This is a genomic window from Proteiniborus sp. (genome assembly GCF_040308045.1).
GTDB lineage: Bacteria > Bacillota > Clostridia > Tissierellales > Proteiniboraceae > Proteiniborus.
This window is the reverse complement of the sequence record NZ_JAWRHZ010000040.1, coordinates 1-52,831: the sequence shown is the minus strand read 5'-3', so window position 1 is coordinate 52,831 and position 52,831 is coordinate 1. Positions and strand designations below refer to the sequence as shown.

The window sequence follows — 52,831 nt, the reverse complement described above, 5'->3', positions numbered from 1 at the left end:
AAAGTCTTGTGCATAGGAAAACACTAATCTGCCATTTACTGTACCATAACCTGATACTACTCCTTCTCCTGGTGACTTTGTTTTTTCCATGCCGAAGTTTGTACATCTGTGCTCTACAAATGTATCAACTTCTACAAAGCTTCCTTCATCGAATAATAGATTTAGTCTTTCTCTTGCTGTCAATTTACCTTTTTTATGCTGTTTTTCAATTTTGTCTTTGCCGCCACCTTCAGCTATTTTTTCTTTAGCTAAACGTAGCTGATTAAGCTTGTTCTTTGCCATAAAAAATCCTCCTTCTAAATCAAATAATCAGTTAAGCTTATTAAAATAACAACCCTACTATTTTTTAATCGTCAACAAATGGTAGCATACTGTTGTAGAAATAATGTCGGTGATTTTAAGACAAAAATAAGGAGTTTACTACAACAAAATAGTGGTTAAGAAACCATAGATAAGCAAGCTCATAACTCAAACTATATTGCTGTATAAACTCCTCAATAGCTTTAGATGTCTAGACTTAAAATGCAAAATTAATCATATTTATTACACCACCGATGACTAAGACTTTTTAGAAACTACATAATTATATTAGTTTAACTAAAAATGCATTATTCCTAGCCCAATGGTCTTATGATTCGTTAGCATATGTATTGCCATGTCTCCAAAAATAGCTACAGCAATCCAATCGTCTTTTTTGACTATTGCTATTTTTAGTTGGAAACTCTGGCATAAAGATACATCTATTTTAATGCTATAACAGGCCTCTACAGTAGCATGAACTAAAGCATGTGCCTGTTTTGAGTCTTTTTCAATTAGTTTTGAATTTAAGCATGCCCCAACAGTAGAGTTAACTATTTTCTTTCTTAAGTCATAGTCCATTCCAGATGCTCCTGTTACCACACAGGTATAACCTTGTTCAGTAAACATATTTCTGTAATACTCTTCTTCCTCTCTACTGCCTGTTAACGCAAGTGTAACTGCTACTTTCTCTATACAATCATTTTCAGTGACTGAATAAGGAAATTGTTTATCATTTTTCATATACTACTCACTCTCCACTATAATAATTATTTCCTTCTGTATTTACTCCTATTATATATCTTGCTATAAAATCGTCAATTAATTTCACTAACTACTTATATTTATAGTTATTAAATGAATTTTATTTCTTTCTTACCATTCTGTTTAACTATGTTCTCTAATATTGTAAGTGAGCCTAAAGCATCATTAATATTTACCAACTCAACTGGAGAATGTGAATATCTTCTAGGAACAACTAGCATAGCACATGGTATTCCTTTTCCTGCAAAAGATAAACGTGCTGCATCTGTTGCATATCCTTCTCCTACTAATGTTGTATATTGAACATTTACACCTGCCACTTTTGCCTGCTCTTCTATAATCTCAATCACACCTGGATGAGAATAAGTAAATAATAATCCAAATAATACTCCATCGGCTATAACACATGCAGGTCCCTTACCTAAGTATATAGGTAAATCTCTTTCAGCATTAACATCTGGTGTATCTCCTGATGGTATAGTATCTATCACTATAGCATAATCAGGCTCTATCCTATTCCCAACCATGAAGGCTCCCTTCATTCCAGTTTCTTCTTGAACTGTAGCAACACCATAAACAGTTCCTTCAAATTCCACATCTTTGATTTGTCTAAATAATTCAATTAATATTGCGCAATTCATTCTGTTGTCAATAGATTTTGTACAGATATAATCCTTATTAGCCATTTCCATAAAATCACTTCTGTATCCAATTGGATCACCTACACGAATCCCTAAATTTTCTACTTCTTCTTTTGATGAAGCCCCTACATCAATATAACATTCTTTACTGGAGTTCACTTTTTTTGCTTCTTCAGGTGTTTGTAAATGTCCTGGTTTAATTCCAATAATTCCAGGTATACTCCCTTTTATTAAAACCTTTCTTCCCTCTAATACTTTATCTGATGCTGTTCCAATTTTGTTAAACAGAATAAATCCATTAGGTAATATATTTTTAACACTAAATCCTATTTCATCAGAGTGAGCAGCTATCATTAGCTTAGGGCCAGGTTTATTACCATGCTTCACTGCTATAACATTGCCGTTAGGATCTACTATTACTTCATCAGCATATATTTCTAATTTTTCTTTCATATATTTAACTACTTCTTGTTCACTTCCTGACACTCCAACTAAGCTAGTCAATTCTTTTAAACTTTCTTTTAGACTTTCTTTCATTGATATCATCCTCCGTTTATGAATTTCTAAATTCTATTATTTTAAAATACCTTTTTTATAAAGCAACCTAGATATAAGTATGTTTCCGAAAATTGCAATAATAATTGCTAACCATGTAGGTGCAGAAGTAAATTTAATGACAATAATGGATAGAGGTAAAGCAATTACTGCTATTTTAGGTTGTTGAACAGCAAATTGACCATATAAAGCACCAAAGATTGCTGGTAAAGTATAAAACTCAAATGCCACTTTTACTGAACCTGGCAATACATTTAATATTGATGATCCAGCTAGTACTGCAATAGTTAAGAAAAATAGATTAGTAATAACTGATCCTGCAATACCTAAGGTGGAGATAATTTCACCCTGCTTGCTTCCAGTTTTAACACCTACTGCTGCTTGAGCAGTTGCAGATGCAGGTAATCTCACATTAGATATATTGCCTGATAGAATTCCTATATATGATCCTGTCATTCCAAGGATTGGGTAATATGAAAATGGTTCTACAAAATAAAATGCTCCAAATATAGTTGCTACACTTAACCAAGATCTTAATGCTACAGACAAAGGTGGAAAAACTCCATATTTAATATATAAATATATATTAGGTAAAAAAGAAAAAACCATTGCTAGGCTTACTGTAGCTATTCCAATTTTTATCGATGGCTTTACCCATGTTTGATTAAAATCTGAATTGTTTGAAATGCTATTAGCATTTGTATTTTCGCTCATATTTTTTCCTCCTATCCAATTATAGTTCCAGCTACCATGCCAATTATCAATGCAAAACCTAAAGCATATTCTTTAAGCCAATTTATATTTTTTGATAACTTACTTAAAAAAGCCATGGATAATGCTCCTCCTAATACGGCTGCGAGTTTTCCTCCGCCCACTAGTATATTCGGAGCAGATAAGTATCCAAACAGCCCTAATGTTGCGGCTGCAGCTAATATTGAAACCCACTTAGAATCTCCCCCACCAATTTTCTGCCTTAACTTCTCCATTCTATGAGTAAATAAGACTACCACTAGTAACCACCCTAAGCCATTGACTGACATAGTCCACCAGGAAGTAGCTAATGCAGTTAAATCATAGTCTGGAGACCCAAGTTCTACGCCAAGAGTTTGGGCCCCAACTTGAGCAGCACTAAGCTCAGTAGGAGAGCTACCAATCATTGATAATCTCATCCAAGTCAAAGGACCTCCTATTACTGCTGCCATGCCAAACACTACTACAAATACAGATATTGATGGTCCAATAGAACTGATTATTCCACTTCTTAGTCCTTTTACGCATTGCTGTTTTGATAAGCCAACCTTCTCGGCATTTTTAAAAGCTAATCTCACATAAAGAATTGATTGAACTAGAACTACAGATACAGCTATTAAAGCACATATCCAAACACCTAAACTGTTTGATACAGTTGAAACACTTACATTACTTGTCATTTGAAAACTCCTTTCATATAGTATTTAATGGATAAAATTTTAATCTATATGAACTAAAAGTTTATATGCTGCTTTTAATAAACTTCTAGTTTTTTAATGTATAATGTCTGATAAGCAAACGTTTTTCTGTAGTATGTTGTTTCTTGACCTCTTGGATTTTAGTCTTGTCCTATTTTGACATAATAAGTAAATTGTTTTTGAAAATAAAAAAAGAGTGAACAAATCACATTGACAGCACTGCTATCAACGTTTTTATCACTCTTCACTCTTCACTCAAATTATTATTAAATTGTTATAAAACTCTGTTGATTGATTTACTTACAATTAAATGTTATCACTTTAAAGTTTCTTTTGCAATATATTTTTTAAAAATTTATTAACAAAGATAAAAAAAGTGGAAACTTTATTGTATTATATCTTTGAGACAAATTCCTTTCCATACTCTCTAGCTCTTACTATTGCATCTTCATTAGGATTCCATAACTCTCTTATACCATCATTTACCACATCAAATCCAGCTCTCTTAAGCTCTTCAGTAATTAGCTTCACTGATTCTCCACCCCAACCATAGCAGCCAAAAGCAGCAGCTTTTTTGTTTTTAAATGAAAGCCCTTTTATCATTTCTAGTATTGCAGCAGCTCCATGTAGTAAGCCTTTATTAACAGTAGGGCTACCTACTAGAATAGCTTTTGACTTAAACACTTCAGTTAATATATCGTTCTTATCTGATCTTGAAATATTATATAGCTTTACTGTAATCCTATCATCTACTGACTTAATGCCTTCTGCAATGGCCTCAGCAAGTCTTCTAGTTCCTTCCCACATAGTATCATAAAGAAGAGTTATTTGGTTTTCTTGATAAGCATTAGCCCATTCCATGTACTTTTCAATAATCTGTGTAGGATTATCTCTCCAGATTACACCATGGCTAGTACATATCATATTGACTGGTAGATTAAAACTAAGTACTTCTTCTATTTTTTTCTTAACTAAAGGACTAAATGGAGTTAATATGTTTCCGTAGTATTTTATTGCCTCTTCATATATCTCATTTTGATCTGCTAAATCATTAAATAGATGTTCTGTTGCATAATGCTGTCCAAAAGCATCATTACTAAATAATATATTTTCTCCTGTCATATAAGTAAACATGCTATCTGGCCAATGGAGCATTCTTGCCTCAACAAATATTAACTTACTGTTACCTATATCTAGTTCATCACCTGTTTTTACCTCAACAAAATTCCAATCCTGATGATAATGTCCTTTAAGGGACTTTACTCCATTAGAAGTACAGTAAATAGGTGTATCTGGTATTTCCTTCATAAGCTCAACAAGTGCACCACTATGGTCTATTTCTCCATGGTTCATAACTATGTAATCAATTTCATTTAAATTAATTTCTTTTTTCAAATTTTCTACAAATTCTTTTGCATAGGGAAGCCAAACCGTGTCAATAAGAACAGTTTTTTCATCACGAATTAAATAAGAATTATAAGAAGAGCCCTTATGAGTAGACAATTCCTCTCCATGAAAAGACCTAAGCTCCCAGTCAATTTTCCCTACCCAAGTAACTTTGTCAGTAATTTTACGCCCCATCGTCATACCTCCTAAAATATTTTATATTATTAAATTCTGATCTATACATAACTAAGATAACAAGTTTTAATATTGCTATTTAAACATTCCTTTTTTATTGTTTCTATATTTTACTTGTTTTATTAGTTATGTTTAGCTAGTTCGTTTAAAGCAACTAATTATATATGTACATATATTTACACTTTGTTAATTTATATACCCATAAACCTATTATTAATCTCAAACTTTTAATTTTACAGTACAAGTAATCCGAAAAATATTAGACTCTCTATAGTAATTTCAAGCTTTATATTGAATTATACTCTAATAGTGCATTAATATCTAGACATAGTTTAATTGTTAAAATTAATAAAATAATATTACATATAAGTAAATTTTCCTTTATAATAGATACAATAGTACTAAGTCAAAATTGAAAAACATAATAAACGAAAAAGGAGAATAAAGAAATAATATGGAGAGTAAAAAATACTTTTTCCGTTTAGTAAATATTTGTTTAGTTCTACTGATTATATTATTATTTACTAAATTAAGTGATTTGTTTTTTCGATTAGCAGACGTCTTGAGAATATTTATAACCCCTATAATAATTTCTGTATTTTTGTATTATGTCTTAAGACCTGTAGTTAGAAAGTTGGAAAACAAAAAAATCAATAAAGGTCTTTTAGTTTTAATCGTTATTCTGATTTTCATCTTATTATTATCTGTTTTATTTATTTATGGAGGAGCTGTTCTAAAAGACTTATTTGGGAGTTCTTTTTTTACAAATATAGATAAAAATATTGATTTCAAAGGTCTCTTAGATAATACAATAAATTTTCTTCCTGAAGATTTTGATATAACAGACAAGATAATAAGTGGACTTAAAGAAATATTAGTAGGAGTAAGTTCCAATATAGCAGGAGTTTTTTCTCAAATAGGTGACATAGGAACTCAAATCGTTTTAGTGCCATTTATATTGTTTTACTTGCTAAAGGATGATAAAAAATTTGCAAAAAAATTCATATCAATCATGCCAAAAGCATACAAAAACCACATAATAAATACTTTGTCAAGTTTAGATGATATTCTGTCTATTTATATATCTGGTCAAATTATAGTTACTTTTATTATTGGTTCTTTAATGTTTATTGGATATTTAATAATAGGATTGCCTAATGCTTTGCTAATGGGACTTTTCGCCATGGTAACCTCTGTGATTCCTTTTTTAGGTCCTTTTTTAGGCATATTACCAGCCTTATTAATTGGGTTAACTATCAGTTGGACTATGATATTTAAAATAGTTGTTATTGCAGTAATAGTTCAGCAGGTTGAGGGAAATCTCATTACTCCTAATATTATGAAGAGTAAGCTCAACATCCATCCTTTATTAGTAATCGTAATAATTATTGCAAGTGTCAACGTTTTTGGCATATTAGGTGCTTTTATTGGAGTTCCATTATATTTAATAGTGAATGTTATAGTTAAAACAATCTATAATATATATAAAGAAAGAAAAATGGCTAATGAATAAAATAACGCCAATTCTTAAGACTATTTAAATAGGCAGGTATTCAGCTAAATACCTGCCCCAATTTTAAAAATCAAGACAACCGATTATTTCCTAATATCAGCTATTATAAACAATCTTTCCCCCTAAAATAGTCATATCTACCTCTATATCTTTTATAGTATCTAGCTCTACTTCAAATATATCCTGAGACAACACAACCATATCTGCCAGCTTTCCTTCTGTTATAGAGCCTTTAATATTGTCTTCAAAAGAAGCATAGGCGCTCCCCATTGTGTAATTATAAATAGCTTCCTCTACTGTAAGCTTTTCTTCTGGTAACCAACCCTTCTCTGGATATCCTTTTAAATCCTTTCTAGTAACTGCACAGTATATAGATGGCATTACATCTAAAGGTTCTACAGGGCAATCAGTTCCAAGTGCAATATTAATATTTTTGTCAAGCATACTTTTAAAAGCGTAGGTTTCTTTTGCTTTTTCTTTCCCGAGCCTTTCCTCTACTATATGGATATCATAATGTAGAAAAATAGGTTGTATATAAGCAATCACGTTCAATTCGCTATATTTATTGAGTAATGCCTCATCAGTTATTTGGCAATGTACAATTCCATGTCTATGATTTAATCTAGGGCTTTCCATTAAAGCCTTCTCTATAGATTCCAAGGCCATATACATAATCTTGTCTCCTATAGCATGTATTGCAACCTGCATTTTATTATTATGTGCTGTTTTTACTAATTCATCTAATTCTTCTTGGGTAAATACAAGTATTCCTTTAGTAGAAGGTTCATCTGCATATGGCTGACATAATGCAGCAGTTCTAGCTCCTAAGGATCCATCACCTAAAAGCTTTAATGGACCTATTTTAAACATTTCATCTCCATGACCTGTTCCGTATCCTGCTTCTATAAATTCATTAAGAAGTCTTATCTCTGGTAGTAAACATTGCTCATAAACCCTAAGAGTTAGCTCTCCGCTTTCTTTTAATTCATTGTAAACTTTTATGACTTCTTTAAAGTCATAGCCTGGTATATTACCAAAATCATCAGTTTGAACTGATGTTAGTCCTTTACTGTTTGCATAAACCATTGCATCCTTTATGGCTTTCTTTATCTCATCATGTTTAGGGCTTGGTATTATACTGTATATCAAATCTAGTGCGTTTTCTCTAAATATTCCTAAAAGTTCACCCGATTCATCTACATCAAAATGTCCACCTTCTACTTGCTGTGTCTCCCTATTCAGTCCTGCCATTTCAATAGCTTTACTATTTGCAACACATATATGCCCGCAAGCCCTAGTCAATACTATTGGGTGTTCTGTAGATATTTTGTCTAGGTCATATCTAGATGGAAATCTTTTTTCAGCTTCAAAATAGTCATGATTCCATCCTCTTCCACGTACCCATTTACCTTCTTTAATATTTTTTTCTTTTATATACTCTTTAGTTTTTTCTATTATTTCATCTATTGACCTGCAGTTACTTAAATCAACCATATTTAAAAAATATCCAAAGCCTAGTAAATGCATATGGCTATCATTAAAGCCTGGCACCACTACTTTTCCCTTTAGGTCCACTACTATAGTGTTTTCATCTTTAGTAAATAGTATTTCGTCATTATGCCCTACTTTAAATATTTTGTCTTCCTTAATAGCTACGGCCTCTGCTATCGGATTAGATAAATCCATTGTATGAATCCTGCCATTGATTAATATTAAATCCACATTTTCACCCCCGTATTTCTACTTTAATTATATATTCCCACAAATCATATTTACTGGCAACCTTATTTTCCTAATCAAAATTCTATTCTACCTTTTTCCAATGCAACCTTAAGTGAGGGCTAGTTAATCAAATCATAAAAAGCATGGTTTTTTGTAAAATCCATGCTTTTAATATATTTGAATAAAAATTTTAAAATTCATCCAGTATTTCTTTAATTATATTATTTATTTCTTCTACATCAATTGTATCTTTTGTCTGGTCAAGGATATTATATTTCTGCTTTAGCTTCAATACTCTATATACACTCTCATCCAGCCTTTCCCCAGGTATTACTCCATTCTCTACTGCTGCTTTTATAGAGTCTATTACAGTTATGCTATTTTCAAAGCCATGGGCTACTAATACAATATCGCTTCCTGCATTTATTGCCTTAATGGCTGCATTTCCTATTTCGTAGTTTTCAGATATAGCCCCCATTGTCATATCGTCTGTAATAACTACTCCATCGAATCCTAAATCCTCTCTTAAAATATTAGTAATAACAGTTTTTGATAGAGAAGAAGGATAGTCAGAATCTATTTTACTTAGTAAAATATGAGCTACCATAACTGCATCTGCTTCATTGTCTATTGCTTCTTTAAATGGCACAAGTTCAAAGCTCTTAAGTCGTTCTAAATCATGGTCAATTGTAGGTAGTCCTACGTGAGAATCAACTGAGGTATCTCCATGTCCTGGGAAATGCTTTATGACTGAAATAACCCTACCTGACTGTATGCCTTTCATTGTCTGAATTCCTAAATTACTTACTATATCTGGCTCAGCTCCAAAGGCTCTATCTCCTATTACTGGATTTTTAGGGTTGCTGTTTATATCTAAAACAGGTGCAAAATCCATATTAAAGCCGAACATATTTAGTTCCTCTGCTAATATGGTTCCTATTTTATAAGAAAGCTCTTTATTATTCATCTGTCCTATTTTTCTGTTTGCTGGAAGCTTTTTGATTTCCTTTGGTATTCTGCTAACTCTTCCGCCTTCTTCATCTATAGAAATAAATAACGGTATTCTATTTTTAAAATTTGTTTCTTTAAGTGAATTAATCAAACTTAAAAGCTGAGCAGAATCTTCAACATTCTTGCTAAATATGATAAAGCCACCAACATAATAGTTTTCAATCATTTTTCTCGAATTATCATCTAGTGTATAGTCCTCCAGCCCTACCATAACTATTTGACCTATTTTTTCTTCTAATGACATTTCTTTGATTTGCTCCTTTATTGGATCTATTTCCTCTATTGGAGTCTGAATATTACCTTGATTTTCTTCTGTGCTGGGTATATTATTTTCTACTAAATCTTTACTCTTATCTATAGTTGAACATCCTATTAATAGAAATAAAGATATCAAACAAGCTATATAACTGCAGGCTTTTCTCTTATTCATCTTTTTTCATCCTTCATAAAATTTACATATATTATAGTTCTATCTACATACTTTGTTTTTTCCGCTACTTTTAGCTTCGTATAGCTTTTTATCTGCAATTCTTATCATTTCTTCGGCAGTAATCTTTTCTCTATCTACAGTACATATTCCAAAAGAGCCAGTAATCTTAATATCATTATCTCCTATTGATGAAATATTATTTTCAATGTCTTTTCTTATTCTTTCAGCGATTTGATAGGCAGTATCATTATCTGTATTATTCAGGCATATTAAAAATTCATCTCCACCATATCTTGCAACCCAATCGTTGTCTCCTCTAACAGAGTTAGATAATATGCTTCCATATTCTTTTACCTTTAAATCCCCCTCTATATGTCCATAGATATCATTTATCATTTTAAGTTGATCAATATCTGTCATTATAATAGATATTGGCTTTTCACTGATAGTACTTTTGATAATATCTACTGGTAGTCTTTCGGCTATAAATCTTCTATTGTAAAGATTAGTTAAGTCATCTTTTACTACCTTGTCATTCATATTACATATATAGTTTTTAATGTCGTGTATATTATTATAGTCTCCAGTATCTATCAACATAGTATTAGTAACATCTTTTAGAAGCTCCAAAACAACTATACAGTCTGCTGTCTCTATAGGCATTGCTGTAACCATGAAAAGCTTATCTGCTACATATTCTAGCTTATATACTGTATCTTTATTTAAATAGGCCCTCATAGAAATACAATTTTCACAAATAACATTATTATTCCAATATGAATAACAAGTAGCTTCCGTTCCCTTCATACAATTATCGTGATAATCCATTACCTTTTTCTTAGAAGGATCCACAGTTCTTACTGCTTGGTACATTTTTTTAAAAAAATCTAGATGAAGCTCCAGTTCTTCTAGCATTATGGCTTTGTCCATCTTTAATACTTCCTTTCAGAATATGTATTCAATTACCCAAAATAGTTAATTAGATTTGGTTAAAAAATAACCTAAAATATATAATACCCAAATATGAGTAGGGTAAAAAACATAAAAGAAATATTTCAGGCTTCTTCCTCTTTCTCCATTATACATAAGCATGAAAGGTAGCGAAAACACCATCATCCACTGATAGTTAATTAAAAATAGGTTTTCGTAGGTAATGTCCCCTATTAAAAATATACATGATAAAATTATATATGATATTGAAAAAGCTACTTTGTTATCTCTGAAGTAATAGAAAATAAGAACCATTCCTATGCCTAAAAATGAAGCCTCAGTAAATAATGATAAGAAACCAATTGTTATGGCATATATAGTAAACTTAGTCTTGTCCTTTTTCTCATCAACCTTTTGTCTAATATCTATAATGTATAAAAGTGAAAAGCAAGAAGCCAATGATAGAAAAATATTGTTTGGAATCATTTGCTCATATGGAAGCACAAACTCTAAAAGTCTAGAGCCTCCGTACATAATAAATCCCCATAAAAATAGTCTTTTCATATATTTCTGCCTATCTCTTGTATGTATAAAACCTTCAACAAGAATAAAAAAGAATATAGGTGCAACAATTCTACCTAAATAGTGAAACCAAATAGGTATATTAGGTATAAATTGAGCAATATGATCAACTAGCATCAGTACAGCCATTATTATTTTAAGCTGAAAACCGCTGAAAATCTTTAGTTTCATTATGTCACCTCAAATTATTCTAGTTTTTAATATTAATAGATATAAGCATATTATAGCATTTCATTTTCCCAATATCATTCTCATATTTCAATAGTTGCCTTAAAATAATTAAATATAACAAAAATAACCTCTTAGATTTACTTTCCTAAATAGAAAATCAGTAAGTCTAAGAGGTTTTACTATTTTAAAATTATTTCAATGCGTCTATAAAAGATTGTGGAACATAAGTTTTTCCATTATTTATTTCTGGAGCTTTTTCAAACTTTCCTAGGCTTTTGTTATATCCATAATCTTCTTTTCCTATACTCATTGTAAACGAACTATTTCCTTTCACTAAAAGAATGCTTCTATTTTCATTGTTCCATTTAACTTCATATTCCAAATGTTCTGCAATTATCCTAAGGGGTACCATTACAGTTTCTTCTTTTTTATAGCTGTCTGCCTTAATCATTTCAGCAATTTCAGTGTTTTCACCATTTTCCGTATCAATAACATCCTCATCTGGCTGTTTTTTAAGTACAATTATTTTACTTGGATTTGTCTGAGCTGGAATACTTCTAGTTGTAACTGTATAGAAAACTATTAAATCCTCATTATATAATTCTTCTTCTTTACATTTTTCCCCGAATTGATTTGTTATAACTGTTTCAGCAGAAATATTTAGTTTTAGAGAGTTATCTACACTTACTAATTCCTCATCAAAATTAGAATGCTTAATAAAATCTTTTTCCTCTTCATCTTTTACAATAACTAGTTCTGGACTAATCATAGGTGGATATATCAATAACATTATTGTGTCTTTGCTATAATATCCACTTAATTTCTGTCCTACTTTTAATTCAGAACTTTTTAGACTTTCTTTTGTTGACTGGTCTACTATCATAGTGTTATCAGATATATTAAATACTCCTACGATTTCACCTTCTTTGTCATTTGTCAACGAAACAGATACATAGCCTTCTTTAGGGTTAATTTCTTTAATAACACCCTCGAAATTTATATAATTTATCTTTTCTTCCCAAGAGTCGACTGAGGATATAATCCTGTTTTCAGAAATCAAAGAACTTTCTTCTATGATCAAAGGTTCTTGCCCCATTGATGCATAGATTGGCGAAATAGTTGATGTCATTGCTAAGGCTAATGATAATGTTCCCACAATTTTAGTTGATCTTTTCATTTGAATTCTCCCTTCTTTTCTGTAATTATTACTTACAATAATTTGACGGGATTATTCATCAAAAGTTCCGCACAATATATACTTTTTATATTTTTTAGAGATATTATGTTTTAATCTATTTCCGTAGCAAATTTCCTCCCAAACTCTATGCACCTAATTATTGCATCTTGGCTCGGATCCCACATTTCCCTAATTCCTTCATTTACTACCTCAAGTTTATATCTTTTAAGTTCTTCAGTTATTTGCTTTACAGCCTCTCCACTCCAACCATAACAGCCAAAAGCAGCATATTTTTTATTTCTAAGCTTTGAGCCTTTTATTAGCTCTAAAAGCCCTGCTATAGAAGGAAATATTCCATTATTCATAGTAGGTGAACCTATTAAAATCGCTTTAGATTTAAAAATCTCAGTTATTATATCAGTATTATCCATATCGCCTAAAAAGCAAAGCTTTATTTGCATATTAGGATTAATCTGCTTTATACCTTCTGCAATGTGTTGCGCCATTTTCCCAGTGCCACCACGCATAGTATCATATACTATAGTAATCTGCTCTTCTGTATAGTTATCTGACCACTGTGCATATTTGTCTATAATATACTCTGGTTTTTTTCTCCAAGTAACTCCATGACTAGGACATATAGTTTTTATGTCAAGATTTAAGCTTAATATTTCTTGAATCTTTTTCTTTACTATTGGGCTAAAGGGTGCAAAGATATTTACATAGACTTTCAACGCTCTTTGATATAGTTCTTCTTCGTCAACACAATCATCAAACAATAGACTTTCATCAACTGCATAGTTTTGTCCAAAAACATCTGTACTAAAAAGTATATTGTCCTTAGTCATATAAACGAACATACTGTCTGGCCAATGAAGCATTTTAGACTCATAGAAAACTAATTTTCTTTCTCCAATAACTAATTCGTCACCTGTTTTTACCTGAATAAAATTCCAATCCTTATGAAAATGTCCTTTCAAGGAACTAATAGCTGCTGCAGTGCAGTATATAGGGGTTTCTGGTATTTCTTCCATAATATCTGGCAATCCACCGCTATGATCTACTTCTCCATGAGTTATAACTATATAATCAATATCCTTTAGATTAATTTCCTTTTTTAGTTCAGAAACAAATTCTTTTCCTAAAGGTTTCCATACAGTATCTACTAGTACATTTTTTTCGTCTCTAATTAAAAAGGAATTATATGTAGTTCCTATTCTTGTAGATAGCTTTTTTCCAAGAACCTGTCCAAAATCCCAATGAATCTTTCCTATCCAAGTAACCACATCATTTATCTTGTAGCTCATAATCTTCCTCCTGTCAATTTCATTGCGTGTTTCTTTATTATATATTCATCATTTTTGTGTTATTTAAACATTGATATTATTATTCTATAACATATTGGACAATAACAAAAGCTGTAAACATCATAAAAAACAAGATAATCTACAGCTTTATCAATCTCACTTCTTTAAGTTATATTATTGCTCGTATTCAAGCAATAGCTAAGTATTCTATCTGTTATAATGATTAATCTAAGAAAACTATTTAGCTATCTTGTTCACTTTTATTTAATACATTCTTCTTCCAAACATGTACTCTATTTCTACCATATCTTTTTGATTTGTATAATGCTGTATCAGCGTAATCAATTAGCGTTTCAATTGTAGTTTCACTATTAGGAATAAGACTTATTACTCCTATGCTTACCGTGTTACAAATAACTCCAAAGGAAGATTCTTTCTCAATATTTAATTTTGCTATATCATCTAGAATATTCTCTGCTACTTCTTTTGCCTTTTTCTCACAAGTATCAGGAAGCAAAATAGAAAATTCATCTCCGCCATAACGACCAGAAAATCCTCCATATTCCTTAGCTCTGTTTTCTAGTACCATAGCTATTCTTCGTAGTGCAGCATCCCCAGCTAAATGCCCAAAAGCATCATTGTATTCTTTAAAGTAATCCACATCTATTAATAGTAAAGATATATATTTTTTTCCTAGATAACTTTTCTGAAGCTCTTCATTAAGTATTTCTAAAAATCCTCTGCGATTCAAAATTAATGTAAGATCGTCTGTACAAGATAGTATGCTTTTCTCATAGGCTTGCTTGTCTGACTTTCTAACTGAAAGCATTAAAAATATTGCTAATATACCTATGGCAATGTTAGAAACAACAAATCCAAGGATGATAAATAAGTATTTTCTTACAGAATAGATATAATTGTCAAGTAAAATATCTACTCCTATTAAGCCTATAACATTACCATTAGCATCATAATATGGTGCATATCCAGTAATGAAAGTTCCCCATCTGTCAGAACTAATTTTATAAACAGGTTGTCCACTTTCCAATACTTTTTTATATTCGCTACCTGCTACACTATACCTATCTTTGTCTCTATACCAATTCCCATCAGTGTCTTTCATTCTAGTTTCATAGCTTTCTACTGCGTCTAATAAGTAAATAACATCTAATGAAGTGCCTACAGGCGCATCAAATATTGTTTCTTCACCTTCTTCTACTTTGTATTTTATTTGTGATTCCTTTAGAGGAACTAAAAGATATATATATTTTATATCTGAATAATCCATTACAGCCCTAGCCTCTTCTTCAAATTCAACGTTAATAGGGTTTTTAAGTAATTGATTAAATTCTAAAGACAGTAATCTATTTAAATCATTTTCTTGTATATCAAACCTTTCAGCAATATCTATTGCCACAATCATTGCTTTATTTCCTAATTCATTCCTAACATCAAGCGTAAGTTTACGAAATGAATATGTAGATAATAAAAATAAGGATATTATCCACAAAACCATTAAAAAAACAAAATGTTTTTTATAGTATTTATTTATTTTTAAAGATAATAGTTTTGCCATTTTTGTCTTCCTCTCATTGAATCCAAATAAACTTATGATGCTTTATGTCAAAACTTAAAATGAATAGGTCTTTTTGTCTAGTCTTATTAAATAATTATAGGACTTATAGCTCATTTTTGCAATAGCAATCCAGTTTTATGCAAAATCTCATTAGAAGAAAAGTGCAAATATACCACTTCATAACCTTCTTTATAATATTTTTAAAAAGTAAACTAATCTATAAATAACAGCTTTATGGATGCATATACGTCTTGTAAACTTTGGATTATTTTGACTATCTTAAAATTTGTATAAAGAAACGACAAAAGAGTTTTCTTTTGTCGTTTCTTATTTCTCCCTTATTCTAGAACTACACCTGTTCCTGAGGCTGTGACCATGAGCATGTTTCCACCTTGACCTAGTACTTCATAGTCAATGTCAACTCCAACAACAGCATTACATCCTAATGACGCTGCTCTCTTTTCCAATTCTCTTAGCGCATCTTCTCTGGCTTTTATCAGCTCGCCTTCATATGATTGAGAACGTCCTCCAAAAAAGTTTGTAAGTCCTGCGGCAAAGTCTTTGATGAAATCTACTCCTGAAATTACCTCTCCGAAAATAACCCCTTTGTATTCTCTAATTTTTCTGCCTTCTACATTTGGTGTTGTAGTTATTATCATTCTATCCCCTCCTATTTTATTTTCATAATATAATATACTTATATCTTTTACTATAATTCACTTATATTGAGTTTAAATGTATATAACTCGAATACCTTTTTTATCTAAGTTATTTTAGGCTTATTGTGAAAAGTATTTTATGATATAATCTTTATATCTAAATTATTATGCTTATTAAGGTGGTTATTTTTGTGAAAACAATAGATTGTCTTGGCGATATGTGTCCTATTCCAATTTTAAAAACCAGAAAAGCCCTTAAATCTCTGAATTCTGGTGATACTGTAAAAGTTGTAACTGATCATAGCTGTGTTTTAGAATCTGTAATGAATAATTTCAAAAAATATGAAATAACATACGATGAAGTAATTAATGGTGTCTGGGAGATTTTCATTATAAAGCCTTAGCATAAATTTTTCTGTGCAATCTTCTTAAAGTATTCAATAAATTCATTAAGCACTTTATGTTCTTTTACTTCCTTGTCATATATTAAATACATATCATACTCTATAGAAAAATCTATAATATTTATTAGTTTCAATTGCTTATTGTATAACTCCTTTTTTATTGATGTATATGGCAAAAATCCAATACCAAATTCGTTTAATACTGATAATTTCACTGACTCTGCAGAATCACTATTGTATAAAATTTTTAAATCATCAATTTTTAACTTTGATTGTTTCATTTTATCTGCAATAGGGTTTATAACATGCATTTTATCATTTAATAGAATAAAAGGATATTCTATTAAACTCTTGAAATCGATTTCATCAGGCATTTTATAATTTGTTGAAGATACTAGAACAATCCTATCCATACCTATTTTATGGTATGATAGACTTTGGTTTTTGGGTTTACTATATATAACTCCAATATCGCAGATATTATTCAAAACGTTTTCTTCAATTGAATCTGATTCATTTGGATTAAGTTTGTAATTATGTCTTGGAAATTTCTTTTTAATTTTATACATGACACATGGTAAAGAATAAGTAGCAATCGACCAGCATGCCTCTATTTTTATGTTTCGGGCTTCTTCGTTGTCTAGCTGTAATTGCCCTATCATAGCTTCGTATGTTCTTACTATGTTATCAGCATATTTTAAAGCAATGATGCCTTTGTCTGTTAATTCAACACCTTTATTACTTCTATCTAATAATTTGCAGCCCAAAACTTCCTCCAGCTTTGAAATCTGCTGGCTTAATGCAGATTGAGATATGTGGGCACTTTTAGCTACTTTTGATATGCTTCCTATTGTGGCAACTTTATAAAAGTAATCCAGGTACTCAATATTCATTTTTAACTCAGCTCCTCTGTAAATGTAATACTAATTATATTATAATATTATTATTTGATAAATAACAGAAGTATATAATTTTTAAATACCGTATTCATTTACCCTAAATAAAAATTAGTAAGCATTTATGATATAATTAAACTATAAAATCTCATTAATTAAAACTTGAGGTGGTTTTATGAACAAAAATCTTAATGAAGTATCGAGTATTAAAAAGAAGCTTGCTTCTAGTAGAAATAATAAGCCAAAAAGTCAAATCCCTTTTGGTTTATTTATTATATTTTTGATTATTTTTTTTGGAATATTTCTAGGGTCTATTTCATCAACTCTTAGTTTTTTTTGGATAACTGGCATCGCATTTGGGTTTATTTTGCAAAAATCAAGATTTTGCTTTGTAGCTGCTATAAGAGATCCTTATCTAATTGGTGGTACATCCTTAACAAAGGCTATGCTCATAGCCTTTGCCATAACAAGCATAGGCTTTACTGCAATTAAATATGGAGCTTATATAAATAATCAAGCAATTCCAGGTCAAAGTTTTATTGCTCCAATAAGTATTGCAACTATAGTAGGAGGAATCCTCTTTGGCATTGGAATGGTTATAGCTGGTGGTTGTGCTTCTGGTATTCTTATGAGGACTGGGGAAGGCTTTCAAATGCAAATATTGACTCTATTTTTCTTCATTGTAGGCTCTCTTTGGGGAGCACACGACTTTGGATGGTGGCATAACACGTTTATTTCAAATTCAAAGAAAATTTTTCTACCAGATATATTTGGATGGTTTGGTGCTTTAGCAATACAGTTAATATTTATTGCCTTTATTTATATTATTGCTGATAAATGGGAATCAAAGAAAAGTCAAGATTATTAAAGAATATATAGGGAGGTATAAGCCTTGAGCTTGAACGATAATAAATATTATCTTAAATGGTTTAAGAATTCTTGGACATACGTCACTGGAGCAATTCTTCTATCATTATTTCAGATAGTCACTTTAGCCGTGACAGGTGAACCATGGAGAATTTCTTCTACATTAGTTAACTGGGGAGCATGGGTATATGAAGCTTTTGGAGGTGATGTATCAGGCTGGTTTTATTTCAATTCAGAAAACAGCCAAGCAACTCTTCAAGCAGGTTTTTTAAAAGACCCTAAATCCATTAGAAATCTTGGGATAATAGTTGGTGCATTTTTGGCATCACTAATGGCATCTCAGTTTAAATTTAGAAAAATAAAATCTAAAAAGCAAATAATAGCAGCTTGTCTTGGAGGGCTGTTAATGGGGTATGGTTCTAGGCTAGCTTCTGGTTGCAATATTGGAGCCTTATATAGTGGTATAGCTTCTCTTTCTTTAGCTGGATGGGTTTTTGGTTTTTTCATTTTTATAGGTGCTATTATTGGTAGTAAGATAATAGTTAAGTTTTTTTTATGATGTTATATTTATGTGCTCAAATAAAAAAGAATCCAAATTAAATCAAAAAATTGTTTTGGATTCCTTGTAGCTAAAAACATTGAATTTAACCTGATATGAGTTTCTCTATTGGCTAATTATATCTAATATTTCTTCTTTAATTCTCATGTACTCTTCTCCAACTTTTACACGACCATTTTTACTTCCAATAGCTGAATAAGTGAAACTAAGGCTGAACTCTTTTAAAATCTTACCAGGATTTTTAGACATAACTATAACCCTTGTCCCGAGAGATAATGCTTCATCTATATCATGGGTAATCATGAAAATTGTACTATTGGTTTTCTGCCAAATATTTCGAATTAGAGTCTGCATGTTCACCCTTGTAAGTGCATCTAAGGCGCCAAAAGGTTCATCCATCAGTATAACTTCTGGTTCATTAGCTAATGCCCGAGCCAGTGCAACTCTTTGCTTCATACCACCAGAAAGCTCAAATGTTGCCTTGTCACTATAGTCTATTAAATCCACTTGTTGTAAGAAATGATTTCCTATCTGTTTTATGTCATTTTTGGGAATCCCCCTCATTCTAGGACCATATTCAACATTCTTTCTTACGCTCATCCATGGATATAAGGTAGGTGATTGAAAGACAACTCCTCTATGCCAATCAGGCCCTATAATGGGTTCTCCTTGCATCAGACATGATCCAATAGTAGGTTTTAAATAGCCAGCTATTATTTTTAATAAGGTACTTTTACCACATCCAGAAGGTCCTAGAACGCACAAAAATTCTCCATTTTTTATTTGTAAATTTATGTTTTCAATAGCTGTAATTGGTCTTGAATTAGTTTCATAGGTCAATCCTACATTTTGAACGTCTATAATTATTTCTCCGTTTTTTTCTTTTCCCATACATTTTCCCTCCATGGTAAGGCAATGATATAATTTTTCCTCAATTCTTCTTTAGTTGTGTTCGTTTAGAATCTTTATTGCTTCTTCAATATAGCTAGGATTTAAAAACTCATTAAATTCTTCTTGTGTTGGAACTTTATTTATGAAATCTTGTTTTGCTAAGAAATCAGCTGTATCTTTCATAACTGTTGCAAATTTACCAACTGAATCACTAGTACCTAAATATTGTTCCTTTAATTGTTCTTCTGGTGTAAGCCATATAGAACCTTGCATCTGTTCTAGTGCATCCTCTGATTCAATTTGTAGCTCTTCTGCTACAATATTTGCTCCTTCGTCTGGATTATCTCTGTATATCGTTGCTCCTTCTGCTAAATAGGCAATAAGAGAAGCAACTAAATCAGGATATTGTTCTGCAAACTTTTTCCTAGCTAATTTCACATTTGCTGTTACATACCCTTGATTTGCCATATCTTCACTATTTAAAATTGTTTTCCCGTCCTTTAACAATTTCCCTAAAGAAGGCTGCCAAGTGTATGCTGCTTCAATATCTCCTCTTTCCCATGCTGCAACAATATCTGCTGTCTGCATATCTAAAAGTTCTACTTTATCTTCAATTCCTTCATTTTTAAGAGCATTTAATAAGCTATAATGAGATGTTGAAGCAAAAGGAGTAGCTATCTTTTTACCAGCCAGTTCTCCTATGCTATTAATACCAGAATTCTCTTTTACTGCTAAAGCTTCTATTTTTCCAAGAACTTCATGAATCCATATTAGCTCTACATCTAATCCTGTAGCTAAAGCCACTACTGCATTTGTATGTCCCATAGTTGCAAAATCAATACTTCCTGAAGCAAAAGCTTTGTTTGCTTCTACTCCTGAATCAAAGACAATGAAATTACATTTAATCCCTCTATCAGTAAAATATTCATCAAATATCTTTTGTGAAATAGCTATAGTTTCATCATTTGGTACTCTCAAAATACCGATATTTACTTGCTTAGGCAAAGATGAATTAGAGCTATTATCTTGACCAGATATATCCGAATTGTTGCTGCATCCAATTAGTGAAAATATTAATACAGAAATCACAATAATTGAAACCATAGTCTTCATAGACTTTGTCATTTTACAGTACCTCTCTTTCCTTAATATTTAAACATATCCTTTCCAATATACAAGTTTCTTTTCTAAAAATCTTAAGGCAATATCTATAAAAATACCTGTTATCCCCATAATAATAATGCCTACAAACATAACATCGCTTTTTAAATATCTAGATGCATCAATTACCATCCATCCAATTCCCGAAGTAGCAGCTACCATTTCAGAAGCTACCAAGGTAGTGTAAGCCACTCCTACTGCTGTCCTTAGTCCAGTGAAGATTTCAGGCATACTAGCAGGCAAGACTATATAAATAAATATTTTTTTATGACTCGCTCCTAATGACTCAGCACTTAATATATAATCCTGATTAATTTTTGTAACTGCTGACACGCATGCAATATATATAGGTGCGAAGGCTGCTAAAAATAATAATGTGATTTTTGATGTATCATCTATTCCAAACCACAAAATAAGTAAGGTATAATAAGCAAGCGGTGGAAGAGGACGATAAAATTGAATCACAGAGTCTACAATTGCCCTGACCTTATCAAAATATCCACTTAGCAATCCAAGAGGTATTGCGGTTATAATAGCAAAAAACGAAGCAATAAATAATCTTTTAAAACTTATTCCAAGATGTACTATCAGTGAAACACCGTTATAACCATCTTCTAATATATTTATAAAACTAATCCATACTTCATATGGTGATGGTACTAATACTGATTGGATCAAATTAAGCTTAGTCACAAAATACCAAACCCCTAAGATTACAATCCAAGTTCCAATGGTCAACTTTTTCCCAGTTTTTATTCTCTTCTTCTCTTTTTTCATCTTATTCCTCCTCTTTTTCTCATTATAGCTCATGAAAAAAAGATACTCACTTATGTGTAAATAAAAACCTTGTAAGTCTTATTCGGCCTACAAGGTTTTTATTAGTGACTAAACTAATCTACCTTATACAATAGTAAAATTAATTAAAGTTATACTCTGTTACTATTTTTTTTCTTCCTGATACTTGGTCATTGAAGTATTCATAGCAACATATGCCTAAATAAGAGCCTGAAATATTATATAGATTTTTGAATCCCATATGTTGTAGTGCCATGATTGCATTGTAACTTCTTTGACTTGAACGGCAGTGTAAGTACACAGGTACATCCTTTGGTATTTCTGTTGTTCTTTGTCTTATTTCGCTCAATGGGATATTTATAGCATTTAATAGATGTCCTGCGACATATTCATCTTTTTCTCTTACATCAATAATACAAGCATTACTTTCAACTAGTTCTCGTACTTTTGTAACTGGTACTTGTCTAAACTGTCCATTTAATATGTTTAATGCTACTAAAGCTGCATGGTTCACTGGATCCTTAGCAGTACTAAATGCTGGTGCATAGCATAGTTCTAATTCTTTTAAGTCTTCTAATGTTCCACCCATCATAATCAAAGCCGCAATTACATCTACTCTCTTAGAAGCATTACCTTTACCTATAGCTTGAGCTCCTAATATCTTCCCTGTTGGTACTTCATATATTAGCTTAAAGTGGAATTGACTATTTCCAGGCATAATTCCTACAATGTCTCCAGGAATAATATAAACAAAATCATACTGAATTCCAGCTTTTTGTGCAGCCTTTTCTGTTAATCCAGTAGAAGCGGCATTCATGTCAAATATTTTAACACATGATGAGCCAATAACACCTGTATTTCTATGTGGAATCCCATACATGTGGTCTGCCGCTGCCCTTGCTTGTCTTTGAGCTGGTCCAGCAAGTGCAAGTCTTGCTTTAGTGTGAGTCAGCTTATTATATACTTCAATAGCATCTCCTACTGCATAGATATCTTTGTCACTAGTTAAATAATTATGATCTACTTTAATTCCACCTGTTTCTCCGATTTCAAGTCCTGCTTCTCTTGCCAATGTAGTTTCTGGTCTTACTCCTATTGCCATTACTACTGCTTGTGCTTCTACTTTTTTACCTGAAGCAAGCTCGATATAGTCATCTCCGACTTTAGCGATTGCATCTCCTACAATTAGATTAACGCCCTTATCCATCATCTCTTTATGAAGTAATTGAACCATATCGTAATCAAATGGTGCCATAATTTGGTCTGCAGCTTCTACTAAAGTTACATTGAAATCTACATCTGATAATTGTAAGTTTTCAGCAACTTCTACTCCAATAAATCCTCCACCGATTACTGCAATATCTTTTACTTTGCCATTTCTCACATACCTATTTAATTTATCAATATCTACAACATTTCTTACAGTAAAAACATGTTCTTTATCATATCCATCAATTTTAGGAACAATAGGATTAGCTCCAGGAGATAACACTAATTTATCATACTCTTCTTCGTATTCTTTCCCTGTTTCTAAGTCTTTCACTGTAATAGTTTTTTTATCTCTATTAATTTTAATAACTTCATTATTAACTCTAGCTTCAATGTTGTATTGGCTCTTAAACTTTTCTGGACACATAAGCACTAAGTCTTGGCTATTTTCTATCATTCCACTCAAGTGGTTAGGTAAACAGCAGTTTGAAAATGATACGTGAGGCCCTTTTTCAAACATAATAATTTCTGCAGATTCATCTAATCTTCTTGCTCTCGCAGCAGTAGAAGCTCCTCCTGCTACTCCTCCAACAACTAGGATTCTTTTGCTCATAATCTTTTCCTCCCTTTATTATTTTAATTTAGTTATATTTTAAATTTATAGTATTTCCTAGTAGACCTATATAATTGCTTATTTTATAAACTACAGTGTTGTGCTTGCCTTCTTGTGTCTATTTGGAGGTATTATATTTATCTTTCCTTCAAATAGTTTCAGAGCTACAATTCCCCCTAATGAAAGTGCAATTAGAAAACCCCATCCAGATAATGAAAAGCTACTAATTGCAGAGTAAAGTGCTCCGAGATTACATCCACCTGCTAGTCTTGAACCAAAACCCATAAACGCTCCACCAAGAGCATAGAATATAGTATCCTTTAATCTGAAATCAAAGTTAAATCTAAATTTTCCTGCTAAAAGTAAGCATATAGCCGCTCCAATCACAATACCTATATTTCTCAGCGTTCCCCCATCATTTAATAGTCCTGCATTTACATCTTTAACAATACTTGCAAAAGCTGGTGAGGTGATTTCTATGCCAAGGCCTTGTATTAGTCCAACTGCCCACTTAGTAAATGTAGATGTAACTCCCCAGTTTTTCCCTGTTGTATTCAATACAAAAATAAAACCTATCGATAATAACATTCCACCTTTAAAGAAACTCCATCTTTCGATAAAGAACTTATGATATGTTTTGTAACTAAATAATTTGAAGTCTTCATCTTCAGGTAGCGGTAATTCATTCGGCTCAAACACGGTTTCTTCATAAAACCCTTCTTTTTTTCTAAGATCTTCATACTTCCTAGTTATTACATATAGTACTAATAGCAACGCAAAAGAAATAATGAGAGTTCCTATAAATCCAAATACATCTGGCAAATATACTTGTGCACCAATCTTTCCAATTGCCGAATCTGCAATTGTATGTCTTAAAGCATGACCTGGTATAGTAAATAAAACAAAGAATGGAAGAGCTATTGCAGAACGAATTTCTCCTTCACCTAAGTCGCTAAGTGTACCTGAAGCACATCCTCCAGCAAGTATCATCCCAACACCGAAGAAAAATCCTCCAAGTATTGTAGATATATTAAGAATCTGCACAGAAGCACTCCCAGGAATAACCAAATCCGAAGTAGCTGCTCTAAATTGTGGTACTGCTCCTTTAGCTACAGCTGCCCATTGTATTCCTGCTGATGCAACCATAGTAACAGCAAACATAATTAAAAGTGCCTTAGTAAGACTTCCTTCTCCTGTAACATAAATTCTCTTTATTCCTCCAGCAAAACCAAATCTAGAACGAGTAAGTATGTATCCCAAAACTACTCCCGTAATAAGATAAAGACCTAATTTGCTACTAGTTCCACTTAAAAGTTTCCCCAAAATTGCTATAAGAATAATTATAAATAAAGCAATAATTAATTGATTTTTGTTGATTTTTCCTGTAGTTTGCACACTAATCCCCCTTCATTGTGTTTTTTTTAACATTTTTCTTTATGTTTATTATATAACAAACAACCTTTCTTTTATGATTACCTTTACTTATATTGCATTAGATATTTTGATAGTTCATTAGTCTTATACAAACAAAGTAAATACAAGAGAAGATAAACTATGATTTTAAAAGTTGCTACTACATAATCAATAAAAGTACAATTCAGTGCAAATATAGTTAAGCTTTTGACAAATAAATGTTTCTAAAAAAAGTCATGAATCTAATATGGGTTGATACCCTATTAGATCCATGACTTTTTATATGCTTTATGAAGTTCTCCAGTCGAACCTAAAGAGGCGTTCTCCACCGCTACCATCGATTAAATGAACTCTGGTCGTTCCTTCAAAGTCATCGATAGTGACTGTTAGCGTTAAGCGATTCCCTGTGCGATAGTAAGTTTATGTGATTCGACGATTCGACGGCAATTTCCCAGGAAATATGAAGTCTACTCTACAGTTACACTTTTTGCTAGATTTTTTGGCTTATCTATGTCACATCCTCTTTTATACGCTACATAATATGACAGTAGCTGTAATGGAACTATACTTAATACCGAAGAAATTTCTTCTATGACTTCTGGAATGTAGATTACTTTGTCAGCCGACTTCTCTATTTCCGTTTTTCCTTCTTTTGCTACTGCTACAACATATGCGCCTCTTGCTTTTACCTCTTTTATATTGCTTAACATTTTATCGTATAATTTATCTTGTGTTACTAATGCTATTACTGGAGTATCTTTTTCTATCAATGCCAGTGTACCATGTTTAAGCTCTCCTGCTGCTATGGCTTCAGAGTGAATATAAGAAATTTCTTTTAGCTTAAGTGAGCCTTCTCTAGACACATCATAATCAATTCCTCTGCCTATATAAAATAGACTTTCTGAATTATATATTTTATCTGCTATGTTTTTTATGCTTTCTACATTAGATAATATTTTTTGAACTTTTTCTGGAAGTTGTTTTAATTCGTCAATTATCATGTTGCCTTTTTCATTAGTTATATTTTTACTCTTTTTAGCCATTTCCAAAGCAATAAGAGTTAATGCTACTATCTGAGTAGTATATGCTTTTGTAGATGCTACTGCAATCTCTGGACCAGCCCATGTATATAACACATCATCTGATTCCCTAGAAATAGAACTACCTACTACATTAGTTACAGATAAAACTCTAGCTCCTTTTTCTTTAGCTAATCTTAAGGCTGCTAATGTATCAGCTGTCTCTCCTGATTGACTTACTACAATTACAAGGGTATCTTCATCTATAAATGGTTCGCTGTATCTAAACTCTGATGCTACATCTACTATAGTTGGAATCTTAACATGTTTTTCAATCATGTCTTTCCCAATAAGTCCTGCATGATAAGCTGTTCCACAGGCAACTATATAAATTCTTTTTATATTCTTTATATATTCCTCTGATATGTTAATAGAGTCTAGATTAATCTCTCCATTTTTATTTATTCTTGGTAACAATGTATCTTTAATAGCCTTAGGTTGTTCATAGATTTCTTTTAACATAAAATGCTCATATCCGACTTTTTCGGCAGCTTCTACATCCCATGTAACATTATATACATCCTTAGCTACTGGAGTACCATCTGTTTTCATTAAGCTTATACTGTCTTTTTTTACTATGGCCATTTCTCCATTTTCTAATATATACACTTTTCTTGTATAATTTAACACAGCAGGTATGTCTGAAGCTATGAAGTTTTCATTTTCTCCTATGCCAACTATTAGTGGGCTATCTTTCTTTACTGCAATAAGCATATCAGGATTATCTGAATGGATTATTCCTAGTGCATATGCACCTTCGATTTTATTTGTTACTCTCTGCACTGTATCTACAATATCACCGTTATAATAATAGTCTAATAAATGTACTATTACCTCTGTATCTGTCTCAGATATGAAGTTATATCCCAGATTCTGAAGTTCTTCCTTTATCTCTAAATAATTCTCAATTATTCCATTGTGAACTACAGCTATTTTATTATCTTTACTTTTATGAGGATGAGAATTTATATCAGATGGCTCTCCATGTGTAGCCCACCTAGTATGTCCTATTCCCACACTACCTTTTACTGGTTTTTCTTCTATGTTTTCTTTTAATACAGATAATCTTCCTTTAAATTTCCTTACTTGAAGCATTCCTTGGTTTAATATTGCTACTCCTGCTGAATCATAGCCTCTGTATTCAAGTTTTTCTAACCCAGCGATTAATATTTGCGAAGCTTCGTTAATTCCTATATATCCAACAATTCCACACATTTTTATCACTCTTTTCTATAAGTCTTAATATTATTATTAACATTTTCAATGTAAAATTCTAACTTTTTTATAAAAACTCATTTTTGGGCACAACAAAATATGCTCATTTATTAATGAACTAAAACCTACTTAGTTATTTTTGTCCCTATAATTGCTTATAGGTTTTGTACAACCGTTGACGGTGGTAGTAACACCGCATGGCACCCGCCGAAAACCTCGATAAACCATGACCTCGTCAACTCAATACATTGAGTTCTGGCGCTTAGTATTCAGTTGTAATTTCTAATTTTATAGCATCACCTCCTTAAAATAATTGAGAATTAAGAATTAAAGGCCTAAGATTAAAATCCTAAAATTAAAAACTGAGTTTTATAGGGAGGTTAATCTCCCTATTTTACTCAAACAACTTTACTCATTATATTTCCAATCCTTACTTAAGCCTTTCTTCTATAAGTTGAGCTAGGTTTTGTGCCATCTCTGTTATCTCTTCCTGGTTCTTTCCTTCTATCATAACACGTACTAATGGCTCTGTTCCTGAAGGTCTTATAAGTACTCTACCCTCTCCATGAAATTTTTCTTCTAGCTTTCTGATTTCTTCTTTCACTACTTCATCTTCCATATATGCATTTTTATTCTTATTACTTACTTGTGCATTTATAAGTACTTGTGGTAATGAAGTCATAGAACTTGCTAGTTCTGATAGCTTTTTGCCTGTCTCTTTCATAACAGATATAAGCTGTAAGGCAGTTAGTAATCCATCTCCTGTAGTATTATGATCTAAAAAGATAATATGGCCTGATTGTTCACCACCTAGAGAATATCCACTGTTTAGCATCTCTTCAATAACGTATCTATCTCCTACCTTAGTTTTCACTAAACCTATGCCTTCTTTTTTTAGACAAATATCTAGTCCCATATTACTCATAACTGTAGCCGCTATAGTGTCTTTTTTTAACTTCCCTTTTTTCTTTAAATGGATACCACAAATAGCCATGACATGATCTCCATCAACAATATTACCTTTCTCATCAACTGCTATTAATCTGTCTGCATCTCCATCAAAAGATATTCCTATATCTGCGCCTGTATTTAGAACAAGTTTTTGTACTTCTTCAGGCTTGGTAGAACCACAATTCACATTTATATTTATACCATTTGGTTTATTGTGTATTACCTCTATGTCTGCCCCCAAGTCTTCTATAAGTTTTGGAGCAGCTTTATAAACAGCACCATTTCCACAGTCCATAGCTACTTTTAATCCTTTAAAATCTACACTAATGCTTTTCCTTAAATAATTGGTATACTCTTCTACTCCGTTGTCAATTATTGTTCTTCTACCAACTTCTTCGCCTATAGGATTTAATGGTACTTCTATGCTATCTAATATATAGCTTTCTATTTCTTCTTCTATTTTGTCATTTAATTTGTAGCCAGTACTACCAAAAAACTTAATTCCATTATATTCTACTGGATTATGGGAAGCAGATATGACAACTCCTGCTTCTGCGTTAAATGCTCTTGTCAAATAAGCTACTGCTGGTGTAGGTACTATACCTACTGACAAAACGTCTGCACCAACTGAGCATATTCCTGCTACTAAAGCCGCTTCTAGCATGTCGCCTGAAATTCTCGTATCCATTCCTACGACTATTTTTACATCCTTTTTATCTTTTGTTAATACATAGGCTCCAGCTCTTCCTATTTTATATGCAAGGTCACAAGTCAATTCCTTATTTGCAACTCCCCTTACTCCATCGGTCCCAAAAAGTCTTCCCATAAAATAATCCTCCCTATATAAAATTGTTACATTTTTAATAATAACACAACTACGCTCTATCTACAAACAAAAAATGTAAGTTTTAAGTTGTCCTAAGCCCTAGTACTTAAATGAAATACTAGCGAACATTTGCAGGTAGTGTGTATTTCATTTAAGTTCTGCAATATCTGAATATGACTTAATCCCATGTAAATAGCTTGCACTTTTTACTGCATTAATAACAGCCTGTTCCATGACTCTAGCTGATAAAAAACCTACAGTACTAATATCTGCTTGTACATTTCCAGTTGATAATGCAAATATTGTATCTCCATCGAAAATAGAATGTGCTGGTCTCATGGTTCTAGCATATCCGTTGTGAGCCATAGAAGCTATTTTATTTATTTCAGATTTAGTAAATTCTCCATTAGTTGCTACAACTCCAATTGTAGTGTTTCCACTAAAGAGATTTTTCTTGTTATCATAGTTTGCCGTCATCATATTCTCTGTACCAACAAATGTATGTAAATCTTCATTTAATAACCCAGCTAAGATTTCTCCTGTAGATGGATTTATTACATCACCTAGACAGTTTACAGCCACTATAGCTCCTACTTTTAAATTTCCTACTTGTATGGCATAACTACCTAATCCACCTTTCATAGCCCTTTGAAGCCCCAATAATTTGCCTACTGTGGCACCTGTTCCTGCTCCTATGTTTCCATTTGGGCATTCTGTATTTGTAGCATTCATACAAGCATTATATCCCATTTCCAAATCTGGTCTTACTTTATGGTCTCCAACAAATAGATCAAATAGTACAGCTGAACACACAATTGGAACTTTTGTCACTTGAACATCAAAACCTATATTTCTTTCTTCTAAATATTTCATAGCACCAGATGCAGCATCTAAGCCAAAAGCACTTCCTCCTGAAAGCATTACAGCATGTATTTGCTGAACCATATTAACAGGATTTAAGAGGTCTGTTTCCCTAGTGCCTGGTGAACCTCCTCTTACGTCTACACCTGCTGTAGCACCTTTTTCACATATTACCACAGTGCATCCTGTAGCAGCTTCTAGATTCTGTGAATGTCCAACTTTCACTCCATCTATGTCTGTAAATTTAATTTCTTTCATTATTTTCACCTCTTTTATTTACTAAATAATTAATTCTATATAAATAGAAAAAAGCCTCCAATTTACATACTGCATATAAATAAAAATCATGGATAAGTCAGTAAAAAACTGATATATATCCATGATTTTTATTTATATTTAGATGTAATATGAAATAATCTTAACTTAAACTTGATATTACACTTTCTACTGATTGAACTATTTCATCTTTATTACCTTTGCTACTAGTTAAAGCCTTTTTTGCTGTTTCTACGGAACTTAACGCTCTACTATCTCCATTACCCATTGAATTAGTTAAAGAATTTATTGTAGATAACATTGCTTCTTTACTACTTTTACTATTATCTCTTTTATATGTTTCTAATTGAGATCTTAACATATCTTTCATTTAACTACCTCCATATGTTTAATTTGTTCAATATATATATTCACCATATGGAGATATTTTATTCTTAGTATTCTTTTTATCCTCTAATAGCTTCTGCACCTTTCTCTAGTGCTTCTTTGTTTATTGGAATAAAACGTGCCTTGGATTCTCCAAACACTTTTTTGAAGGCTTCAACTATTGAATCTGTTTTAACTGCTTTTGTAAGCTCTAAGTATGCACCTAACATGACCATATTAGCTATTTTACTATTTCCTAATTCATTAGCTATATCATTAGCAGGCACATAATATGCATTAACATTAGTTCTACTTATTTTTTTGTCTATTAAAGAACTATTTATTAATATATTACCGCCTTCTATAACATCTTTCTCAAATTTATCTAGTGATGGTTTATTCATTACTATTGCTGTAGTAGCTTCAGTTACTACAGGTGAACCAATAAGATTATCTGATACTATAACATTACAGTTAGCAGTTCCACCTCTCATTTCAGGACCATATGATGGAAGCCATGAAACGTTTTTATTTTCTATCATTCCTGAATAAGTTAGTAGTTGTCCCATTGACATTACGCCTTGACCACCAAATCCAGCTATTATTAATCTTTCTTCCATCTACTCCACCTCCTCAGGTTTTCTTAAATTACCTAATGGATAATATGGAATCATATTTTCTTTTAACCAGTTAAGAGCTTCTACTGGAGTTAAACCCCAGTTTGTTGGACATGTAGAAAGTACTTCTACTATTCCAAAGCCTTTACCTGAAAGTTGAAGCTCAAAAGCATTTTTAATTGCTTTTTTTGCTTTTCTTATATTAGCAGGATCATGTACTGAAACTCTTTCAACAAATTTTGCTCCATCTATTGTTGCTAGCATCTCTGCTATTCTAATTGGCTTACCAGCATGAGCTTCATCTCTTCCGTATGGTGCTGTAGTTGCTTTTTGTCCTACTAATGTAGTAGGAGCCATTTGACCACCAGTCATACCATATATTGCATTATTTACAAATATAGTAGTTATCTTTTCTCCACGATGTGCAGCATGAACAATTTCACCTGCTCCTATAGATGCTAAGTCCCCATCACCTTGATATGTGAATACAACCTTATCTGGATGTACTCTCTTGATACCTGTAGCTACTGCAGGTGCTCTACCATGAGCTGCTTCCTGCATATCAGCATTGAAATAATCATAAGCAAATACTGCACAGCCAACTGGAGCTACGCCTATAGTATCTTCTAGAACTCCAAGCTCTTCTAATACTTCTGCTACTAATCTATGAATGATTCCATGTGTACAGCCTGGGCAATAATGGAAAGGCTTATCTGTAAGTCCTTTAGTTTTTTCAAATACTATAGCCATTATTTGTCACCCCCAACAATTTTCTTAATCTCATCTACGATAGCATTTGGAGTAGGTATCATACCACCTGTTCTACCATAGAAGTAAACAGGCTTTCTTCCATTAATGGCTATCTTAACATCATCTATCATTTGACCGGTACTCATCTCTACAGTAAGTATTGCTTTTGTTTTTTCACTAATCTTTTCAAATGCTACATCTGGGAATGGCCATAGTGTTATTGGTCTTATAAGTCCTACTTTTAATCCTTCTTCTGCACATTTTGCTATAGCATTTTTAGCTATTCTTGATGTTGTACCATAAGCTACTATCACTACTTCTGCATCTTCAAGATTATAATCTTCATATCTTACTTCATTTTCTTTCATTCTTGCATATTTTTCTTCTAGTTTTAAGTTATGCTCTTCTAGAGGTTTAGGATCTATATAAAGTGAATTTACTACATTTGGTTTTCTCTGTCCTTTTGTACCTGTTGTTGCCCAATCCTTTGGTGGAAGCTCTCTTTTTTTAGGCTCCTTAAATTCTACTGGCTCCATCATCTGTCCTATCATTCCATCCCCAAGAACTAATACAGGATTTCTATAATAATCCGCTACGTCAAAAGCTTCCATAACTAAATCTACTGCTTCTTGAATACTAGCTGGAGCATATACTAGATGTCTGTAGTCTCCATTTCCTCCTCCTCTTGTTGCTTGATAATAATCAGATTGAGAAGGTTGAATACCACCTAAGCCTGGGCCTCCTCTCACCATGTTAACTACAACACATGGTAGCTCTGCTCCTGCAATATATGATATTCCTTCTTGCTTAAGTGCAATTCCTGGGCTTGAAGAAGATGTCATTACTCTAGCTCCTGCACCTGCTGCCCCGTATACCATGTTTATAGCAGCTATTTCGCTTTCTGCTTGGAGGAAAACTCCACCATTTTTAGGTAACTCTCTTGCCATAAACTCAGGTATCTCATTTTGTGGCGTAATAGGATATCCAAAAAAGAACTTACATCCAGCTTTAATAGCTGCAGCACCTACGGCCTCATTTCCTTTCATCAAGACTTTAGACATTTAATTCCCCTCCTTTTTAGTATTATTCACCCATTACTCTCTCTACTGTTATTACTGTATCTGGACATATTGTTGCGCAATTAGCACAGCCTATACATTTGTCCATCTCAATTACTGTTGCTGGGTGATAACCTTTTACATTTATTTTTTCCTTGTTCATAACTACGATTTTTGTTGGGCACACTGTTGTACATAGTTCACAGCCTTTACATCTGTCCTCATTAAAGGTGACCTTACCTTTTGCCTTTGCCATTTCCTCCGCCTCCTTTTATTTATTGAGAATTAAGAATTGAAAGTAAAATTATGAAATAAAATAATTAGAAGATTTAATTAGAAGATTAATTATTAGTTATATCATCCAATCCTCTCGCATGTATAGATTTAATGGAAGAATCTCACCTTTTATATCATGCGGAAGATTTTTTGCCACATTCTCTAATGCTGATACATATTTTATAGGTATATTAAGAGCATTAGAAACTTCTTCTACTAGTCTTTGACCAGACAATACATCTTCTACTGTTGTACTCTTTAGCAAATGTGTATTGTTTATTAGTCCAGTTACTTTAGCTCTAGAAACTCTCTCGATTTCTTTAATGTATTTTTCAACATTTTCTAAGGTTTGAGTTTCAGGTCTATTTGCATTAACTACAAAAAACATATCATATTTGCCTGTTTCAAAGAAATTGTAATATCTGCCTAATGCTCTAGCTCCTACTGGGTCTCCTCCTACATCTAACACTGCTTCTACACTTGTATCTTGTAATGGACCATATACATCTGCTGAAACCGAAGGTACATCTACTGCATTTCCTTTTATCGAGCTACCTATTACCTTTACTCCTAGTTTCTCTAACTCTTCTGCTTTTTCTCTACTTCTAAAATAGGGATTTACTACGTCTAAATCAGCTAAGGTGACACTTTTCCCTAGTTCAGCTAGCTTTACAGAATAATTTACCGCAAACTCTGTTTTGCCACTTCCATAATGTCCTACTATAATTCTAATTCTATTGTCATTTAACATCTTATCACCCTTTATGTTTATAGGTACTCTTTAGCTTGTTCCTCTCCTCTTAATACTCTTAAGCCACCTTCTGCTAAAGCTATAAGTTCATCTTCTCCTGGATATACTACAACCTCTGCAATAAAACCTACTCTTTCTTTAATCCAAGAAGTGAACATATTGTTATAAGCTATTCCACCTGTTAATATTATACCATCTACTTGTCCTTCTAGTACAGTACTCATGCTACCTATTTCCTTCGCTATTTGATAAGCCATTGCTTCAAATACTAGCTTAGCTTTTTCGTCTCCTGCTTCAACCATTTCGCTTACTTTTTTTGCATCATTTGTTCCTAAATAAGCTACTAACCCACCTTTTCCTTTTATTTTTTTCTTCATTTCATCTAATGAATATTTTCCTGAATAGCATAGCTTGACCAAGTCTCCTACTGGAAGCCCACCACTTCTTTCAGGAGAAAATGGTCCTTCTCCATCTAAAGCATTATTTACATCTATTACTTTGCCTTTTTTATGAGCACCAATAGAAATACCTCCACCTAAGTGAGCGACTATAAGGTTTAATTCTTCATAATTCTTCTTATTTTCACTAGCGAATCTTCTTGCAACAGCTTTTTGATTTAATGCATGGAAAATACTTACTCTCTGTATGTCTATCATACCTGAAACCCTAGCTATTTCCTCCATTTCATCTACAACAACTGGATCCACAATATATGATGGAATATTTAGCTGAGATGCAATCTCATGAGCTATTACACCACCAAGATTTGAGGCATGTTCTCCAAGAACACCTTTTCTTAAGTCTTCTAGCATACTGTCATTCACATTATAGGTTCCTCCTGGTATAGGCTTTAATAAGCCACCTCTTCCTACTACAGCGCTTAGTTTTGATATATCAATTCCCTTTTTCTCTAATATTTCTAGAATAATGTTTTTTCTGAACTGATATTGATCAAATATTGTAGAATACTCTGCTAGTTCTTCATTTGAATGTCTTAATGTCTCCTCTAGAACAAGATTTTCATTATCAAATATAGCTATTTTTGTAGAAGTAGATCCAGGATTTATTACGAGAAGTCTATACACAATGCTCATCATCATCCCCCCTATTTTTTAGATGCCATCAATACACCTAAAGCTATTGAATTTAGTTTTGCCTCATCACTATCAGCTCTTGATGTAAGGACTATTGGAGCCTTAGCCCCTACTATAATGCCTGCGTTTTTAGCCCTTGCTAAAAACGCAAGTGCCTTATATAAAACATTTCCCGATTCTATGTTTGGAGCAAGTATTATATCCGCATCTCCTGCTACAGGGTGAGATATACCTTTATGAAGTGCAGCTTCTTTTGATATTGCATTATCTAAGGCAAATGGTCCTCCAACTATACAACCTGTTATCTCATCATTCTTATTCATCTCTACTAAATACCCTGCGTCAACTGTTGCAGGCATTTTAGGATTCACTTTTTCCTTTGCACATACTACTGCTACTTTTGGATTTTCTATATCTATTGAATGAGCTAAAAATACTGCATTTTCTATAATCTGTTTTTTGTGAAACAAATCAGGCGCAATGTTCATTGCAGCATCTGTTACTAAAAGTAACTTGTCATATGTGTCCACATTAAATACAGCAACATGACTTAAGATATTACCTGTTCTTAATCCAATTTCTTCATCTAATACAGCTTTTAAAATTATTGATGTATCAACTAAACCCTTCATTACAATATGAGCTTTTTCTGTACTTACAAGCTCTACAGCCTTCCTTGAGGCTTCTATAGGATCCTTAATGTCTATGATTTCAAACTTATTTATATCCATATTAATTTCTTCAGATATTTTCAATATTTGGTTTTTGTCTCCTACAAGTATTGCATTAGCTATTCCCATATTATATGCTGCTTTTATAGCTAGTAAGACCTCTTTGTCTTGAGCCACTGATACAGATATTGTTCTTGGTCCTCTATTTTTAGCAAGAGTTAATACATCCTCAAAGCTCTTAATCATTTATTATCACCTCATTTTCATAAATTTTCTCTACTTCCTCTCCTTTTAATACCCTTAATGCCCCTTGGTTTAAAGCTTCTAGTTCGTCTTCTCCTGGGTATAAAACTACAGGAGCTATGAATTTCGTCATATTATGAATTTTATCAGTTAGTGTCTTTGAATATGCTAGTCCACCTGTTAATATTATGGCATCCACTTTACCATATAAAGCTGTAGACATAGCACCTATTTCTTTAGCAACTTGATAAGCCATAGCCATGAAAATAAGCCCAACTTTTTCGTCTCCTTTGTTCATTTTTTCTTCTACTTCTTTAGCGTTATTAGTTCCAAGATAAGACACAAGGCCACCTTTGCCCTTAAGTTTTGCCTTTATTTCATTAAATGTATATTTACCTGAATAACACATCTTTACAAGATCTCCTACTGGAACTCCTCCAGTTCTTTCGGGTGAGAATGGACCCATCTCATTGGCATTATTTACGTCTATTATACGTCCTTTTTCAATAGGAGCAACAGAAATACCTCCGCCTAGATGAGCAACTATTAGATTTATGTCTTTAAGATTTTTATTATTTTCATGAGAGAATCTATGGGATACTGCTTTTATGTTTAATGCGTGAAGTTGGGACTTTCTTTGTATATCTGGTATGCCTGATATTCTAGCTATATCGTATATTTCATCTACCGACACTGGATCAGCAATAAAAGATTTGATTCCTTCTGGATTTGCAATACCTTTGGCAAGGATACCACCAAGATTTGAAGCATGTTCTCCTCCAATGTTGTCTTTTAAATCTTTAATCATTACATCAGTAACTAAATAAGTACCTGCTGGCATAGGTCTTAACATACCACCCCTGCCTACTACTGCTCTTAATGAAGCTGGACTAATACTAATTTCTCTTAGCCAGTTTAATATCAGATTTAAGCGATAATCATATTGATCAATAATGTTGTGGTATTTGTCAATCTCAGAACTAGGATGTTCTATTTTATTCATGAAAACCTTTTCCTGGTCATTATATAAAGCTACTTTAGTACTCGTAGACCCAGGGTTAATTGCTAAAATATATTTTCTTGACATATTCTCTCCCCTTTTATTTATTTACAATATAATAGGAGCAGCACTAAATATTTGTCCCTAAATAATGACTCTGCTCCTATTATAATAACCTTATCTTGCATTTACTTGCAAATATATTAAAAATAGTTAAAATTCTTCTTGAATGATTATACTAAAAGTTTCGGGTTCCATTTGAATCAGTTCTATATCATCAGGTAAAATGACCTTCACATTAATGTTATGTGTTCCTTTTTCCAGACCCGATAAATCTGAATAAAATGTTATATCCTTCTCTCTTAGTGCTTCAACTTTGCCTTCAGTTCCTCTTACTGTTATTGTTAAGTTTTCAGGTAAGCTAGTGCTATCAACTATATGACTAGTGTCTAAATTGATAAATGTTAGATTCTCTGTGCTAAGTTCAATGTCTTTTTCAATTATTTTTTCTACTTGGATTTTCGCTAATGGGTTTAAGTCAGTTTCCATAAGCTCTACACCTTCTGGTAAAGCTATTCTTATAGGTATTTGTTTTGACATACTAATATTTTCTACATCGATTGGTTCTGTTTCTAGGAACTCAATGTCATTTAATATCTCTTTTTTTCCCTTTATCTTTACACTTATAGGGTTCACTTGAATATCTGTAATACTATATCCTTCTAATGGAGTACCCTTAAGCCTTGGATTCACTTTAACAGTTTTAGTTCCAAGTATAGGCATTGTTATTTCAACTGTTACTGGCTCTTTTTCTATACCTCTAACTTCATCTCCCTTGTCATCTAATGCTCTAACAGGTAGACTTGTCTTTATATCAGAATTTATATTAGTCAAGTCAACAGTAGCTATAACCCTTGAAACAGTGTTTACCCAGCTTCTTGGTCCTTTTATCAATATACTACTAGGTTTTATCTCTCCTTCTCCTGGAGTAAAGCCATTTTCAATCTTTCCTGTAGTTTTCAAAGATATCTTAAATTCCCTAGTAATTACGCTATCAAACTTAAATTGTATATATTTAGGGCTTACAGTTTCTAATGTAACATTATCAGGAATCTTTACTTCAACAGGCACTCTGTGCATACCTTCTGAATATCCCCATAAATCAGCTTGTACTATAATATCATTTGGATTAATAGTTATATCACTTCTTCTACCTGCTAATTTCACAGTTACTTTAGCTTCTTTAGGCTCCATTATTTCTAGGTTAGATTCAGTCAAATAATTTTGATTTAGGTATGTTACTTTAATATTTGAAAAGTCCTGAGTAATACGTGGATTAACCTCGCTCATTACATATGACCACATAATTATAGCTATTAATATTGATACAATTTTTATGGTAATGTTATATCTCTTTGCCTTATTCATTTCTATTCCTCCATTTGGACAGCAAATTTGGCTTAGGAGACTTAGGTTTATACATATTTACTAATATCTCTTTCAATGCATTTATATCTAAATATCTTGTTAATATTCCGTTTTCTGCTACAGATATTATTCCAGTCTCTTCAGAAACTATTATTGCTATACTATCGGACCTTTCTGTAATACCAAGTGCCGCTCTATGTCTAGTTCCTATCTCCTTACTTAAATTCATATTGTCAGTTAGTGGAAGAAAACATCCTGCTGCTTTCACCACATCTTCTCTAATGATAACTGCTCCATCATGAAGAGGTGTATTAGGTATAAAAATATTAATTAGAAGTCCACTTGATACTTTACCGTTAATTCTTGTGCCAGTGTCTACTACTTCATTTAATCCTGTATCCCTTTCAAAAACTATTAGTGCTCCTATCTTTTGTCTAGAAAGAGATGCTGCAGCTTCAACAATTTCATTTGAAATACTGTCTATCTCTTCATTCTTTATCTCAGCAAGTGATTTTGTAAAGAACCTAGTCCTACCTATTACTTCCAATGCTCTTCTCAACTCAGGCTGGAATACAATTAAAAGGGCCAAAACCCCTACTGTCATAGTTTTTTCAAGTATCCAAAAAACTGTGTATAGTTCTAGCACTTCACTTAGCTTAGTAGCTATTAGCAATACAACAATACCTTTTATAAGCTGCTCTGCTCTTGTTTCTCTTATAAGCATAAATAGCTTATAAAATGCAAATGCAACTATTAAAATATCTATTACATCTCTAAGTCTTATTTTAAAGAATAAATTAGCAAAATATTGCATTCTCACACCTCTAAAAGATATATTTTAAGAATAAGTCCTATCAATAATTATATAATAAATGAATATTTATTTAAATAGTGAATAAAGACTACTATAAAAAATTTTACAAAAGATTACTTAACATATTATTTGACTGTTAATAGTTAAAAAGTACGTCATAAAAAAGATTCACTTTTTATTTATTCTACACTTGTTTTCTTTTTCCTTTATTTAAAGCTTTTATATCTTATTTCCAATTTGGCAATAAAAAGTAAAGCTTTCTATTTTTCGGTCCCTTGTCTAGGGATTGAAAACGAAAGCCTTGCTTTTTTTCTATTTATAAACTACACCATGTATTTCTTTAAATCCAAGTCCAGGATCATCTGTTAAGGTAATTTTATAATTTTCAAATATTGCTCCACCACTAACTGGATCTTCACTACATAATATTGGTCCGTCTAGATCAATCTTTGTAATTACACTTTTTGCCGCTGCCAAATGAACAGCTGCTGTAACACTTATTTTAGCCTCAAGCATGGAGCCTATCATACATCCTACTCCGTATACTTCTGCCATGGAACATATTTTTAATGCATTATGTATACCGCCTGTTTTCATTAATTTAATATTTACTAAGTCAGCAGCACGCATTTGGATAATTGTCATAGCATCTTTAGGTGAAAACACACTTTCGTCTGCCAATACAGGTATAGAAACATTGTCTGTTACTAGCTTTAAACCTTCAAAATCATGGGCTGGTACTGGCTGTTCTACAAGCTCAATGTTTAAGCCTGTATCTTCCATTTTTCTTAAGGTATATATTGCTTCCTTTGGAGTCCAGCCTTGATTTGCATCTATTCTTAAATTTACTTCATGCCCCACAGCATCTCTAATAGCCTTCATTCTTTTTATATCTAAAGCTGAGTCTACACCTACTTTTATTTTTAATGTTTTGTATCCTTGGTTTATGGCTTCAATACTGTCTTTAGCCATTTCTTCTGGAGAGTTGACACTTATGGTTATATCCGTTATTATTTCTTTTCTATAGCCACCTAAAAGTTTATATACTGGTGCATTGTATAGCTGACCATACAAATCGTAAATTGCTATATCTACTGCTGCTTTTGCAGTTGTATTTCTTACAACGGATTTATCTAGTTTTAGCATTATTTCTTCCATGTTTTCTATATCCATGCCAATTAGCTGCTTCTTTATATGGTCTTCTATTGCTCCTATTATTGCTCCTGTCGTGTCTCCTGTTATTGCCCCAGTAGGAGGTGCCTCTCCATATCCAACCTGTCCAGTATTAGTTTCAATTCTTACAACAACATCCTCTACACTATTTACAGTTCTTAAAGCTGTCTTAAAAGGTTTCTTTAGTGGAACAGATATATAACCTAGCTTTATGTCTGTAATTCTCATCCCTTAAATCCCCCTCTATAATTATTTCAAATAGAAAAATCCAGTAAAAGTCCACAATAATACTATGGATTATACTGGATTTCTTCTGCTAAATATACCTAGTTTGCTAACTCATACATTGCTGCTGCCATAATCTGAACATTTTTTATTAGGCTGTCTATAGTTATATATTCGTCTGGCTTATGTATAATACCTTCTTCCCCTGGAAAAGTCGGTCCAAAAGCCACAATATTTTTCATAGACTTAGCATAAGTCCCTCCTCCAATTGCCAAGAGCTTAGCTTCATCTCCTGTCTTTTCTGTGTATACTTTTTGAAGCTTTTTAATGAATTCTTCTTCCGGGCTTACATATAGAGGAGCAGCATGGTCTATATGTTCTACTGACAATCCTACTGTTGACATCTTATCAGTCAAGGTTTTCATAAAATCATCATCTTTTTTTGTTACAGGATATCTAATGTTTATGCTAAAACTTATTTCATCGCAATTTCCTTTAATAGTCCCAAGATTAAATGTTAGTTCTCCTGAAACATCATCCTTTATGTTAATAGATAGGCTTTTGCCATCAGTTTCATATCCTATGTTTTCTTTCATAAAAATCATAAATTTTTTCATTTCTTCTTCTAAGTCTAATTTGCTTAGGAAATGGATTAATCCAGAAATTGCATTTTCACCAAGATGTGGCGTGCTTCCATGGGCTGATACTCCAAATACTTTTATTTTCAAATGTTCTGGTATATCAGCATCTTCTAATTCAAATCTTAGTTTTCTCCCTTTTGTAATCTCTGTATATTTATCTACTAAATCAGCCTTATTTAAACTGTCGCCGTATACAATAGCTTCAGCATAGTCTGGAACCACATTAGAAACTGTACCTCCAGTTATAGATACTAAATTAGTTTTTCCACTCGCTCTATTAAAATTCCTCTTAAAGTTGCAAGTTATTATTCCCTTCTCAGCATTTATAATGGGGTATTCTGCATCTGGAGTAAAACCTGCTACTGGCATTTCATCTCTTTCAACATAATGCCTTACCCCCCTGCTTCCTGACTCTTCATTTGTACCAAAAATTACTCTAACTCTTCTCTTCAGTGGCAGGCCTAAATCTTTTATTGCTTTTAGTGCAAATAGCGCCCCTATAGTTGGTCCCTTGTCATCAAGAGCTCCTCTACCATATAGTTTACCATCGTGTATCTCTCCACCATATGGTGGGTATGTCCAGCCATCGCCTTCAGGAACTACATCTAGATGTCCAAGTACAGCTACCATTTCATCTCCTTCGCCATACTCTGCGTAACCTACCATGTTATCAAGATTTACAGTTTTAAATCCTAGATTCTTAGAAAGCTCTAGCGCATTTTCCAGAACTTTTTGAACCCCTTCTCCAAATGGCATATCACCTTTCTTTTCTGATTCTACGCTTTTAATCATTATACTTTCTCTAACTGCTTGGATATTCTCATCTTTCATTTCTAAGATTTTTTTATCTAGCACATTTATTACCTCCTTCTCATTTTTTGCTCTATTTTCTCAACATCTATTATTTTTCTTTATCTTTATTTTATTCTCTTCCCACATTTTGGGCAATATAAAAACTCATTACCAAGTTGTACACCGCAGTATGGGCAGTAGTTAGTATCTGTTTCTGAAATTTTTTCATCTGATTCTGAGTTTTTTTGGGCACTTCTTATCCACTTATTAGCTGGGTCTTCTTCCTCGGTTGAATCTGTAATATCATACATGGAATATCTGTCTTTTCCTGTAGCATTTTTATAATGATATACAGCTTGAACTATTCCAATTATAATAAAAAGTATTCCAAATAGCGGAAAGAAAACACCTACTATACCAAACCCTGATGTCATACTAGAAGCCATTATTGTCCAAAAGATTCCGAAAATAATTGCTATAATTGATCCCATAAAAGACATTCCTGATGGACCTCGTCCTGGTTTTATACTCTTCATTTTCTACTCCTCAACTTTCTTTATATGATTCATAAGCTATTCTACATCTATAGCTAAAATCCTTTTAAAAAGCTTAGCTTCCCATAAAAAAAATAGTCTTTAAAAGACCAGAGTCTTAGTTTATCTCTGGTCCATTAATTGAATAGTATTATTATACGATTCTTCAATCTTGCTTAAAACTTCTTTACTTAATCCGTCCTTTTCTTGTTCTATATATTCAGATGTAGGAAGAATAACGTGTTTTTGTACACCAGATTCACTATATTTATATACCCATGTAGGAATGTAATCAACATCCTTTACCACAGTCTTTCCTAATGAAAAATCCTTCTCCAAAGTAATATTTACAATTACTCCATCTTCTGTGTATTTTTTGTTCTTAACATTTAAGGTTTCTCTTCTTTGATTTGATATGAAGTTACCCATAGAATAAATAATAAACTTATTTTCTCCATTATGTTCTACTATCTCAGATCTTTGGATGACATGAGGATGACTGCCTAGTATTATATCTGCTCCCCATTTTATCATTTTATTAGCTAATTCTATCTGGTATTCAGAAGGTTCTCTTTGATATTCATTACCCCAATGCATGATAACTATTGTTGTATCTACTTGATTTGCATCTGCTTTTTCAATATCACTTTTTATTCTATCTTCGTTTATTATATTTACCATATAGCTAAGCTCTTCCTGCGTAAGTAAGCATTCTAAGCCATTGCATCCATATGTATAAGACAGAATGGCTGCTTTGATACCATTTATATCTTGTATAAGCATTTCATCAGTAGGTTCTTTATATGTTCCTACATTTTTAAGTCCATGTTCTAATATATTATCTATAGTGTTAATTATTCCTTTTTTTCCCTTATCAATACTGTGATTGTTTGCTGTGGATAGTATGTCAAATCCTGCATTTTTTAAAGCTGTCACAGCAGACTCTGGAGAGTTAAATGTAGGATATCCCTTATATCCATACTCATCACCGGCAGTAACAGTTTCAAAGTTACCAATGGCTAAGTCAGCACTTTCTATATATTTCTGTATATGCTCAAAAGAAAAGCTAAAATCATATTCTTTCGTTTCAGGAATATATGCTCCTTTTATCTGCGGAGAATGAAACATAATGTCTCCAGCTGCTGCAATAGTAGCTTCTATATTAGGAGGAATTTCTTCTTGTATTTCTGGTATTTTCTCTACTTCTTTATTGCCTATTTCTTCTGCATAAAGATTATTTTCAATTGGATTAACGAACTTATCAGAAAAATATCCAGCAGATAATAGAGATGCAAAAAACAATAATATAATTATGCCTAGAGTTAATCTTTTTTTATTCATATATTCATTCTCCTTGGAAAAATAATGCCCTTTTAATCATTCTATATTATTTTCCAAACTTTTTCTATAACTCATTTTGTATTATTCTTCATCATCATGACGTATTCTGTCTATTCTTGAATATGAATCATAAATATATGTGTTTAATTTCTTCTGATTACTTATCCATAGATAAACTGCATATGCGGCTATTAATATTCCACCCTCTGGTATTCCAGCCATTAATATAAAATTAAATGTTCCATGTAAAAGCATAGGCATCAATAAAGACTTTCTAAAATTGGCTTTCTCTCTTGCTTTATTTGATGCAAATTTGGTTAAAGATAGATAATACCCCATAGTTACCCCAAAAATTGCATGGGCAGGAACAGATAATACTCCTCTATATAATCCTATATATGGATTGTAGCTAAATCTATACACTACGTACATTATATTCTCCACTGTTGCAAAGCCTAGAGCAGAAAACACGGAGTATACTATTCCATCAAGCTTTTCATCAAAATATTTATTTTTACACATAAGTTTAATCACTACTAGTCTTTTAAAAAACTCCTCAGTAAATCCTGCTACTATAAAAGCAGTAAATGCAACTCCTAATAATCCTGGAAATATGTTTAGTGATGAAAGAAATCTTTCTACAATTATGACAGGAATAACTGATAATGCGCCAAATACAAATGTCTTCAAAAGAAGAACTATTGGCTCCTTATCATATCTATCACTTAAATATACTGCAATAGCTATTGAAATAGCTGGGATTACTGCAATAATGAATAGTCTTGTATTCAATTTATTCATCCTTTCTTTATTTATATCTATTATTATTTGATATAGAGATGATATTAATACAGCAGTCTCGAAACACAAATTTATTTGCTCGCTATCGCTCACATAAATTTGGTTCTCGTTGCGTTTGACCTACCATCGATTTTCTGATAAAAGCATTCAGAAAATCGGGTTAGGTCATAAAAAAACTGTACCTAAAAGTACAGTTTTACATTTGTTGGTTGAGTATTGAAGTTATCTCATTTGAAGTTTCGACCACATCTTCGATTTTCTGTTTTAAACCTTCCAGTTTCTTTGATATAGTGGCATCTTTAACTCTTCCATTTTCGTTAGATACCAATAAAAGATCTATACTATTTACATGCTCTAAAATATGCTGATGGTCCTTTTCTATCATACTTAGTTGATTAATAATCTCTTGTATAGTTCTATTATCTTCCACAAAATCATCCTTCCATAAGCTTTTTGTTAGTATTTACTTTTTCAAATTATTATATTCTAGAACATGTACTTATATCAGGAATCTAGCTCTACCCATTCTGCTAATAATTCATCATATTTTAATGTAAAATTCTGTTTTTCATTATAAAGTTTATTTAATTCTTCATAGTTATGAGCTACTTCTTGCATCTTTTTATCTATCTGTGAAATAAGGCTCTCAAGTTCATGCATTTCTTCTTCAAGAAGTAAAATCTTCTTTTTTCTCTTTGCTTCTTCAGCTTCAGAGCTAGAGTTATTGTTCCTAGACTTTTTATTAGATGATTTTATTTCATGAGCATTGATTTTGCCGTCCATTAAAGCAACTTGGCTTTCTGCTTTTTTCTCCCTATAATAATTATAATCTCCTAAATATTCTTTTAGCTTTTTATTATCTATTTCTACTATTCTTTCTGCTAGTTTATTTATAAAATATCTATCATGAGATATAAAAATAACCGTTCCACCAAAGTTTTCTAATGCCTTTTCTAACATTTCTCTTGAATCAATATCTAAATGATTAGTTGGCTCATCTAGTATAAGAAGATTATTCTTTTCCTGCATCATCATACATAGCCTAAGCCTGCTCTTTTCTCCTCCAGAAAGACTTTTTATTTTTTTAAATACATCTTCTCCGTAAAATAAAAAACCTGCTAGTATTCTCCTTCCTTCACTTTCTGGTACCATAAAGCATTCATTTATTGTCTCTAAAACAGTCTTTTCTTCATCTTCAAAGAATATTTCCTGCTCTAAATATCCTATCCTGACTCTAGAGCCTATAGTTATCTCTCCAGCATCATGAGTATATTTATTGAGCAGCAGTTTTATCAATGTAGATTTCCCACTGCCATTTTTACCTAATATGCATAATCTTTCTTTGTATTTAACACTTAGGTCTAGATTTTCTATGACTGCATTATCCCCAAAAGATTTTTTTAATCCTTTTATACATATTACTTCCTGTGCAGATCTTTCACCCTGTGTAAAATTAACCTTTATCTTTGGTTGATTCAGAGTTGGCTTATCAACCTTATCCATCCTTTCGATTCGTTTCTCCATATTTGCGGCCTTTTTAAACATAGGTTCTTCACCTGCTCTAGTTCCCCACTCTCTAAATCTTTTTATGGCATCTTCCATTTCTTTAATCTTTTTTTGCTGAGCTTTATATGTTTCAAGTTGAATGCTCTGCATTTCTTCTTTATATCTTACAAAAAAGCTATAGTTGCCAATATAAGACTTGGACTTTTTCTCCTCTATCTCGACTATTTTTGTAACAACATTATCTAAAAAATATCTATCATGAGAAATGACTAAAACAGAGCCCTTATATTCTCCAATAAACTCTTCAAGCCACTCTACAGACTCTAGGTCAAGATGGTTTGATGGCTCATCTAAAAGAAGTATGTCTGGGTTTTGGAGTAGCATTTTTCCTAGCATTACAGTAGTCTTTTCTCCTCCGCTTAAATTACTAAAACTTCTTTCTAACATACTCTCTGTAAATTTAAGACCAGTACATACTCTGCTAAGCTTTTCCTCAGTTTCATATCCACCTATGTGCTCATATGTATGCTGTAGCTCTCCGTATATTTTCATTATCTTTTCTAGTTCATCTTCATTGCTACTTGCCATATCCTTTTCCAGTTCACGCATTTTAGCTTTTATCTCATTTTGCTTTTCAAATGCAATATTTAGTATATCTAATACCTTATACTCCTGAGGATAGTCAGGCATTTGTGCAAGGTAGCCAATTGTTGCATTTTTTCTTATAGACAATATTCCACCATCGCTATTTTCTATGCCTGCAATTATCTTTAGAATAGTAGTTTTTCCAGTACCATTCTTCCCTATTAATCCTACCTTATCTCCACTATGAACTTCAAAAGAGATATCCTCTAATACTTTGTTTGCTCCATAATATTTACTTATTCCGTTTAAACTAATGTCTATCACGTTAATTCCTCCCTTAATTCAAAAATAAAAGCCTAGACAAGTAAATCTCTTGCCTAGGCTTTATGTAATAAGGAGTAAGGTTGGTCCTAACGGACACACTGATCATAAACCTAAAGTATGGTTGGTGCTCGGTGCGTTTGACCTACCATCGATTTTCTGACAAAAGCATTCAGAAAATCGGGTTAGGTCATTTTCCGCAGTCTCGCTACACAAATTTATTTGTTCGCTGTCGCTCACATAAATTTGGTCCTCGGTGCGTTTGACCTACCATCGATTTTCTGACAAAAGCATTCAGAAAATCGGGTTAGGTCATAAGAAAGCCTAGGCAAGTAAACTCTCACCTAGGCATATAATTCAAAACAATATGTTTATAATTCTAGAAGACGATTTACTTACTTTTAGTTGACATAATATTTAATTTTAGACATACTACCCCCTTGGGACTCGATATTTGCTGTTAATATGAATGGTAATCTATCTAAAGCAATGCCAACTAAAGTCAAGTTTCTCATCTTCACACCTCCAAACATATATTTTCTTCATTTTATCATATAGTGGTTATTTTGGCAATAGAAAAGCGTACCACAATTTGGCACGCTTATGTATGCTTATTTAAATACTCTGAATTTTTCCTTTGATGCACTACAGATAGGGCATTTGTCAACCATTTCACCATATGATGCATATCCACATACTTCACATACGTGAATATTTGTAAAATCTGCATCTTTACCTGCATCTGTATTTTCTTTAGCTTTTAAGTAAAGGTCAGCATGAGTTTTTTCTGCTTCTATTATACCCTTCATTAAATTAGCTGCTGATTTTTCTCCTTGTGCTTCTGCTACAGCTACATATGCTGGGTACATTTGGTTTACTTCGAAAAGCTCTCCGTTAGCTGCTCCTTGAAGGTTTTCTGATGTAGTACCTATACCAAAGCCTGCTCCTGAAGCAACTAGGAAATCACCTTTTACATCTTTTAGAAGTCTAAAATGACCTTTTGCATGTATTTCTTCTGCATAAGAAATAGCACTAAAAAGTGTAGCTACTGTAGGAAAACCATCTTTTAATGCTTTGTCTCCCCAAGCTTTGTATCTCATATGTGCTTGACTTTCTCCACCGTAAGCTGATCTTAAGTTTTGAGCTGTCATATCGTTCATAAAAATTCCTCCCTTTAGATTTAATTCTTTTTTTCTCAAGTATCTTTTTATATACCCTGATAATTTATTAATAAACAAATCATTATTTAAATTATGTTTTTATCTTAAATAATAGAACAGTAAAGCCATATTTCAAACATGATGATTTCTAAGCTTTCATCAAGCCTTCTAAGACGAGCTGCAGTACTAGCTCCACCTGCTACTCCCCCTATTATTAATACTTTTGTTGACATAAACATCCTCCTTATATCCTATTATTAATATATTAGGTTTATTGAATATATCGAATAAAAAAATGTATTAAGGCTTTTGCTAAAATAAAGCCTTAATAACGCTTTTTACATCTTCATTAACCAAATAATAATATATCTCAACGCCATTTCTTTTTCCCTCTACTATTCCTACAGCTTTAAGCCTAGTCAAATGCTGTGAAATAGTAGATTGAGGCACATCCAAACATTGCTGCATATCAGTAACCTTACGTTCTCCATTATCTAATAAACCTCTTACTATGCAGAGTCTAACTGGATGGGCTATAGCCTTCAATATATTTGCCAATTTTATTTTGTTAAAAAATTGTGTTTCCTTTTCAACTAAACTTATGATAAAATATCAAAAACTTAGCATCATATTATATTTACAGTTAATAATAAAGATTAAGAGCATGATTGGAGGTAGTTATGGTAAAAGAAAATTTAAGTGATTACAGGCAGGTAAGTGAAAAAACCAAATTTTTAATAATATCAATATTCCCTGTGGCATCATTAGTTTTATCGTTTATTGTGAGTGACTTCAATGAAATAATAAGTGGGCTTAACAAGATAATTGTCCAACCAGACGTACTTCTTACCGATTATATAAGAGTAGGTGGACTTGGTGCTGCTCTTATGAACTCATCTATTCTCACTTTAATAAACATATTGTTTTTATGGAAGCTAAGATTTCATCTAGGGGGCCTTCCTATTTCAGCTATTTTTATAGTAGCTGGGTTCTCTTTTTTCGGAAAGAACATTTTTAATGTTTGGCCTATTTACATAGGTGGATATTTGTATGCAAAATATGAAAAAAAATCATATAATAGTGTAATAATAATATCTATGTTTGGAACTGCGCTAGCACCTATGATTTTTGAAGTTGCCAATGCATTAAGCTCATCTAGCTATTTAGGATTAATCTTTGCTATTATAGCAGGTATAACAGCAGGGTTTTTTCTACCTCCAATTGCTGCTCACATTATAAGAGCTCATGATGGATATAATCTCTATAATGTAGGATTTGCAGCGGGTTTCATTGGCACTGTTGTGATGTCATTTATGAGAAGCTATGGATTTACTAATGAGCCAAGGATGATATTATCCACTGAATATGATTTATTCCTAAAAATTTTTCTTTCAACTTTTTTTATTTTACTAATAGTGATAGGTTACTTTTTAAATGACAAAAGTCTGATTAAAGGATATTCTAGGATTATTAGTATGACTGGTAGATTAGTTGCAGACTTTACATACACTGCAGGGTTTGGAATTACTTTAATCAATATGGGTGTAATGGGATTAATAGGATTAGCATATGTATTTATATCAAAAGGAATAATGAATGGTCCAATAGTTGGTGGCTTACTTACTATGGTTGGTTTTTCAGCCTTCGGAAAACATCCTAGAAATAGTATTCCAATTATGATTGGTGTGTTTATAGCAGGTATTTTAAAAGTCTGGGATACAGGCTCTACTACTGTAATCATAGCTGCTCTTTTCGGCACTAGTTTAGCTCCTATTGCAGGAGAATATGGCCCTCTCGGAGGTATTATTGCAGGTTTTCTTCACCTTTCTGTATCTATGAATGTAGGAGTACTTCATGGTGGAATTAACTTATATAACAACGGATTTTCCGCTGGAATAATTGCTACTTTATTAGTTCCAATATTAGATATTTTTAGGAGGAGTGATGAATAATGAATATTGAAGTCAAGAAAGTTACTAAGATTTTGAGTGAAATGGTTGCTTTTGCATTGCTTGGAGATGCAGAAAATGTAAATGTTAATATAGAAAACAATAAAGATATGTATAAGATATTAGTTAAAGCAAGTAATGTAAAACGAACTAAAAAGAGCATAGACAATTTGAGAGAGCTTTTAAATGCTCCTCGTCAAAAAGCTGCTGAAGAATATTATTGGGAATTAGCTGGTGATAGTGATACTGGTTCAGAAATTGCCTTAGTTGGTATGATGACTGATAAGGCAATAGTCAAATACGAAGATAATAATCTATATATAGAGCTCCACAGATATAAATAAATACAATGAAATCACAGGGGCAGATTTTGGGAAAATTTTGTCCCTGTGAATAATGATATTGCTATAAGCTTAAGTATATGTCTATTTCAAATCCCTTCCCTTCCTCACTATTATAAATTACTTTACCACCTATTCCAATAATTCTATTTTCAATACCTAGTAATCCATTCCCTTTAGTTAACCTACCACAACCTAATCCATTGTCTCTTATTTTAATGTAAGCATTGTTATTTTCTATTTTTATGTCTATGTATACTCTATCGGCTTTTCCATGCTTAACACTATTAGTCAAGGCTTCTTTTATTGATGGACATATTATATTTTTAAACCTTGTCAATAACTCATTGACATTTTCATTATAATTTAAAATTACCTTAATATTTCCTATGCTTTCCATATTATTAACTATTCTTTCTAAAGAGTCCAGCAACTTTTCAGGATTTTCTTCTTTTAAAGCATAGACAGCTTTTCTCAAATCCTTTAAGCTATCTTTAGTTAAAATTTGTGCCTTATATAGCAATTCTTTTGCCTTATCTGTATCCTTATCAATAATATTTGCAGCTACATCTAGGTTCATATTTAATGCAATCAAAGTATGTCCTAGGTTATCATGTATATCCCCTGCAATTCTATTTCTCTCTTCAGTAATAACTAATTCTTCAATCTTTTTAGATTGCTCTTTGAGCTTATTGTAGGATTCTTCTAGCTTATCATTTAATTTTTCTACTTCTTTCTTTTCTTTTCTTAAAGCTTTATAGGATAATAAACTGATTGAATAAAAAAATATAAACTGTAAAAACATAAATATATCTAATATATTTTCCTTCCAATATTTAATGCTTACAATTTCTTCTACGCTTGATAATGATCTAAAAACAACTATAAAAACAATAAAAATAATCTCAAGTATAGTTAGTAAGTTTGCAATTTTACCTTGATTAAATAAAATTAATTCATATAAAACCATAAACATATATATATACACATAACCATTTAAATTGAATATTAAAACTAAACTTAATAACATAGAAACAAAAATAGAGATATAATATTTTCTATAATCTATATAGAATTTATTAATTCGTAAATGATCATTAGCTAAAATAAGTAAAAACCAAGCAGTAAAAATTAAAAGTCTTGTTGTATTATTCCTACATCTATAAATAATATCTACTAATATTAACGTACGTATACCAACATTCAAAAAACTATTATACTTAATTAGCTTATTCATATCTAATCTCCTCAGAAATTTCTGTCACTATTTTCCTTTTTATGTTTGATTTAAATTTAGTGTAGCTATAACAAATAAACGCTGTCATTATAATCAAAAGAGCTCCCTTTAAATAAAACACAATACTACTGCCTATATTTTCAAATATATAAGTGCCCACTAAAGGACCTATGGCAGCTCCTATACCACTAGCAAAACTGTACAGTCCATAGGATTTTCCTCTTTTATTTTCACCAACAAAATCAATAATAATGGATGACAAAGCTGGACTATAAGACATATTGACAACAGATATTAGTGTATAAAGAAGCATAAAAGGATAGTAATCCTTTATAAATGGCATAAAAATTTGAAGTATGGCATTTATAAATATTCCAATAACTATTATCCTTTCCCTACCATATCTATCTGCTATAATACCAAACCTTTGAGGAAGAAACGTTGAAAGTATGGCTCCTGGAATAAATAGATATGATATTAAATGAAGCTCATTCGTAATGTTTTCTTTAAGATATATAAGGTATATGGGTACTGTTAGACTAGAAATAAATGAAATGATGCCTATTATTATTAAAAAGTATTTTGTGTGTTTATTATTCTTAATCTTTCCTGATTTGAGTTCTTTTTTGTAATCCACAGTTTCTGGAACTCTTCTAAGTGTAAAATAAAAGGATACAATACTAGTTATAAAAAATATTAAAAATACTGCACTAAAGGGATTTTCAAAAAAATTATTAAATAATATTGTAAGCCCAATTATACTTCCTAAAAACGCCC

General features: G+C 32.1%; 49 protein-coding genes and 2 pseudogenes. 5 read left to right on the top strand and 46 right to left on the bottom strand.

From position 1 onward, the window contains the following. From ABV008_RS08020 to ABV008_RS07995, 6 genes are all read right to left on the bottom strand, one after another. Positions 1 to 282 (bottom strand): carboxyl transferase domain-containing protein (locus ABV008_RS08020; RefSeq protein WP_352419303.1); only part of this gene is annotated, 282 nt, incomplete at its 3' end. Positions 283 to 597: 315 nt separating this feature from the next. Continuing rightward, the gene (locus ABV008_RS08015) at positions 598 to 1,041 is read right to left on the bottom strand and encodes a HutP family protein (protein ID WP_352419302.1); all 444 of its coding nucleotides are present in this window, start codon (positions 1,039 to 1,041) and stop codon (positions 598 to 600) included. Between the two features lie 110 nt (positions 1,042 to 1,151). Beyond that, the gene (locus ABV008_RS08010) at positions 1,152 to 2,240 is read right to left on the bottom strand and encodes a M42 family metallopeptidase (protein ID WP_352419301.1); all 1,089 of its coding nucleotides are present in this window, start codon (positions 2,238 to 2,240) and stop codon (positions 1,152 to 1,154) included. Positions 2,241 to 2,276: 36 nt separating this feature from the next. After that, entirely contained in the window at positions 2,277 to 2,972 is a 696-nt protein-coding gene (locus ABV008_RS08005) for a hypothetical protein (protein ID WP_352419300.1), read from the bottom strand. A gap of 11 nt (positions 2,973 to 2,983) precedes the next feature. Further along, entirely contained in the window at positions 2,984 to 3,688 is a 705-nt protein-coding gene (locus ABV008_RS08000) for a DUF5058 family protein (RefSeq protein WP_352419299.1), read from the bottom strand. A 411-nt stretch (positions 3,689 to 4,099) separates the two neighbouring features. Further along, positions 4,100 to 5,287 carry an anaerobic nitric oxide reductase flavorubredoxin gene (locus ABV008_RS07995; protein WP_352419298.1) on the bottom strand — a complete coding sequence of 396 codons (1,188 nt, stop codon included), beginning with the start codon at positions 5,285 to 5,287 and terminating at the stop codon, positions 4,100 to 4,102. A gap of 454 nt (positions 5,288 to 5,741) precedes the next feature. Here ABV008_RS07995 and ABV008_RS07990 point away from each other — a divergent pair, with 454 nt between their 5' ends. After that, the gene (locus ABV008_RS07990) at positions 5,742 to 6,800 is read left to right on the top strand and encodes an AI-2E family transporter (RefSeq protein WP_352419297.1); all 1,059 of its coding nucleotides are present in this window, start codon (positions 5,742 to 5,744) and stop codon (positions 6,798 to 6,800) included. A gap of 96 nt (positions 6,801 to 6,896) precedes the next feature. Here ABV008_RS07990 and ABV008_RS07985 read toward each other — a convergent pair whose 3' ends face one another. The 8 genes from ABV008_RS07985 to ABV008_RS07950 form a co-directional block, all read right to left on the bottom strand. Further along, on the bottom strand, positions 6,897 to 8,522 hold the full coding sequence (locus tag ABV008_RS07985; protein WP_352419296.1) for an amidohydrolase: 1,626 nt from the start codon (positions 8,520 to 8,522) through the stop codon (positions 6,897 to 6,899). Between the two features lie 190 nt (positions 8,523 to 8,712). After that, entirely contained in the window at positions 8,713 to 9,963 is a 1,251-nt protein-coding gene (nagZ, locus tag ABV008_RS07980; protein ID WP_352419295.1) for a beta-N-acetylhexosaminidase, read from the bottom strand. A 39-nt stretch (positions 9,964 to 10,002) separates the two neighbouring features. Then, a complete protein-coding gene (locus tag ABV008_RS07975; protein WP_352419294.1) occupies positions 10,003 to 10,893 on the bottom strand; it encodes a GGDEF domain-containing protein in 891 nt (296 codons plus the stop codon). A 45-nt stretch (positions 10,894 to 10,938) separates the two neighbouring features. Further along, complete coding sequence (locus ABV008_RS07970) at positions 10,939 to 11,646, bottom strand: TraX family protein (protein WP_352419293.1); 708 nt, start codon at positions 11,644 to 11,646, stop codon at positions 10,939 to 10,941. 190 nt (positions 11,647 to 11,836) lie between these two features. After that, on the bottom strand, positions 11,837 to 12,823 hold the full coding sequence (locus ABV008_RS07965; protein ID WP_352419292.1) for a copper amine oxidase N-terminal domain-containing protein: 987 nt from the start codon (positions 12,821 to 12,823) through the stop codon (positions 11,837 to 11,839). Positions 12,824 to 12,933: 110 nt separating this feature from the next. After that, positions 12,934 to 14,130: an MBL fold metallo-hydrolase gene (locus ABV008_RS07960; RefSeq protein WP_352419291.1), complete on the bottom strand. Its 1,197-nt coding sequence runs from the start codon at positions 14,128 to 14,130 to the stop codon at positions 12,934 to 12,936. Between the two features lie 241 nt (positions 14,131 to 14,371). Then, the gene (locus ABV008_RS07955) at positions 14,372 to 15,706 is read right to left on the bottom strand and encodes a diguanylate cyclase (RefSeq protein ID WP_352419290.1); all 1,335 of its coding nucleotides are present in this window, start codon (positions 15,704 to 15,706) and stop codon (positions 14,372 to 14,374) included. Between the two features lie 338 nt (positions 15,707 to 16,044). Further along, complete coding sequence (locus tag ABV008_RS07950; RefSeq protein ID WP_352419289.1) at positions 16,045 to 16,365, bottom strand: putative heavy metal-binding protein; 321 nt, start codon at positions 16,363 to 16,365, stop codon at positions 16,045 to 16,047. 191 nt (positions 16,366 to 16,556) lie between these two features. Between ABV008_RS07950 and ABV008_RS07945 the strand changes: the two genes are divergently transcribed. Continuing rightward, positions 16,557 to 16,769, top strand: a complete 213-nt coding sequence (locus ABV008_RS07945) for a sulfurtransferase TusA family protein (protein WP_352419288.1) — start codon at positions 16,557 to 16,559, stop codon at positions 16,767 to 16,769. On the opposite strand, the gene ABV008_RS07940 is transcribed toward ABV008_RS07945, so the two are convergent. Then, on the bottom strand, positions 16,766 to 17,662 hold the full coding sequence (locus ABV008_RS07940; protein ID WP_352419287.1) for a LysR family transcriptional regulator: 897 nt from the start codon (positions 17,660 to 17,662) through the stop codon (positions 16,766 to 16,768). The genes ABV008_RS07945 and ABV008_RS07940 overlap by 4 nt on opposite strands. 178 nt (positions 17,663 to 17,840) lie before the next feature. Between ABV008_RS07940 and ABV008_RS07935 the strand changes: the two are divergent. After that, a pseudogene (locus ABV008_RS07935) lies at positions 17,841 to 19,091 on the top strand (YeeE/YedE family protein). A gap of 105 nt (positions 19,092 to 19,196) precedes the next feature. Here ABV008_RS07935 and ABV008_RS07930 read toward each other — a convergent pair. The 29 genes and pseudogenes from ABV008_RS07930 to ABV008_RS07790 all read right to left on the bottom strand — a co-directional run bounded on the left by ABV008_RS07930 (position 19,197) and on the right by ABV008_RS07790 (position 49,085). Then, complete coding sequence (locus ABV008_RS07930; protein WP_352419286.1) at positions 19,197 to 19,982, bottom strand: ABC transporter ATP-binding protein; 786 nt, start codon at positions 19,980 to 19,982, stop codon at positions 19,197 to 19,199. Between the two features lie 51 nt (positions 19,983 to 20,033). Continuing rightward, complete coding sequence (locus ABV008_RS07925) at positions 20,034 to 21,107, bottom strand: taurine ABC transporter substrate-binding protein (protein ID WP_352419285.1); 1,074 nt, start codon at positions 21,105 to 21,107, stop codon at positions 20,034 to 20,036. Between the two features lie 27 nt (positions 21,108 to 21,134). Next, positions 21,135 to 21,920: an ABC transporter permease gene (locus ABV008_RS07920; protein WP_352419284.1), complete on the bottom strand. Its 786-nt coding sequence runs from the start codon at positions 21,918 to 21,920 to the stop codon at positions 21,135 to 21,137. 139 nt (positions 21,921 to 22,059) lie between these two features. Continuing rightward, positions 22,060 to 23,760 carry an FAD-dependent oxidoreductase gene (locus ABV008_RS07915; protein ID WP_352419283.1) on the bottom strand — a complete coding sequence of 567 codons (1,701 nt, stop codon included), beginning with the start codon at positions 23,758 to 23,760 and terminating at the stop codon, positions 22,060 to 22,062. A 90-nt stretch (positions 23,761 to 23,850) separates the two neighbouring features. Continuing rightward, entirely contained in the window at positions 23,851 to 25,155 is a 1,305-nt protein-coding gene (locus tag ABV008_RS07910; RefSeq protein ID WP_352419282.1) for a YeeE/YedE family protein, read from the bottom strand. A 485-nt stretch (positions 25,156 to 25,640) separates the two neighbouring features. Beyond that, positions 25,641 to 27,467, bottom strand: a complete 1,827-nt coding sequence (glmS, locus tag ABV008_RS07905; protein ID WP_352419281.1) for a glutamine--fructose-6-phosphate transaminase (isomerizing) — start codon at positions 27,465 to 27,467, stop codon at positions 25,641 to 25,643. Between the two features lie 430 nt (positions 27,468 to 27,897). Continuing rightward, complete coding sequence (gene glmM / locus ABV008_RS07900; RefSeq protein ID WP_352419280.1) at positions 27,898 to 29,244, bottom strand: phosphoglucosamine mutase; 1,347 nt, start codon at positions 29,242 to 29,244, stop codon at positions 27,898 to 27,900. Between the two features lie 147 nt (positions 29,245 to 29,391). Further along, complete coding sequence (locus ABV008_RS07895; RefSeq protein WP_352419279.1) at positions 29,392 to 30,363, bottom strand: P1 family peptidase; 972 nt, start codon at positions 30,361 to 30,363, stop codon at positions 29,392 to 29,394. A 160-nt stretch (positions 30,364 to 30,523) separates the two neighbouring features. Next, positions 30,524 to 30,751, bottom strand: a complete 228-nt coding sequence (locus ABV008_RS07890) for a hypothetical protein (RefSeq protein WP_352419278.1) — start codon at positions 30,749 to 30,751, stop codon at positions 30,524 to 30,526. 76 nt (positions 30,752 to 30,827) lie between these two features. Continuing rightward, on the bottom strand, positions 30,828 to 31,367 hold the full coding sequence (locus tag ABV008_RS07885) for a 2-oxoacid:ferredoxin oxidoreductase subunit gamma family protein (RefSeq protein ID WP_352419277.1): 540 nt from the start codon (positions 31,365 to 31,367) through the stop codon (positions 30,828 to 30,830). Then, a complete protein-coding gene (locus ABV008_RS07880) occupies positions 31,368 to 32,114 on the bottom strand; it encodes a thiamine pyrophosphate-dependent enzyme (RefSeq protein WP_352419276.1) in 747 nt (248 codons plus the stop codon). Then, positions 32,114 to 33,175 carry a 3-methyl-2-oxobutanoate dehydrogenase subunit VorB gene (locus ABV008_RS07875; RefSeq protein WP_352419275.1) on the bottom strand — a complete coding sequence of 354 codons (1,062 nt, stop codon included), beginning with the start codon at positions 33,173 to 33,175 and terminating at the stop codon, positions 32,114 to 32,116. The genes ABV008_RS07880 and ABV008_RS07875 overlap by 1 nt, the downstream gene beginning before the upstream one ends. A gap of 22 nt (positions 33,176 to 33,197) precedes the next feature. Next, positions 33,198 to 33,428, bottom strand: coding sequence for a 4Fe-4S dicluster domain-containing protein (locus ABV008_RS07870; RefSeq protein WP_352419274.1), 231 nt, complete (start codon positions 33,426 to 33,428; stop codon positions 33,198 to 33,200). Between the two features lie 96 nt (positions 33,429 to 33,524). Continuing rightward, complete coding sequence (locus ABV008_RS07865; RefSeq protein WP_352419273.1) at positions 33,525 to 34,199, bottom strand: P-loop NTPase family protein; 675 nt, start codon at positions 34,197 to 34,199, stop codon at positions 33,525 to 33,527. 17 nt (positions 34,200 to 34,216) lie between these two features. Continuing rightward, a complete protein-coding gene (gene buk / locus ABV008_RS07860) occupies positions 34,217 to 35,293 on the bottom strand; it encodes a butyrate kinase (RefSeq protein ID WP_502929761.1) in 1,077 nt (358 codons plus the stop codon). 11 nt (positions 35,294 to 35,304) lie between these two features. Then, positions 35,305 to 36,210, bottom strand: coding sequence for a phosphate butyryltransferase (gene ptb / locus ABV008_RS07855; RefSeq protein WP_352419272.1), 906 nt, complete (start codon positions 36,208 to 36,210; stop codon positions 35,305 to 35,307). Then, a complete protein-coding gene (gene buk / locus ABV008_RS07850) occupies positions 36,203 to 37,294 on the bottom strand; it encodes a butyrate kinase (RefSeq protein ID WP_352419271.1) in 1,092 nt (363 codons plus the stop codon). Before buk (ABV008_RS07850) ends, ptb begins: the two co-directional genes overlap by 8 nt. Before the next feature lie 126 nt (positions 37,295 to 37,420). Beyond that, positions 37,421 to 38,635: a CdaR family protein gene (locus tag ABV008_RS07845; protein WP_352419270.1), complete on the bottom strand. Its 1,215-nt coding sequence runs from the start codon at positions 38,633 to 38,635 to the stop codon at positions 37,421 to 37,423. After that, entirely contained in the window at positions 38,628 to 39,449 is an 822-nt protein-coding gene (cdaA, locus tag ABV008_RS07840) for a diadenylate cyclase CdaA (protein WP_352419269.1), read from the bottom strand. Before cdaA ends, ABV008_RS07845 begins: the two co-directional genes overlap by 8 nt. A gap of 312 nt (positions 39,450 to 39,761) precedes the next feature. Further along, positions 39,762 to 40,850, bottom strand: coding sequence for a dipeptide epimerase (locus tag ABV008_RS07835; protein ID WP_352419268.1), 1,089 nt, complete (start codon positions 40,848 to 40,850; stop codon positions 39,762 to 39,764). A 98-nt stretch (positions 40,851 to 40,948) separates the two neighbouring features. Further along, positions 40,949 to 42,349 carry a dipeptidase PepV gene (gene pepV / locus ABV008_RS07830; RefSeq protein ID WP_352419305.1) on the bottom strand — a complete coding sequence of 467 codons (1,401 nt, stop codon included), beginning with the start codon at positions 42,347 to 42,349 and terminating at the stop codon, positions 40,949 to 40,951. A gap of 56 nt (positions 42,350 to 42,405) precedes the next feature. Continuing rightward, positions 42,406 to 42,816: a zinc ribbon domain-containing protein gene (locus ABV008_RS07825; RefSeq protein WP_352419267.1), complete on the bottom strand. Its 411-nt coding sequence runs from the start codon at positions 42,814 to 42,816 to the stop codon at positions 42,406 to 42,408. A gap of 120 nt (positions 42,817 to 42,936) precedes the next feature. Further along, positions 42,937 to 44,154 carry a CapA family protein gene (locus ABV008_RS07820; protein ID WP_352419266.1) on the bottom strand — a complete coding sequence of 406 codons (1,218 nt, stop codon included), beginning with the start codon at positions 44,152 to 44,154 and terminating at the stop codon, positions 42,937 to 42,939. An 81-nt stretch (positions 44,155 to 44,235) separates the two neighbouring features. Continuing rightward, positions 44,236 to 44,946: a PrsW family intramembrane metalloprotease gene (locus ABV008_RS07815; RefSeq protein WP_502929759.1), complete on the bottom strand. Its 711-nt coding sequence runs from the start codon at positions 44,944 to 44,946 to the stop codon at positions 44,236 to 44,238. A 205-nt stretch (positions 44,947 to 45,151) separates the two neighbouring features. After that, complete coding sequence (locus ABV008_RS07810) at positions 45,152 to 45,385, bottom strand: hypothetical protein (RefSeq protein WP_352419264.1); 234 nt, start codon at positions 45,383 to 45,385, stop codon at positions 45,152 to 45,154. Between the two features lie 74 nt (positions 45,386 to 45,459). Then, on the bottom strand, positions 45,460 to 47,370 hold the full coding sequence (gene abc-f, locus ABV008_RS07805) for a ribosomal protection-like ABC-F family protein (RefSeq protein ID WP_352419263.1): 1,911 nt from the start codon (positions 47,368 to 47,370) through the stop codon (positions 45,460 to 45,462). A gap of 608 nt (positions 47,371 to 47,978) precedes the next feature. Continuing rightward, positions 47,979 to 48,527 (bottom strand): rubrerythrin family protein, encoded by a 549-nt coding sequence (locus ABV008_RS07800; protein WP_352419262.1) that lies wholly within the window; start codon positions 48,525 to 48,527, stop codon positions 47,979 to 47,981. A gap of 113 nt (positions 48,528 to 48,640) precedes the next feature. Then, positions 48,641 to 48,760, bottom strand: a pseudogene (locus tag ABV008_RS07795) (FAD-dependent pyridine nucleotide-disulfide oxidoreductase); the annotation flags it as partial. A gap of 79 nt (positions 48,761 to 48,839) precedes the next feature. Further along, positions 48,840 to 49,085 carry an ArsR/SmtB family transcription factor gene (locus ABV008_RS07790; RefSeq protein ID WP_502929758.1) on the bottom strand — a complete coding sequence of 82 codons (246 nt, stop codon included), beginning with the start codon at positions 49,083 to 49,085 and terminating at the stop codon, positions 48,840 to 48,842. Between the two features lie 122 nt (positions 49,086 to 49,207). Between ABV008_RS07790 and ABV008_RS07785 the strand changes: the two genes are divergently transcribed. Together ABV008_RS07785 and ABV008_RS07780 are read left to right on the top strand one after the other, a co-directional pair. Beyond that, positions 49,208 to 50,479, top strand: coding sequence for a DUF1576 domain-containing protein (locus ABV008_RS07785; protein WP_352419260.1), 1,272 nt, complete (start codon positions 49,208 to 49,210; stop codon positions 50,477 to 50,479). Next, the gene (locus ABV008_RS07780; protein ID WP_352419259.1) at positions 50,479 to 50,820 is read left to right on the top strand and encodes a hypothetical protein; all 342 of its coding nucleotides are present in this window, start codon (positions 50,479 to 50,481) and stop codon (positions 50,818 to 50,820) included. Before ABV008_RS07785 ends, ABV008_RS07780 begins: the two co-directional genes overlap by 1 nt. Positions 50,821 to 50,881: 61 nt before the next feature. On the opposite strand, the gene ABV008_RS07775 is transcribed toward ABV008_RS07780, so the two are convergent. Then, complete coding sequence (locus ABV008_RS07775; RefSeq protein WP_352419258.1) at positions 50,882 to 52,054, bottom strand: sensor histidine kinase; 1,173 nt, start codon at positions 52,052 to 52,054, stop codon at positions 50,882 to 50,884. Next, on the bottom strand, positions 52,047 to 52,831 hold a 785-nt coding region (locus ABV008_RS07770; RefSeq protein ID WP_352419257.1), incomplete at its 5' end, for an MFS transporter. The genes ABV008_RS07770 and ABV008_RS07775, both read right to left, overlap by 8 nt.

Excerpts from the sequence above, each read along its gene's own strand:
- ABV008_RS08010 (WP_352419301.1), bottom strand. The coding sequence starts at position 2,240 with ATGAAAGAAAGTCTAAAAGAAAGTTTAAAAGAATTGACTAGCTTAGTT.
- ABV008_RS07875 (WP_352419275.1), bottom strand. The coding sequence starts at position 33,175 with ATGTCTAAAGTCTTGATGAAAGGAAATGAGGCCGTAGGTGCTGCAGCT.
- ABV008_RS07970 (WP_352419293.1), bottom strand. The coding sequence starts at position 11,646 with ATGAAACTAAAGATTTTCAGCGGTTTTCAGCTTAAAATAATAATGGCT.
- ptb (WP_352419272.1), bottom strand. The coding sequence starts at position 36,210 with ATGATTAAGAGCTTTGAGGATGTATTAACTCTTGCTAAAAATAGAGGA.
- ABV008_RS08000 (WP_352419299.1), bottom strand. The coding sequence starts at position 3,688 with ATGACAAGTAATGTAAGTGTTTCAACTGTATCAAACAGTTTAGGTGTT.
- ABV008_RS07870 (WP_352419274.1), bottom strand. The coding sequence starts at position 33,428 with ATGGCAAAGGCAAAAGGTAAGGTCACCTTTAATGAGGACAGATGTAAA.
- ABV008_RS07925 (WP_352419285.1), bottom strand. The coding sequence starts at position 21,107 with ATGACAAAGTCTATGAAGACTATGGTTTCAATTATTGTGATTTCTGTA.
- glmS (WP_352419281.1), bottom strand. The coding sequence starts at position 27,467 with ATGTGTGGAATTGTTGGATATATAGGAATTAACGAAGCTTCGCAAATA.
- glmM (WP_352419280.1), bottom strand. The coding sequence starts at position 29,244 with ATGGGAAGACTTTTTGGGACCGATGGAGTAAGGGGAGTTGCAAATAAG.
- ABV008_RS07845 (WP_352419270.1), bottom strand. The coding sequence starts at position 38,635 with ATGAATAAGGCAAAGAGATATAACATTACCATAAAAATTGTATCAATA.
- ABV008_RS07990 (WP_352419297.1), top strand. The coding sequence starts at position 5,742 with ATGGAGAGTAAAAAATACTTTTTCCGTTTAGTAAATATTTGTTTAGTT.
- ABV008_RS07880 (WP_352419276.1), bottom strand. The coding sequence starts at position 32,114 with ATGGCTATAGTATTTGAAAAAACTAAAGGACTTACAGATAAGCCTTTC.
- ABV008_RS07915 (WP_352419283.1), bottom strand. The coding sequence starts at position 23,760 with ATGAGCAAAAGAATCCTAGTTGTTGGAGGAGTAGCAGGAGGAGCTTCT.
- ABV008_RS07785 (WP_352419260.1), top strand. The coding sequence starts at position 49,208 with ATGGTAAAAGAAAATTTAAGTGATTACAGGCAGGTAAGTGAAAAAACC.
- ABV008_RS07865 (WP_352419273.1), bottom strand. The coding sequence starts at position 34,199 with ATGTTAAATGACAATAGAATTAGAATTATAGTAGGACATTATGGAAGT.
- ABV008_RS07890 (WP_352419278.1), bottom strand. The coding sequence starts at position 30,751 with ATGAAAGATATGTTAAGATCTCAATTAGAAACATATAAAAGAGATAAT.
- ABV008_RS07930 (WP_352419286.1), bottom strand. The coding sequence starts at position 19,982 with ATGGGAAAAGAAAAAAACGGAGAAATAATTATAGACGTTCAAAATGTA.
- ABV008_RS07825 (WP_352419267.1), bottom strand. The coding sequence starts at position 42,816 with ATGAAGAGTATAAAACCAGGACGAGGTCCATCAGGAATGTCTTTTATG.
- ABV008_RS07995 (WP_352419298.1), bottom strand. The coding sequence starts at position 5,287 with ATGGGGCGTAAAATTACTGACAAAGTTACTTGGGTAGGGAAAATTGAC.
- ABV008_RS07950 (WP_352419289.1), bottom strand. The coding sequence starts at position 16,365 with ATGATAATAACTACAACACCAAATGTAGAAGGCAGAAAAATTAGAGAA.
- buk (WP_502929761.1), bottom strand. The coding sequence starts at position 35,293 with ATGAGCATTGTGTATAGACTTCTCGTAATAAATCCTGGATCTACTTCT.
- ABV008_RS07835 (WP_352419268.1), bottom strand. The coding sequence starts at position 40,850 with ATGAGAATTACAGACATAAAGCTAGGTTATATATCTGTTCCACTAAAG.
- ABV008_RS07820 (WP_352419266.1), bottom strand. The coding sequence starts at position 44,154 with ATGAATAAAAAAAGATTAACTCTAGGCATAATTATATTATTGTTTTTT.
- ABV008_RS07885 (WP_352419277.1), bottom strand. The coding sequence starts at position 31,367 with ATGGAAGAAAGATTAATAATAGCTGGATTTGGTGGTCAAGGCGTAATG.
- ABV008_RS07775 (WP_352419258.1), bottom strand. The coding sequence starts at position 52,054 with ATGAATAAGCTAATTAAGTATAATAGTTTTTTGAATGTTGGTATACGT.
- ABV008_RS07975 (WP_352419294.1), bottom strand. The coding sequence starts at position 10,893 with ATGGACAAAGCCATAATGCTAGAAGAACTGGAGCTTCATCTAGATTTT.
- ABV008_RS07920 (WP_352419284.1), bottom strand. The coding sequence starts at position 21,920 with ATGAAAAAAGAGAAGAAGAGAATAAAAACTGGGAAAAAGTTGACCATT.
- ABV008_RS08005 (WP_352419300.1), bottom strand. The coding sequence starts at position 2,972 with ATGAGCGAAAATACAAATGCTAATAGCATTTCAAACAATTCAGATTTT.
- nagZ (WP_352419295.1), bottom strand. The coding sequence starts at position 9,963 with ATGAATAAGAGAAAAGCCTGCAGTTATATAGCTTGTTTGATATCTTTA.
- ABV008_RS07960 (WP_352419291.1), bottom strand. The coding sequence starts at position 14,130 with ATGAGCTACAAGATAAATGATGTGGTTACTTGGATAGGAAAGATTCAT.
- ABV008_RS07955 (WP_352419290.1), bottom strand. The coding sequence starts at position 15,706 with ATGGCAAAACTATTATCTTTAAAAATAAATAAATACTATAAAAAACAT.
- ABV008_RS07800 (WP_352419262.1), bottom strand. The coding sequence starts at position 48,527 with ATGAACGATATGACAGCTCAAAACTTAAGATCAGCTTACGGTGGAGAA.
- cdaA (WP_352419269.1), bottom strand. The coding sequence starts at position 39,449 with ATGCAATATTTTGCTAATTTATTCTTTAAAATAAGACTTAGAGATGTA.
- ABV008_RS07940 (WP_352419287.1), bottom strand. The coding sequence starts at position 17,662 with ATGAATATTGAGTACCTGGATTACTTTTATAAAGTTGCCACAATAGGA.
- buk (WP_352419271.1), bottom strand. The coding sequence starts at position 37,294 with ATGTCAAGAAAATATATTTTAGCAATTAACCCTGGGTCTACGAGTACT.
- ABV008_RS08015 (WP_352419302.1), bottom strand. The coding sequence starts at position 1,041 with ATGAAAAATGATAAACAATTTCCTTATTCAGTCACTGAAAATGATTGT.
- ABV008_RS07895 (WP_352419279.1), bottom strand. The coding sequence starts at position 30,363 with ATGAAAGAAATTAAATTTACAGACATAGATGGAGTGAAAGTTGGACAT.
- ABV008_RS07965 (WP_352419292.1), bottom strand. The coding sequence starts at position 12,823 with ATGAAAAGATCAACTAAAATTGTGGGAACATTATCATTAGCCTTAGCA.
- ABV008_RS07780 (WP_352419259.1), top strand. The coding sequence starts at position 50,479 with ATGAATATTGAAGTCAAGAAAGTTACTAAGATTTTGAGTGAAATGGTT.